The sequence below is a fragment of the Streptomyces sp. NPDC051684 genome, assembly GCF_044453445.1.
Taxonomy (GTDB): Bacteria; Actinomycetota; Actinomycetes; order Streptomycetales; family Streptomycetaceae; genus Streptomyces.
In genome coordinates this window covers 229335-286249 of the sequence record NZ_JBITCS010000007.1, presented here as the reverse complement: position 1 = coordinate 286249, position 56915 = coordinate 229335, and the positions used below count along the sequence as shown (strand labels likewise).

Sequence of the window (56915 nt, the reverse complement as noted above, 5' to 3'; positions counted from 1 at the left end):
CGCTGTCCGGGGCGAAGAGCATCACGAAGACGAGCGTCGCGGCGGCCACCGATGTCGCGTACGGGGTGAGCACGATGACCCGCCACACGACCGAGCCGCGCAACCGATAGTTGAGCATGTGCGCGAGCCAGATCGCCGCGGCCAGCTGCGGCACCGTGGAGATGACCCCGATGGTCAGGGTGTTCTTCAGCGCGTTCCAGAAGAAGTCCGACTGGAACAGGTTCGTGTAGTTCTCCAGACCCGCCCAGGTCTGGCCGTCCAGGTTCGCCAGCTGCACGTCGTGCAGCGAGTACCAGGCGGTGTAGAGCAGCGGCACCAGGGAGAAGGCGCCGAAGATGATGAAGAAGGGGGCGATGAACGCGTACGGGGACGCCTTCATGTCCCAGCGGTACAGCCGGCTGCGCCAGGAGTCGGCGTTCTTCGGCGTACCGCGACCCTGAGCGCCCCGGGCCACGCCCGACTCCTTGGTGGAGTCGGACGCGGCGTCGGCGCTCGACGCGGACTGCGCGAGAGCCTCGTTGGAGCTGGTCACTGGCCGAGCACGTCCTTGACCTCATTGGTGGCCGCGTCCCAGCCCTGCTTGGGCGACTTGCCCTTCTGCTCGACCTGGAGGATGCCGGTGTCCGTGATCGCGGTGTTGATCGGCTGGTCCTTGATGCCGAAGATCTGCACCGGGATGGTCTTCGCCGAGTCGGAGAAGATCTGCGTGAGCGGTGCGTTCGAGAAGTAGGCCGTGGTGTCGGCCTTCGGCTTCAGACCCGCGTACGCCGACGGGGTCGACGGGAAGCTGGCCTGCTTGGCGAAGACCTTCGCCTGCTGCTCGGGGGCGGTCAGCCACTTCGCCAGGGCGATGGCCTCCTTCTGGTGCTTGCTCGCCGTCGGCACGCCGATGAACGAGCCGCCCCAGTTGGCCGCGGTCGGCGCGGCCGCCACGTCCCACTTGCCCTTGCCGGAGTCACCGGACTTCTCCTGGATGTAGCCGATCATCCACGCCGGGCAGGCGACGGTGGCGAAGGTGCCGTTCGCGTAGCCCTGGTCCCACGGCTTGTCGAACTGCTTCAGCTTCGCCGACATGTTGGAGGTCGCCACCTCCATCGCCGCGTCCCAGGAGTCCTTCACACCCTGGGACTTGTCCCAGATGACCTTGCCGCTTTCGTCGTAGTAGCGGTCCTTCGCGCCGCCCAGCGCCGCGTTGTAGACCGATGCGGCGGAGTCCACGAACTTGGTGTCGTCCGGCGCCTTCTTCATGTAGTCCTTGCCGACGTCGACGTACTTTGCCCAGTCGCCCTTCCACATCTCGGCGAGCTTGGTGCGGTCGGTGGGCAGCCCGGCCTTCTTGAAGAGGTCCTTGCGGTAGCAGATCGCCATCGGGCCGACGTCGGTGCCGAGGCCGATCAGCTTGCCGTCCTTGGTGGTGGCCTGCTTGTTCTTCCAGTCCAGCCACTGCGACTTGTCGACCTCCTTGCCGAGGTCGACGAACTTGTTCGCCTGCGTCTGCACGGCCTCGGTGATGTTGCCGATCTCGATGGCCTGGATGTCGTCGGTGCCGGAGCCGGCCTGCAGACGTGTGAGGGTCTTGGGCCAGTAGACGTCGGTCCGGGTGGTGACGTTCTCCTTGATGGTGACGTTCTTGTGCAGCTTCATGTACTCGTCGTAGAGCCCGGCCTGCTTGTAACCGAAGGTGCCGAAGGTGCCGACCGTCAGCGTGGTCGAGCCCTTCTTGTCCCCGGAACCTCCGGCGCCCCCGGAGCCGTCGTCGTCATCGCTCGCACAACCGGCAAGCAGCCCTGTGGCCAGGGCGGCGACGACCGCGAAGGTCATCGCGCGTCGGGACGTACGGGCAGTGCGCATTGCGTCCTCCAAGTGCTCATGTGCTCTTGATGCTGAGACGTGCAGATCCCGGCCTGCTGCCAACTGCTCTACTGGGCCCGTTTGTTCACGTGCGGCTCGGGCGGGGAACGTGCGGCTTCTGTATGCGTCCAGTAGGGTGGGAGCGCTCCCACCCGTGATGAGTTGAAGGGTCGTCGCTCGAACCCGGGGTGTCAAGACACTCGGCGGCGACAAGTTCGTGCGGTTATCGGGCTGTTAGATTCCGCTCAAGATCTGGGGAGGTAGGAGTCATGGTGGCTCACGGCACGCACGGCAGGCGCCCGACCCTCGAGGAGGTCGCGGCCCGAGCGGGCGTCGGCCGGGGGACGGTCTCCCGCGTCATCAACGGATCGCCGCGGGTCAGCGACCAGACGCGGGCGGCGGTGGAGGAGGCGGTGGCCGAGCTCGGCTACGTGCCGAACACGGCGGCGCGCGCCCTCGCGGCCAACCGCTCGGACTCGATAGCCGTGGTGGTCCCGGAGGCCGAGTCCCGGTTCTTCTCCGAGCCGTACTTCTCCGGCATGGTCGGCGGCGTCGGCCTCGCCCTCGCCGAGTCCAACCTCCAGCTCCTGCTCACCTTCGCCCGCGGCGAGCGCGAACAGGACCGGCTCGCCGCCTACCTCGCCGCCCACCGGGTCGACGGCGTCCTGCTGGTCTCGGTGCACTCCGACGACCCGCTCGCGGACCGCCTCATGCAGATGGACATCCCGACCGTGATCAGCGGCCCCCGCTCCGCGGGCGAGCCGCTGCCCTCGGTCGACACCGACAACTACGCGGGTGCCCGCTCCGCCGTCGAGCACCTGGTCTCCCGCGGCCGCCGCTCCGTCGCGATCATCGCGGGCCCGCTCGACGTGTACGGGGCCCAGCGCCGGCTCGTCGGCTACCAGGACGAGCTGGCCGAGGCCGGGCTCTCGTACGACGAGAAGCTGGTGGCCTACGGAGACTTCACGGAGGAGGGCGGCCGGCGCTGCATGGCGGAGCTGCTGGAGCGCAGCCCCGGCCTCGACGCGGTCTTCGCCTGCTCCGACCTGATGGCCTCCGGCGCCCGCCAGGTGCTGCGCGAGGCGGGCCGCCGCATCCCCGACGACGTCTCCCTGGTCGGCTTCGACGACTCGGTGATCGCCCGCCACATGGAGCCGGGCCTCACCAGCGTCCGCCAGCCCACCCTGGACATGGGCCGCGCGATGACCGAGCTGCTGCTCGACGAGATCGCCATGGCCGGGCAGGGGAAGCGCTCGTCCGTCCGCCGCGGCACGCAGCGCCACCTGGTGCTTCCGACGGAGCTCGTGGTCCGCGGCTCGTCGTAGATGCGGACCGGGGGACCGGATCTCCCCGGGAACGCCGAAGGCCCCGGTTCTCTCGAACCGGGGCCTTCGGACCCTTCAGGGTGAGTGACGGGACTTGAACCCGCGGCCACCTGGACCACAACCAGGTGCTCTACCAACTGAGCTACACCCACCATGTCCGGTCGTTTGTCTTTCTTCCGACCGGCCGAGAAAAAGTGTACAGGGTCCGAAGGGGTGCTCGCGCACACCTTTCCCGAGCGGGCCCGGACCCCGTACACAGGGGTTTACAAGTGGTTACTCGGCAGGCAGGACATACTTCGCCGCGATCGACTTCGCGGTGTCCGAGTCGGGCCCGGGCTGCGGGACGAAGACCGCCTCGCGGTAGTAGCGCAGCTCGGCGATGGACTCGCGGATGTCCGCGAGCGCCCGGTGGTTGCCGTTCTTGTCCGGACTGTTGAAGTACGCCCTCGGGTACCAGCGCCTGGCGAGCTCCTTGACCGAGGACACATCGACGATCCGGTAGTGGAGGTAGTCCTCCAGCGTCGGCATGTCACGCAGCAGGAATCCGCGGTCGGTACCGACCGAGTTCCCGCACAGCGGGGCCTTGCCCGCGTCTTTGACGTGCTCACGTACGTACGCCAGGACCTGTTCCTCGGCGTCCGCGAGCGTCGTGCCGCCCGCCAGCTCGTCGAGGAGACCCGAGGCGGTGTGCATATTGCGTACCACCTCAGGCATGGTCTCCAGGGCCTCGTCCGGCGGGCGGATCACGATGTCCACTCCGTCGCCGAGTACGTTCAGCTCCGAGTCGGTGACCAGTGCGGCCACCTCGATGAGCGCGTCGTTCGCCAGCGAGAGTCCGGTCATCTCGCAGTCGATCCACACCATGCGATCGTTCATGCGCCCAACCCTACGGGTCCGGACTTCCCACTGGCAGACGACGGGCGTCGGCTCCTGTGCTCGGTGCTGTGTCGCGGGGGCTACGAGGCCGTGCGTGGGCCCGGCAGTCCCGAGTGGCCCGTCGGCATCGAGGCCGCCGGCGGGCCGAGCGCGTTCGCGGCCGCGGTGCGCCGGGACTGCACGGGGACCGGCGTCCCCTCGCCGCCCGGCACGCCCGTCAGCTCGACCGGCCTGTCCGGCTTCTCGGGCTTCCCCTCGCCCTGCTGCGGCCTGCGAGCCCGGTACGCCGCCCGGTACGCGGCCGGGGACGAGCCCAGCTGGCGGCGGAAGTGCCCGCGCAGCGCGACGGGGGAGCGGAAGCCGCAGCGGCCCGCCACCTCGTCGACCGAGTAGTCGGACGTCTCCAGGAGCCGCTGGGCCTGCAGCACCCGCTGCGTGATCAGCCACTGGAGCGGGGCGGACCCCGTCAGCGACCGGAAGCGGCGGTCGAAGGTGCGGCGGCTCATATAGGCGCGGGCGGCCAGCGTCTCCACGTCGAACTGCTCGTGGAGGTGCTCCAGGGCCCAGGCGACGACCTCGGCCAGCGGGTCCGCGCCGATCTCCTCCGGTAAAGACCGGTCGAGATAGCGCTCCTGGCCGCCGCTGCGGCGCGGCGGGACCACCAGGCGGCGGGCGAGCGCTCCGGCCGCCTCGTTGCCGTGGTCCGTGCGCACGATGTGCAGACAGAGATCTATACCGGCCGCCGTGCCGGCACTCGTCAGTACGTCGCCGTCGTCCACGAAGAGCTCGCGCGGGTCCACATGGACCGACGGGTAGCGCTTGGCGAGCGTCGGGGCGTACATCCAGTGCGTGGTCGCCGGACGGCCGTCCAGCAGGCCCGCCGCGGCGAGCACGAAGGCTCCCGTGCACAGGCCGACGATGCGCGCGCCCTCCTCGTGGGCGCGGCGCAGCGCGTCCAGCGCCTCCTCCGGTGGCGGAGAAGTGATGGACCGCCAGGCGGGCACGACGACCGTGCCCGCTCGCGATATCGCCTCGAGGCCGTGCGGCGCGGTGAGTTCGAGTCCCCCCGTGGTCCTCAGGGGCCCGTCTTCGCCCGAGCACACGAGCAATCGATAGCGCGGAACTCCCGCGTCCTGTCGGTCGATGCCGAACACGGAGAGCGGAATGGAACTCTCGAAGATGGGTCCGCCGCTGAACAGCAGCACCGCGACGATCTCTCGTCGGCGGCGCCCCGACAGCTTGCGAGCCGCCGCCTCCGGCGCGGTGGTGGCGTCGTGGCTCATGCTGCTAAGCCCCCCTCGGTGATCCCGGCTCCCTCAATATTTTGACGGGTCGTTCGCTCCTGCACGTGTCCCCTCGGTGATGCACGAAGTCCCCCGCCGCCTTCAGATCAGACAGTCATGATCGAATCTACTGCGTCCCATGGTGCCGTCGTGACCAGTTAAGAACCTGACAGATTGTCGACAAGGCAACTTGGCGTGAAGCATTCGATCACGAAGCGTCGCACTCAGGGGCGTTGCTGGGAAGTGCGCCTCAACTCCGTGGCCGGTCCCCGTAGGGCGCAAGCGCCTTCCATGGTGGATTCCGCCCTGGTCGCAAGGGGGTTGGAGGAGGCCGGAGGCAAGGGAAGGCCCACTGACCCAAGTTGGCTGAAAATTATCGGAGCGTCGCGTTGAAACCGGTCAGCCAACCGGCGTATCCCACCCGGCGCGACGGCCGCCGTCCCGCGTCCGCGGACCGTTCCGCTCGCGCTCAACACCATGCGCGCCGCATTGTTCACTGTGCAACTGTGCAGCCCCGCGCTCCGACCGTCGAAGGAGCAGTCGGCACGCCGCGGTGATCGCCGCGAGGCCCAGGGCGGCGCCGCCGGCGCCCCCGGCGGACGAGCCGTACCAGACGAGTACGAGCGGCACCAGGACGCAGCTGAAGGCGGCCCAGCGCGCGGGCAGGGCGGTGTCGTGACGGTGTGCGGCGCTGGGTCGCCGGTGGACGGTCGGTCCGGGCACGGAGTGCTCCCTGTGTCTTCGGTACGCGAGTTCAACGCCGCCGACCGGCCCGGGTCACTTCGTCGGGGGACTACAGACGCCCAGTTGAGTGCGCAAACCGCCTGTACGGGGCAGCAACCATTGCCATACGGTCGCCCCTCGTGCATGCTCCCCTGAACGCGGCGGAGCGAGACCATCGACGAAGAAGGCGCAGCTCTGGCGCCCGGAATCAGAGTCTGGGCAGAGGAGGAGTGTCGCCGTACCCTTGGGGGTATGGGGTTGGGAAGATGATTCCCGGACACAGCTCCGCCGATCAGTTGTCGTCCCCTCTTTAGAGGCCCACGAGGTACACGCCGAGACACTCATGGCCGGTCACGAAATCCCTGAACCCGCGGACCGCAAGCGGCAGGTCGCCGAACCCACGGCGACGCCCCGAGCGGCGGAAGAGACACGTCAAGCCTGTGATCCCGCTTTCAAGCACGGTGTCGTCGTCGGTTTCGACGGCTCGACGTCGAGCGAGCGGGCACTCGCGTACGCCATCGGCATGGCCCACCGTTCGGGCTCGGGGCTGATCATCGTCCATGTGGCCAACCGGCTGCCCACCACGGTGTGGGCGGGCTGCGAACCGCCCGTGTTCGTGGACGTGCCGGATCACCGCACGGAAGTCCTGGGGCTCGAACTGGCCTGCGCGGAGTATCTGTCCGAGGTGCCCTGGATCCTCGTCGAGCGCGGTGGCGACATCTGCCACGAGCTGGAGGAGGTCGGGCACGAGTACTCGGCCGACGCCATCGTCGTGGGCTCGACCCACGGGCTCGTCGGGCGGATCTTCGGCTCGGTCGCGGGGCGGCTCGCGCGGCGCGCGCAGCGGCCCGTCATCGTCATCCCGTAAGTTCCCGCGGGGGCCGGGAGTTGAGGTACCGGGCGAAATTGCGCCGTTGGATAAATCTACTCCCGCGTAGAGGTGCTTTGTGCCCTTGTGAAGGGTAAATACGGGTCGCTGGAAGATGCCGGGCGGGCTGATGGCCGGCGGGTGACGGCCGCCGGCCGACGGCCAAGGGCGGGGCAATGGGCGGCCCCGGCCCTCTCGAAAACGGGTCCCGTGCGCATGGTGGCGCGTACGGGACCCGTTTGTGTCGGCTTGGGCTCTGCCTACTCGACCGTGACCGACTTCGCCAGGTTGCGGGGCTTGTCGATGTCGCGGCCGAGGGCCAAGGCCGTGTGGTAGGCGAGGAGTTGGAGCGGGATGCCCATCAGGATCGGGTCCAGCTCGTCCTCGTTCTTCGGGACGACGATCGTGCGGTCGGCCTTCTCCTGCTCCTGGTGGGCGACCGCGAGGATGCGGCCGGCGCGGGCCTTGATCTCCTCCATCGCGGCGCGGTTCTTCTCCAGCAGGTCGTCGTCCGGGACGATCGCCACCGTCGGGAGCGCCGGCTCGATGAGGGCCAGCGGGCCGTGCTTCAGCTCGGACGCCGGGTAGGCCTCGGCGTGGATGTACGAGACCTCCTTGAGCTTCAGGGACGCCTCGCGGGCCACCGGGTAGCCCCGGACGCGGCCGATGAACATCATCGAGCGGGCGTCCGCGTACTCCTCGGCGATCTTCTTGATCTCCGCTTCCTGCTCCAGGATCTCGGTGATCTGGGCCGGGAGCTTGCGCAGGCCCTCGATGATCCGCTTGCCGTCGGCGACCGAGAGGTCGCGGATGCGGCCGAGGTGCAGGGCCAGGAGGGCGAAGGCGACCGTGGTGTTCGTGAAGCACTTGGTCGAGACGACGCAGACCTCCGGGCCCGCGTGGACGTAGACGCCCGCGTCCGACTCCCGGGCGATGGCCGAGCCGACGACGTTCACGACGCCGAAGACGCGGGCGCCCTTGCGCTTCAGCTCCTGGACCGCGGCGAGCACGTCGTACGTCTCGCCCGACTGGGAGACCGCGATGTAGAGGGTGTCGGGGTCCACGACCGCGTTGCGGTAGCGGAACTCGGAGGCCGGCTCGGCGTCCGCGGGGATGCGGGCCAGCTCCTCGATCAGCTGGGCGCCGATCAGGCCCGCGTGGTACGAGGTGCCGCAGCCGAGGATCTTCACGCGGCGCACGGTGCGGGCCTCGCGGGCGTCCAGGTTGAGGCCGCCCAGGTGCACGGTGGAGAACCGGTCGTCGATGCGGCCGCGCAGCACGCGGTCCACGGCGTCGGCCTGCTCGGAGATCTCCTTGTGCATGTACGTGTCGTGGTCGCCCATGTCGAAGGAGGCGGCCTCGAGGTCCACGGTGGTCGGCTCGTTGGCCGTGCGGGTGCCCGCCGTGGTGTACGTACGGAAGTCGTCGGCCTTCAGCGTGGCCATCTCGCCGTCGTCGAGCGTGACGATCTGGCGGGTGTGGGTGATCAGCGCGGCGATGTCCGAGGCGACGAACATCTCCTTGTCGCCGATGCCGAGGACGACCGGCGAACCGTTGCGCGCGACGACGATCCGGTCCGGGAAGTCGGCGTGCACGACCGCGATGCCGTACGTGCCCTCGATCAGGTGCAGCGCCTCGCGGACCTTGTCCTCGAGCTCGGGCAGCTGGGAGCGGGCGATGAGGTGGGTGAGCACCTCGGTGTCGGTCTCCGAGAGGAACTCGACGCCCTCGGCGACCAGCTTGGCGCGCAGGTCGGAGGCGTTGTCGATGATGCCGTTGTGGACGACCGCGACCTTGTCGTCGGCGGACATGTGCGGGTGCGCGTTGTGGTCGGACGGCGCGCCGTGCGTGGCCCAGCGGGTGTGGGCGATGCCCGTGGTGCCCTTGAAGCGGGCCGGGACCTTCGCCTCCAGGTCGCGCACCCGGCCCTTGGCCTTGACCATCTTCAGGCCGGTGGCCTTGGGGCTGGTGATGACGACGCCCGCGGAGTCGTAACCGCGGTACTCCAGGCGCTGCAGCCCTTCGAGAAGGAGCGGCGCGACGTCACGCTTGCCGATGTAACCGACGATTCCGCACATAAGTGTTGAGATTCCCCTCAGCCGTAGACGATGCGGCGCAGCTGGCGGAGGGAGAGCTCCGGCGGCGACACCGCCCGGTAGCGCAGATCCGCCAGGATCCGCTCGAAGATCTCCGCGTTCACCAGGCCCTGACCCTGGAGCTCGCGGTGCCGGCGGCGGACGTAGTCCTCCGTCGACTCGTCGAAGTAGGCGAGCACGTCCTGGACCACCCGCAGCGCTTCGCCCCGGCTCAGGGCGGTGCTGCGCGTCAGGTGGTCGACAAGTTCCTCGTGCACGAGCCGATCCTCGGGGTTCCGGGTCGGTTTCGCAAGAATCCTGCCCGATATCGGGCAGGAGTGTCCCTCGGGTGGGCGTGGGTTGCGGTCGCGGGGCTCTGCCCCGGGCCCCGCGCCTCAATCGCCGGCGGGGCTTGATCGGCTCAAGTGTGTGGTCGCGTTCACCCCGTGTATTCCTGGCGGATAGGTGCCTAGAGCATCTTTCGGGGCATGGACATTCCACGTATGGGCGTACCCGCCGAACTCGCCGACCGGTCGCTTGCCGAGCAGCACGAGTATCTGCGCAGCCGGTTCTCGCGGCGGACCGTGATGCGTTGCGGTGCCGTCACGCTCGGCGCGGTCGCGGGCGGGGTATTCGTGCCGGGTGCCGCGCGGGCCGCGAGCCCCTCGGCCGCTCCGGCGGCCGCCACGGAGGCCGTCGACGGCGCGCTCGTCGCGCCCTTCGGCCGGCACCTCTCGTACGGCGACGACGCGCGCACCGAGATGACCGTGTCCTGGCAGGTGCCGGTCGCGGTGAAGGACCCGTTCATCCGGGTCGGGAGCAGTGCCGGTGAGCTGTCGCGGAAGATCCCCGCCGAGCTGCGGGCCCTCTACACCCCGGCGGGCGTCGGCACCAGCGCCGACCACACCCAGTACTACGTGCACGCGAAGCTGACCCACCTCAAGCCGGGCCGGACGTACTGCTACGGGGTCGGTCACCGGGGCTTCGACCCGGCGTCGCCGAAGTTCGCGGGCACCATCGGCACGTTCACGACCGCGCCCGCCCGTTCGGAGCGCTTCACGTTCACCGCCTTCGGCGACCAGGGCGTCAGCTACCACGCGCTCGCCAACGACTCCCTGATCCTCGCCCAGGGCCCGGCCTTCCATCTGCACGCGGGCGACATCGCGTACGCGGACCCCTCCGGGCAGGGGAAGACCAGCGACACGTTCGACGCGCGCACCTGGGACCAGTTCCTCGCGCAGACCGAGACCGTCGCCAAGTCCGTGCCGTGGATGGTCTCGTACGGCAACCACGACATGGAGGCCTGGTACTCGCCGAACGGGTACGGGAGCCAGGAGGCCCGGTTCGCGCCGCCGACGAACGGGCCCGACCCGAAGAACCTGCCGGGCGCCTACTCCTTCGTGCACGGCAACACGGCGGTGATCTCCCTCGACGCGAACGACGTCTCGTACGAGATCCCGGCGAACCTGGGAGTGAGCGGCGGGACCCAGACCACGTGGTTCGAGCGGCAGTTGAGGAAGTTCCGGGCGCACGGGTCCGGGATCGATTTCGTTGTGGTGTTCTTCCACCACTGCGCCTACTGCACCGCTACCGCGCACGCCTCCGAGGGCGGGGTGCGCAAGGAGTGGGTGCCGCTGTTCGAGAAGTACACGGTCGACCTCGTGATCAACGGGCACAACCACGTCTACGAGCGCACGGACGTGCTGAAGGGCGACAAGGTCACCAAGGAGCTGCCGATCGGTGGCACGGCGTATCCGGAGACGGACGGCGTCGTGTACGTCACCGCCGGGGCGGCGGGCAAGGGGCTGTACGAGTTCCCGGTCGAGGACTCGTACGAGGGGCACGAGAAGGCGGTCGACCCGTTCGCCTCCTACGTGACGCAGGACGGGGGCGGCAAGAAGGCGGTCACCGTGGACTGGTCGCGGGTGCGGTACACCAACTATTCGTTCCTGCGGGTGGATGTGGAGCCGGCGGCGGTGGGCCGTACGGCCAGGTTGACCGTGCGGGGGCTCGCCGAGACGGGGGCGGAGGTGGACCGGTTCGTGGTTGCGCGTCGCGTACAGGCGTAGTGGTTGCGGTCGCGGGGCTCTGCCCCGGGCCCCGCGCCTCAATCGCAGGCGGGGCTTGATTTTGCCCGGCCACCCTTGATTGCGCGGCCGTCGGCGGGGCTTGAAAAACAAGCGGTCACAGGCGTTTCAGGATCGCTGCCTTCGCCACCGTGAACTCTTCCTCCGACAGGACACCGGACCGGTGGAGGTCGCCCAGTTCGCGCAGACGGCGCAGGAGGGCGTCGTGGTCGTCCTCCTGCGGGGCGGCGGGCGGGGACTTCTCCAGGGCCGGGGCCGCGGCGGGCTCACCCGCCGGCCCCGGATGGGGAAGGCGGGCCTGGACCGCCGCCGCCACGAGGGCCATCAGGGGGTCCTTCTTGAAGCCCCACAGTTCGATGGAGTTGGGGTCGTACTTCGGCGGCGCCTTCGTCGGTGACGAGCGGACCGTGAAGCGCAGGCAGCCGTTCTCCAGGCCGAGCGCCGGCTGCCACTCGACCGCCGTGATGTCGGAGAGGTCCAGGACCCGGGTACCGGCCGAGGACTTGGCCTCTTCCGTCTTCCAGTTCCACTCCAGGCGCACCCGCTCCCCGTCGAAGCTCGCCGTGCCGTCCCCGGCGGAGACGGACAGCGGCACGGCGGGGCCCGGCAGGAAGTACGTGGCGCAGGCCGAGGTGGGCACCTCGTCCAGGAGCAGCGCGTTGCGCACCTCGTCCACGAAGTACTCGGCGACGCCGTAGCGGTCCGACTCGACGGTGAGCTGGTACGGGTCCGTGGTGTCGGTCAGCTTGCCGCCGGTCGCCTGGAGCAGGGGGTCGGCGCCGTCGCGCAGCCGCAGGCGCAGGCGGCCCGTCTTCTTGCCCTGCTCGAAGGAAGCCCCCGCGAGCGCCGTCAGCGGCACGGTCAGCTCGCCCAGCGCCTTGCGCAGCGGGCTCACGCCCTTGTCCCGCCCCGGCACGAGCCGCAGCGTGTCCCCGAGATACGTCCACGTGCCGTCGCGCTGGATGATTTCCGCCATGCCGCCATTCTCGTACGGGAAAGGGGCCCGGGAGGACCGTCTCCCGAGCCCCTGGTCCATGAGACCGGCCGAACTTCCCTACGCGATGGGGTTCTCCAGGTCACCCACCAGCTGGAGCGCACCCGAGGGGTCCGCCAGGTCGACCATCTGCTCGTTGTTGCGCAGCTGGAGACGGTTGAGGGCGGAGAGCGAGAACTGCGGGGCGAACATGTCGAACCGCTCGAACTTCTCCGCCAGTTGGGGCATCGCCGCCTGGTAGTCGCGCACGCAGTCCGCGACCGCCGACCAGAACGTCTCCTCGTCCACGACGCCGTCCTCGACGAGGTTCGCCGCGAGGAAGCGGAAGAAGCAGTCGAAGACGTCCGTGAAGATCGACAGGAGCTTCATGTCGTCGGGGACGTCGGCCTTGATGCGCTCCACGGCCGGCGGCAGCACCGCGTCCGTGTCCATCACCGCGATCTCCTCGGCGATGTCCTTGAAGATCGACCGCTTGACGACGCCCTGCTCGTCCAGGACCAGGATGACGTTCTCGCCGTGCGGCATGAACACCAGGTCGTAGGCGTAGAAGCTGTGCAGGAGCGGGGTCAGGTACGACTTGAGGTACGGCTTCAGCCACTCGCGCGGGGTCAGGCCCGAGCGCTCGATCAGGGCGCCCGCGAAGGACCTGCCCTCGCGGTCCACGTGGAGCAGGGAGGCCATCGTCGCCAGCCGCTCGCCCTCGCCGAGCGAGTCCACCGGGGACTCGCGCCACAGCGCCGCCAGCATCTTGCGGTACGGCGAGTAGCGGTCGGTGGCGGCCTCGTACTCCAGGTGCCGGTAGCCGACGGCCGCGCGCTCGCGGATGATCGTCAGGCCGGTGTCCTTGAGGACCTCGTCGTTCTCGATGAGGTTCGCCAGCCAGTCGTTGATCGCCGGCGTCGCCTCCATGTACGCCGCCGAAAGGCCGCGCATGAAGCCCATGTTGATGACCGAGAGGGCCGTCTTCACGTAGTGCTTGGCGGGCGCGCTCTTGTTGAAGAACGTGCGGATCGACTGCTGTGCCAGGTACTCGTCGTCGCCCTCGCCCAGGCACACCAGGTTCTGCTGCGCGACCTCGGCGGCGAAGGTGACGGAGAGCTTGTTCCACCACTGCCACGGGTGGGCGGGGATGAGGAGGTAGTCGGCCGGGTCGAGGCCCTTGTCGCGCAGGACGGTGTCGAAGCGCGCGATCGTCTCGTCGCCCAGCTCGGCGCGGAGGAACGACTCGTACTCCAGGCCCACGCCCGCCGTGAACGCCGCGCGCTCGCGGCTCGCCGCCAGCCAGACCAGCCGGACGGGGCTCGCGGTCTCGGGGGCGTACGAGAGGTACTCGTGGACGCCGAAGCCGAGGCGGCCGTTGTTCGCGACGAAGCAGGGGTGGCCCTCGGTCATGCCCGTCTCGATCGCCTGGAAGTCGCCGGAGGCGGCCAGTTCGGCGGAGGACAGGTACGGCTTCGTCAGTTTGAAGCAGGTGCCGGAGAGCGTGGAGGAGATCTCCTCCAGGTAGACCGGCAGCGTCGAGTCGCTCAGGCCCAGGCTGTCCTTCAGCTCGATGAAGAACTGGAGGGCGTTCAGCGGGAGTTCGGCGCCGTCGCGGTGCCGGGTGATCGAGTCGGCGGAGACCTGCCAGTGGTCCAGGCGCAGCCGTCGCGCCGTGAACTCGTAGCGGGTCAGGCCGTCGTCGCTGAGGACGGAGAACCGGTCGGGGCCCGTGGCGGCCTCGGGTATGAGGAGCCGCTCGTGACTGAACTCGGCCAGGGCCTTGCGGATGAGGAGGCGGTTGGCCTCGGCCCAGCGCTCGGGGGAGAGGTGGGTGGCGGCGTCGGCGATGGTCATGCTGCGGTCGTCCTTCCCGTGGCCGCTTCGAACTGGGCGCGCGTACAGAAGCTCAGCAGCGCCTTTTTCTCGGGCTTGTCGATCTCACGCTCGGGGACGAAGCCGACGGCCTCGTTCAGGGCGTGAACTGCCTTGTTGCCGACGTCGGGTTCGACGACGACGCGGTTCACCGACGGGTCGGTGAAGAGGTGCTCCATCACCGTCGTGATCACGGCGCGGGTGAAGCCGGGGATCCGGACGTCGGAGGGCGCGGTGAGGAAGTGCATGCCGATGTCGCCGGGCTCGGGCTCGTACAGGCCGACCAGCTCGACGTAGCGGGGGTCGTAGCGCTCCATCAGGAACGCCGGCTCGCCGTCGTGCAGGCCGAGGAACGCGTCGTGGTGCTCGTGCGCCGCGATCGACATGTACTCGCGCTCGACGTCCTGGAGCTTGGCGTCCTGCATCAGCCAGAAAGCCGCCTTGGGGTCGGTGACCCAGCGGTGCAGCAGCTCGGCGTCGGAAATGGGGTCTCCCCTGCTCGAACGCAGTTGAGAGCTCGGGGAAGCGTCGACCGGCCGGAGGGTCAGTTTCCCTACGGCGCTTTTCGTGGTGCTCGTGTTGCTCATGCTGCGAACTCCTGGAACGCGATGGTCTTCTCGACGGGGTAGTACTCGGTGCCGAGCAGCTCGCCGATGATGTAACTGTTGCGGTAGGCGCCCATACCCAGGTCCGGGCTGGTGATCGAGTGGGTGTGCACGGACGCGTTCTGCACGAAGATGCCGCGCCCGGTCGTGTCGATCGAGTAGTTGCGGGCGACGTCGTAGCGGCCCCGGCCGTCCCAGCGGATGCGGTCCTTGACCGGCTCCAGGAAGGCGGGCGTCGTGTACTTGTAGCCGGTGGCCAGGATCACGCCCTCGGTCTCCAGCTCGAACTCCTTGTCCTGCTCCTCCTGGTGCAGGCCGAGGGTGTACGTGCCGTTCTCGTGGCTCGCCGTGCGCAGCGCCGAGTTGGTCAGCAGACGCGTCGGCACGGGGCCGTCGAGGCCCTTCTGGTAGAGCAGGTCGAAGATAGCGTCGATCAGCTCACCGTCGATGCCCTTGAACAGGCCCTTCTGCCGCTCCTCCAGGGAGTAGCGGGTCTGCTCCGGCAGCTGGTGGAAGTAGTCGATGTAGTCCGGGGACGTCATCTCCAGCGTCAGCTTGGTGTACTCCAGCGGGAAGAAGCGCGGCGAGCGCGTCACCCAGTTCAGCCGGTAGCCGTGCACGTCGATCTCGCTGAGGAGGTCGTAGTAGATCTCGGCGGCGGACTGCCCGGAGCCGACCAGCGTGATCGACTTCTTCTTCTGGAGCTGCTGCTTGTGCTGCACGTAGCGGGAGTTGTGCACGACCCCGTCGCCGCCGAGCCCCTGGCAGGCCTCGGGGACGTACGGCGGGGTGCCGGTGCCGAGCACGAGGCGGCGGGCCCGGTGGGTCTCGCCCTTGTCCGTGTGCACCAGGTACACCTCGGCCGCCTCGTCGTAGCGCACCTCGGTGACGGTCGTCGAGAAGCGGATGGACGACAGCTTGGCGGCCGCCCACTTGCAGTACGCGTTGTACTCGACGCGCAGCGGATAGAAGTTCTCGCGGATGTAGAACGAGTACAGCCGCCCCGACTCCTTCAGGTAGTTGAGGAAGGAGTACGGCGAGGTGGGGTCGGCGAGCGTCACCAGGTCCGACATGAACGGGGTCTGGAGATGCGCGCCGTCGAGGAACATCCCCGAGTGCCACTCGAAGTCCGGCTTGGACTCGATGAACAGGCCGGACAGCTCGTCGATCGGCTCGGTGAGCGCGGCGAGGCCGAGGTTGAAGGGGCCGAGTCCGATCCCGATGAAGTCGTACACGTTCTTCTTCGTCGTCTCAGGATGCGCGGTCAAGGGTGTCTCCCAGGTACTGCTCGGCGTGGCCGGCGATGAGGTCGAGGACGGCCGAGATGTCGTCGAGGGTCGTCTCGGGGTTGAGCAGGGTGAACTTCAGGTACTGGCGGTCGCCCACCTTGGTGCCCGCGACGACGGCGTCACCGGAGGCGAAGAGGGCTTTGCGGGCGTACAGGTTGGCGCGGTCGATCTCCGAGGGGTCGGTGACGTCCGCCGGGATGTAGCGGTAGACGAGCGTGGACAGGCTCGGCTCCACGACCACGTCGAAGCGCGGGTCGGCGGCGAGCAGCTGCCAGCCCTCGTGCGCCAGGTCGCACACCTCGTCGAAGAGGCCGCCGATGCCCTTGGCGCCCATCACGCGCAGCGTCAGCCACAGCTTGAGCGCGTCGAAGCGGCGCGTGGTCTGCAGGGACTTGTCGACCTGGTTGGGGATCCGCTCGGCGACCGTGCGCCGCGGGTTGAGGTACTCCGCGTGGTACGTGGCGTGCCGCAGGGTGGCGCCGTCGCGGACCAGGATCGCGCTCGAACTCACGGGCTGGAAGAACGACTTGTGGTAGTCGACGGTGACCGAGTCGGCGCGTTCGATGCCGTCGAGCCGGTCGCGGTTCTTGTTCGACACGAGCAGTCCGCAGCCGTACGCGGCGTCGACGTGCATCCATGTGTCGTACTGGGCGCACAGCTCGGCGATCTCGGGGAGCGGGTCGATGGAGCCGAAGTCGGTGGTTCCGGCGGTGGCGACGACGGCCATGGGGACGAGGCCGTTCTCGCGGCAGCGCTCCAGTTCGGCGGCGAGGGCCACGGTCTGCATGCGCTTCTCGCGGTCGACCGGGACGGAGACGACCGCCTCGGGGCCGAGGCCGAGCAGCGTCGCGGACTTCTTGACGCTGAAGTGGCTGACCTCGGAGGCGAAGACGCGCAGTTTGCTCAGGTCGGTGGCCTTGGCCTCCTCGCGGGCGAGCAGCATCGCCTGGAGGTTGGACTGCGAGCCGCCGGAGGTGAACACGCCGTCGGCCGCGGGGCCGAGGCCGATGCGTCCGGTGGTCCAGTCGATGAGCTTGCGCTCGATGAGCGTGCCGCCCGCGGACTGGTCCCAGGTGTCGAGCGAGGAGTTGACCGCGGCGAGGATCGCCTCGCCGAGCACGGCCGGGATGACGACCGGGCAGTTGAGGTGGGCGAGATAGCGGGGGTGGTGGAAGTAGACGGCGTCGCGGAGGTAGACGTCCTCCAGCTCGTCCAGGGCGGCGATGGTGTCCTGGAGCGGCTCGTCCAGGTCGACGGCGTCGACCGTGGGGGCGAGGGCGTCGGGGGTGACGCCGGTGAACGGCCTTGTGGTGGTGGCGAGTTTGGCCGCCACCCGCTCGACTCCCTCGGTCACGGAACTGCGGTACAGCTCCGCGGTGGTGTCATTGAGCAGGTGCGAGCGCATGAACGGTTCCTCCGGGTGGGGTGGGGTGGTTCCCGGGTGGGGCAGGAAAAAGGGCGAGGTCGCGAACCCTTCGATTAGGTTAGCCTAACCTAACTTCGGCTCGCGACCCCGCCCCCTGTTCTGTGGCTGGAATGGCTGGAATGTTCTGTTGTGACGCAAGGCGGGCGTGTTACGCCGCCCGCAGCGCGTCCTCGCTCAGGCCGCGCCGCCAGTACCCGACGAACGTCACCGCCCGCTTGTCGTAACCGCGTTCGCGCACCAGGTGCCGCCGCAGCTCCTTCATGGTTCCGGATTCGCCGGCCAGCCAGGCGTACGGGCTTGTGGCCTCGGGGAGTTGGGACGCGCGCACCGCGTCCACCACGGAGGGCGCGCCCTCGTCGCGGACCAGCCAGGTCACCTGGACGTCCGCGAGCGTGATGATCGGCTGGATGTCCGCGCGGTGCGGGACCTCCAAGTACACGTGCGCCGAGACGTGTTCGGGCAGCCAGGCCAGCACGCCGAGCGCGGCCGGAAGCGCCGTCTCGTCGCCCCACATGAGGATCTGGTCGAAGTCGTCCTGGGGACGGCAGCGCACGGCGGCGTTGTCGGCGATCGCCGGGCCGAGCACGACGGCACGGTCGCCGGGGGCCGCGGCACGCGCCCAGCGGCAGGCCGGCCCCGAGGTCGCCGGGTCGTCGTCGTGCAGCACGAAGTCGATGTCGACTTCCTCCGCGGGGAAGCGGCGCTGGCCGCTCAGCGTGTACGAGCGCATGATCGCGCGCTCGTCGTCCGGGATCGCCCGGTAGGCGGCGTGCCAGCCGCGGCCGTCGTCGCCGGGGGTGGCCGGCGGGAGCACGGGGGCGTCCTGGCCCGGGTGCGGCAGGAAGAGGGAGAGGGACTGGTCCCGGCCGCCGCCGTGGAAGTCGGCGAGTTCGGGACCGGTGAAGGTGACCCTGAGGAGCGACGGACCGAGCCGCCGCGTGCGGACCACTTGCAGATCGAAGAATCGGAAAGGGGCGACAGCGGGGGCTTCGGTCGTCGTCGTCATGGGATCAGGACACCTTCTTCGCCGTCTCGATGGCCTTCGCGAGGTTCTCCAGCATGGGAGCGCACTTGTCGTAGGAGAGGATCGGTTCGGGGGAGCGGGCGATGACCTGGCCGGCCTTGACCGCAGGCAGCTTCTTCCAGGTCGGCTCGTCGATGTCGGCGGGCTGAATCGCCTGGGCGCGGTCGTCCATCATGATGATGTCGGCCTTGTGCTTGTTGACGTTCTCCCAGCTCAGGTTCTCGAACCAGCCGCCGGACGCCTTCTTCGCGGCCTCCGAGGGCTCCACGAAGTTCACGCCGAGCGCCTTGAAGTACTCCAGGTCGATGGAGAGGTCCGTGCCCGAGACGTAGAAGATGTCGGGGCTCGCGCTGCCCGCCATCACCTTGATGTCGGGGTTGGCCTTGGCGGCCTTGCGCAGCCGGGCCGCGGCGTCCTCGAAGCGCTTCTTGGCCTTGACGACCTTGTCGGCCTTCAGGTCGGCGCCGAGCGACTCGGCCAGCTTGTAGACGTGCTCCAGCGGGGTCGTCAGCTGGCGGTCGTAGACGGAGATGCCGACGCTCGGGGCGAGCTTGGCGATCTTCTTGGCGGACTCCTCGGGGACGTACCAGAGGGTGCCCGCGCCGTCGAACATCGTGGTGATCAGCACCTGGGGGGAGAGCCCCGCGTACTTCTCGATGTTGAACTGGCCCCACTCGTTGCCGATGACCGTGACCTTGTCGACGGGCATGTCGCCGGCCTGGACGTCGGGCTTGCCGCCCTTCGTGGTGGTCGGGCCGAAGACGCCCTTGACCTGGATGCCGTAGTCGTAGAGGGCGGCGCCCATACCGGTGAAGGCGACGATGTCCGTCGGGACCTTGTCCAGCTTCACGGTCTTGCCGCGGTCGTCCTTGTACGACCAGGGGCCGGACTTCTTCGCGGCGCCCGCCGAGCTGGAGCCGCCGTCTTTGGAACCGCCGTCGCCGCAGGCGGCGAGTGCCGCGCCGAGGCCGATGGCTCCGGTCGCGGCGAGGATGCCGCGGCGGGTGGGGCGGGACAGTCGGGCGTTGGGCATGACGGACAACCTTTGGACGTGCCGGAGGGGTGACCGGGCGGGGATGGAACTCAGGGTAGGTTAACCTAAGTTCCCGGCATGTCCAGGGGGCGGGGCAATCAAGCCTCTGCGGCGATTGAGCAGCGGGGTCCGGGGCGGAGCCCCGAGTCCTGAGGGCGGCCCCCGTGCTCAAAGAATTGGGGCTCTGCCCCATACCCCGCGCCTCAATCGCCGGCGGGGCTCTATGTGGTCAGGCCCAGCTCCCGCGCGATCAGCATCCGCTGCACCTCGCTCGTGCCCTCGCCGATCTCCAGGATCTTGGAGTCCCGCCACATCCGGGCGACCGGGTACTCGTTCATGAACCCGTACCCACCGTGGATCTGCGTCGCCTCCCGCGCGTTGTCCACAGCGACCGTCGACGAGTACAGCTTCGCGAGCGCCGCCTCCTTCTTGAACGGCTCCCCGGACACGAGTCGCGACGCCGCGTCCCGCCAGGCCAGCCGCGCCGTGTGCGCCTTCATCTCCATGTCCGCGATCTTGAACTGGATCGCCTGGTAGCCGCCGATGGTGCGGCCGAAGGCGCGGCGCTCCTTGGCGTACTTGACCGACTCGTCGACGCAGCCCTGCGCGAGCCCGGTCGCCAGCGCCGAGATCGCGACGCGGCCCTCGTCCAGGATCCGCAGGAACTGCGCGAAGCCCCGGCCCTCCGTGCCGAGCAGGTTCGCGGCCGGCACCCGTACGTTGTCGAAGTGCAGCTCACGGGTGTCCGACGCGTTCCACCCCACCTTCGAGTAGGGCGCGGCGACCGTGAACCCCGGTGTGCCGGACGGGACGATGATCGAGGAGATCGCCGGGGCGCCGTCCGGTGTGCGGTCGGTGACCGCCGTGACCGTCACGAGGCCCGTGATGTCCGTGCCGGAGTTGGTGATGAAGCACTTCGTGCCGTTGATGACCCAGTCGCCGGTCTCCTCGTCCCGTACGGCCGTGGTGCGCGTGCCGCCCGCGTCCGAGCCCGCCTCGGGTTCCGTGAGCCCGAACGCGCCCAGGGTTTCGCCACTGCACAGCTTCGGCAGCCACTCCCGCTTCTGCTCCTCAGTACCGAAGAGGTGGATCGGCATGGCGCCGAGGGAGACCCCTGCCTCGAGCGTGATGGCGACCGAGGAGTCGACGCGCGCCAGCTCCTCCAGGGCGATGCCGAGCGCCAGGTAGTCGCCGCCCATGCCGCCGTACTCCTCGGGGAACGGCAGCCCGAACAGGCCCATGCGGCCCATCTCGCGGACGATCTCGTAGGGGAACTCGTGCCGCTCGTAGAAGTCGCCGATCTTCGGGGCGACGACCTCGTGCGCGAACTCCTCGACGGTGCGCCGGAGTTCCTCGTGCTCGGGGGAGAGGTGGTGATCCATGACTGCCTCACTGCTCCTGGTCAACGTCGGCGTCGGCCTCGGGTGCGAGAGCGCGAACGGTGCGGGACGGGCTCGGTCGGCCCAGGTGTCCGGTCATCCACCTGCTGGTGTCGGTGAGACGGCCGAGGTCGACCCCGGTCTCGATGCCGAGTCCGCGCAGCATCCAGACGAGGTCCTCGGTGGCGAGATTGCCGGTGGCGCTCTTCGCGTACGGGCAGCCGCCGAGGCCGCCTGCGGAGGCGTCCACCGTGCTCACGCCGTGCTGCAGCGCCGCCAGGGTGTTGGCGAGCGCCTGGCCGTACGTGTCGTGGAAGTGCACGCCGATCGCGTCCGTCGGCACGCCCTCCTCGTTCAGCTCCGACAGGAGGGCCTGTACGTGTCCCGGCGTGGCCACGCCGATGGTGTCGCCGAGGCTCAGCTCGTCGCAGCCCATGTCCATCAGGGACTTGGCGACGGAGACGACCTGGTGGACCGGGACCGGGCCCTCCCACGGATCGCCGAAGCACATGGACAGGTAGCCGCGGACGTGCGCCCGCGACTCCTTCGCGCGCGCCACCACCGGCTCGAACACGGCCAGGGACTCCGCCACCGTCCGGTTCAGGTTCGCCTTGGCGAAGGACTCGGTGGCGCTGGCGAACACGGCGACGCGCTGCGCGCCGAGGGCCAGGGCCCGGTCGAGTCCGCGCCCGTTCGGGACGAGGACGGGGAGCCGGACGCCGTCCCCGAGATCCTGGAGCAGCGGGAACAGGTCCTCCGCGTCCGCCAGTTGGGGAACCCACTTGGGGTGCACGAAGCTCGTGGCCTCGATGGTCGTCAGGCCCGCGCCCGCCAGGCGGTGGATGAACTCGGCCTTCACCTCCGTGGGCACGGACCGCTTCTCGTTCTGCAACCCGTCGCGCGCGCCCACCTCGTGGATCCGGACGCGGGCCGGGAGGTCCTGGGTGGGGACGACCATGGGCAGTGGGGGCGTGGCGGTCATCGCGTGGCCTCCCCGCCGTCGGCCGTCTCCTCGGGGGCGACGACCGCCAGCACCTGGTCCATCGCCACCGTCGTCCCGGGCGACACGTCCAGCTCGCTCACCGTGCCCGCGTGCGGGGACGTGATCACGTGTTCCATCTTCATCGCCTCCACCACCAACAGGCTCTGTCCGGCCGTCACTTGATCGCCCACCGCGACCTTCACCACCGTCACCGTGCCGGGCATCGGCGCCGTCAGGGAGCCCGCGCCGCCGGCCCTCGACCCGGTCAGGTTCGCCGCCACCGGGTCGTGGTCCCGCACGTGCCAGGCGTCGCCCTCGCGCGCCAGCCAGTCGCCCGCGGTCGCGGTGAGGCGGGCGGGGGCGGTCGGCACGCCGTCGACCAGGACCTCGGTACCGCGCACCCGGACCTCGACCGGGTCGCGGCCCGCGGCCCTCAACGGGTGCACGGTCCACGCTGGTTCGCCGCCGAGCCGCCAGCCGGTCGGCCGGTCGAACGGGTCCGTCCAGCCCTCGGTCGCGGCCGGGGCGAGGCGCTCCTGGCGCAGCACGCCCGCCGCCGCGTAGACCCCCGCCGGGACCTCCGCGTCGACCAGCTCGTCCGTCGCGCGCTCCACGAGCCCGGTGTCCAACTCGCCCGCCACGACGTCCGGGTGGGCCAGCAGACGCCGCAGGTAACCGGCGTTCGTCGGCACGCCCAGCGTCACCGTGCGCGCGAGCGCGGCCCGCAGCCTGCGCAGCGCCGTGCCCCGGTCGGGGCCGTACGCGATGATCTTCGCGAGCATCGGGTCGTAGAGGCTGGAGACCTCCGTGCCCTCGGTGAGGCCGGAGTCGACCCGGACGCCCTCGCCCTCGGGCTCGCTCAGCGCCAGGACCGTGCCACCGGAGGGGAGGAAGCCACGCGCCGGGTCCTCCGCGCACAGGCGGGCCTCCACCGCGTGCCCGGTGAGCGTGATGCCGTCCTGCGCGAACGGGAGTTGCTCGCCCGCCGCGACCCGCACCTGCCACTCCACCAGGTCGACGCCCGTGACCAGCTCCGTCACCGGATGCTCGACCTGGAGGCGGGTGTTCATCTCCATGAAGCAGTACGCGGCCGGGTCCTCGCCCGGCACGATGAACTCCACTGTGCCCGCGCCCCGGTAGCCGCAGGAGCGCGCCGCCTCGACGGCCGCCGCGCCCATCGCCGCGCGCGTGGCCTCGTCGAGGAGGACGGAGGGTGCCTCTTCGACGATCTTCTGGTGACGGCGCTGGAGGGAGCACTCGCGCTCGCCGAGGTGCACCACGTTCCCGTGGCCGTCCGCCAGGACCTGGATCTCGATGTGCCGGGGGCGGTCGATCCAGCGCTCCACGAGGAGCGTGTCGTCACCGAAGGAGGTCCGCGCCTCTCGCCGGGCGGCCGCGATCTCCTCCTCCAGCGTCGTCAGGTCGCGGACGAGGCGCATGCCCTTGCCGCCGCCGCCCGCGGACGGCTTCAGGAGGACGGGTGCACCCAACGCGCGGGCCGCCTCCGCCAGTTCCGGATCACGGCCGCCCGGCACCACCGGGACCCCGGCCGCGCTCACCGTCTCCTTGGCGCGGATCTTGTCGCCCATCAGAGCGATGGCCTCGGCGGGCGGGCCGATGAAGACCAGTCCGGCCTCCTCGCAGGCACGCGCGAACGCCGCGTTCTCCGCCAGGAATCCGTACCCCGGGTGCACCGCCTGCGCGCCGGTCGCCGCCGCGGCCTCGATCAGCCGCTCCGCCACCAGGTAGGACTCGGTCGCCGCGGGCGGGCCGATCCGCACCGCCTCGTCCGCCTCGCGCACATGCCGCGCGTCCGCGTCGGCGTCGCTGTAGACCGCCACGGAGCGGATGCCGAGCGCCCGCAGCGTACGGATGACGCGCACCGCGATCTCGCCGCGGTTGGCCACAAGTACCGTCTCGAACACGTCTGGTCCGCCCCTCACATCCGGAAGACGCCGAAGCCGGCGGACTTCTCCGGCAGCGGCGCGTTGGCACACGCGGTCAGGGCCAGGCCGAGGACCTGGCGGGTCTCCATCGGGTCGATCACGCCGTCGTCCCACAGGCGGGCCGTCGCGTAGTAGGCATTCCCCTGCGACTCGTACTGGGCGCGGATCGGGGCCTTGAAGGCGTCCTCGTTCTCGGCGGGCCACTCCTCGCCGCGCGCCTCCAACTGGTCGCGCTTGACGGTCGCGAGGACCGAGGCGGCCTGCTCGCCGCCCATCACGGAGATCTTCGCGCCGGGCCACATCCACAGGAAGCGGGGCGAATAAGCCCGGCCGCACATCGAGTAGTTGCCCGCGCCGTAACTGCCGCCGATCACCACGGTCAGCTTCGGCACGCGCGTGCACGCCACCGCCGTGACCATCTTGGCGCCGTGCTTGGCGATGCCGCCCGCCTCGTAGTCCTTGCCGACCATGAAGCCCGAGATGTTCTGGAGGAAGAGCAGCGGGATGCCGCGCTGGTCGCACAGCTCGATGAAGTGGGCGCCCTTCTGGGCGGATTCGGCGAACAGGATCCCGTTGTTCGCGACGATGCCGACCGGGTGGCCGTGGATCCGCGCGAAGCCGGTGATCAGCGTCTGCCCGTACTCGGACTTGAACTCGGCGAACCGCGAGCCGTCCACCACGCGCGCGATGACCTCGCGCACGTCGTACGGGGTCCGGGAGTCGACCGGCACCGCGCCGTAGAGCCCCGCCGGGTCCACCTTCGGCTCGATCGCCGCCTTCACCGCCCAGGGCAGCGGGCCGCGCTCCGGGAGCGTGGAGACGATGGTCCGCACGATCCGCAGCGCGTGCGCGTCGTCCTCCGCCAGATGGTCCGTCACGCCGGAGACCCGCGAGTGGACCTCGCCGCCGCCCAGCTCCTCGGCCGTCACCACCTCGCCCGTGGCCGCCTTCACCAGCGGCGGGCCGCCCAGGAAGATCGTGCCCTGGTTGCGGACGATCACGGCCTCGTCGCTCATCGCCGGGACGTACGCGCCGCCCGCCGTGCACGAGCCGAGGACCGCCGCGATCTGCGGGATGCCCGCGCCGGACATCCGCGCCTGGTTGTAGAAGATCCGCCCGAAGTGCTCGCGGTCCGGGAACACGTCGTCCTGCATCGGCAGGAACGCGCCGCCGGAGTCCACCAGGTAGACGCACGGCAGCCGGTTCTCCAGGGCCACCTCTTGCGCGCGCAGGTGCTTCTTCACCGTCATCGGGTAGTACGTGCCGCCCTTGACCGTCGCGTCATTGGCGACGATCACGCACTCCCGGCCGCTCACCCGGCCGATCCCGGCGATCACACCCGCGGCAGGGGCCTGCCCCTCGTACATCCCGTCCGCGGCCAGCGGCGCCAGCTCCAGGAACGGGGAGCCGGGGTCGAGCAGTGCGTCCACCCGGTCCCGCGGCAGCAGCTTGCCGCGCGCCGTGTGCCGCGCCCGCGCCTTCTCGCCGCCGCCGAGCCGGGCCGCCGCGAGCTTGCCGCGCAGCTCCTCGCCGAGCGCCCGGTGCGCCGCCTCATTGGCGTGCCAGGCCTCCGACGCGGGCTCCGCCGCGCTCGTCAGCTCCGGTGCCTCCTGCATGGCTTCGAGCCCCCTTGCCCGTACCCAGAAAGTTAATGAGCGTTAACCCGTTTCCGTCAGGTTAACGCTCGCTAACGTCCCTGTCTAGAATTGCCTCATGGCCACGAGAACCGACGCCCCCACCCGCCGCGAGCAGATCCTCAGGGAGGCCGCGCGGCTCTTCGCCGAACGCGGGTTCCACGGCGTGGGTGTGGACGAGATAGGGGCGGCGGTCGGCATCAGCGGCCCCGGCCTGTACCGGCACTTCGCCGGCAAGGACGCGATGCTCGCCGAGCTGCTCGTCGGCATCAGCGGGCAGCTGCTGACCGGCGGCAAGCGGCGGGTCGCCGAGGCGGAGCAGGGGCCCGAGGTGCTGCTCGACTCGCTCATCGAGGGGCACATCGACTTCGCGCTCGACGACCGCGACCTGATCACGCTGCACGACCGCGAGCTCGACCGGTTGCGCGACAGCGACCGCAAGCTGGTTCGGCAGTTGCAGCGCCAGTACGTGGAGTTGTGGGTGGAGGCGGCGCGGAAGGTCTACCCCGAGCTGGTGGAGGCGCACGCGCGCGTAGCCGTGCACGCGGTCTTCGGGCTGCTGAACTCGACGCCGCACCTGAGCCGTCCGGGCTCGCTGCCCGGCCGTACGGCCACCGCGCGGATGCTGCACAAGCTGGCGCGTGGCGCGTTCGCGGCGGCTGCCGCAGAGTGAGGCCGGTGGCTGCCGCGGAGTGACCTGTATCTCTGGACGCTCCTTGCGACTCGCGGGTAACCTGCCCCTGAGCAAGCGCTTAGTCGCTTGCTTGCCGTCCGCACACTCGTCGTAGAGGGAGAGTTCTCCGTGCGCCGTACCGTTTTTGATGAGGACCACGAGGCGTTCCGGGAGACCCTGCGCGCCTTCATCGAGGCCGAGGTCGTCCCCCACTACGACGAGTGGTTCCAGCAGGGCATCGTGCCGCGCGAGCTCTACACCAAGCTGGCCGACCTGGGCCTCTTCGGCATCAACGTGCCCGAGGAGTTCGGCGGCGCGGGCCTGGACACCCACAAGTTCGAGGCCATCCAGAACGAGGAGTGCGCCCGCGCGGGCGTCTCGTTCGGCGGCTCCGGCGTGCACGTGCTCCTCGCGCTCCCCTACATCAAGATGCTCGCCACCGACGAGCAGAAGAAGCGCTACCTGGAGAAGTTCGTCACCGCCGAGGAGATGTGGGCCCTCGCGATGACCGAGCCGGGCACCGGCTCCGACCTGGCCGGCATGAAGACCACGGCCAAGCTCTCCGACGACGGCACGCACTACGTGCTCAACGGCTCCAAGACGTTCATCACCGGCGGTGTGCACGCCGACCGCGTCATCGTCTGCGCCCGGACCGCCGCGCCGACCGCCGAGGACCGCCGCCACGGCATCTCCCTGTTCGCCGTCGACACCAAGCTCGAGGGCTACTCGATCGGCCGCAAGCTCGACAAGCTCGGCCTGCGCACGTCCGACACCGCCGAGCTGGCGTTCGTCGACGTGAAGGTCCCCGTCGAGGACCTCCTCGGCGAGGAGAACAAGGGCTTCTACTACCTCGGCAAGAACCTCCCCTCCGAGCGCTGGGGCATCGCCTACGGCGCGTACGCGCAGGCCAAGGCCGCCGTCCGGTTCGCCAAGGAGTACGTCCAGGACCGCACGGTCTTCGGCAAGACCGTCGCCTCGTTCCAGAACACCAAGTTCGAGCTGGCCGCCTGCCAGGCCGAGGTGGACGCCGCCGAGGCAGTCGCCGACCGCGCCCTTGAGGCCCTCGACGCCGGTGAGCTGAGCGCCGCCGAGGCCGCTTCGGCGAAGCTGTTCTGCACCGAGGTCGCGCACCGCGTCATCGACCGCTGCCTCCAGCTGCACGGCGGCTACGGGTTCATGAACGAGTACCCGATCGCCCGCCTGTACGCGGACAACCGCGTGAACCGCATCTACGGCGGCACCAGCGAGATCATGAAGTCGATCATCGCGAAGAACATGGGCCTGTAACCAGCAGAGAATCTTTGCTCGGTACAACTGATCCCATGCATCAGGCACTCGAATCCCTCCTCGATCTGCTCGACCTCGAGCAGATCGAGGAGGACATCTTCCGCGGCCAGTCCCGGTCCTCCGTCGTCCCGCGCGTCTTCGGCGGGCAGGTGGCGGCCCAGGCGCTGGTCGCGGCCGGGCGCACCGTCCCGGCCGACCGGCACGCCCACTCCCTGCACGCGTACTTCCTGGTCGCGGGGGACCCGGGCGCGCCCATCGTCTACACCGTCGACCGGATCCGCGACGGCCGCTCCTTCACGACGCGGCGCGTCGTCGCCGTCCAGCACGGGCAGCCGATCTTCCACCTCTCCGCGTCCTTCCAGACGTACGAGGAGGGGCTCGACCACCAGGCGGACATGCCGCCCGCGCCCGACCCGGAGTCGCTGCCGACCGCGGAGGAGATGCTGCCGCGGTACGCCGGTGACGTACTGAAGCCCGAGGTCGTCCAGCGGCTGCTCGAAGCCCGCGAGGCCGTCGACCTGCGGTACGTGGACGCGCCGCCGTTCGCCTTCGTCGGCGACCCGCAGCCGCCGCGCTCCCAGGTCTGGTTCCGCGGGCGGGGCAAGCTCGCGGACGATCCGCTGCTGCACGTCTGCCTCGCCACGTACGTCTCCGACATGACGCTCCTCGATTCCGTACTGCTCGCCCACGGGCGCGGCGGCTGGGCCGTCGGCGACGTCGTGGGCGCGTCCCTGGACCACGCGATGTGGTTCCACCGGCCGTTCCGGGCCGACGAATGGCTGCTGTACGACCAGGAGTCGCCGTCCACGTCCGGCGGGCGCGGGCTCGGGCAGGCCCGGATCTACACGCAGGACGGGCGGCTCGCGATCACCGTCATCCAGGAGGGCGTCGTTCGCGTTCCGCACTGATCGGACATAACGTCCCGTACATGGATGTACGGGCGGACGATGGTGTGAGCGGAACGGAAGAAGCGGGCGGGGAGAGCGTCTTCACGGTGCTCGTCGCCGCGGCGGCCAATCTGGGCATCGCCCTCGCGAAGGCCGTAGCCGGCGTCATCAGCGGCTCCAGCGCGATGCTCTCCGAGGCCGCGCACTCCTTCGCCGACACCGTCACCGAACTGCTGCTGCTCGCCTCCCTGAAGCGCAGCGACAAACCCGCCGACGAGGAGCATCCGCTCGGCTACGGGGGCGAGCGGTACGTGTGGGCGCTGCTCGCGGCCGTCGCCACGTTCGTGGGCGGCGCGGTCTTCTCCCTGTACGACGGGATCCACACGCTCGTCGCGGGCGAGGAGCTGGGCAACCCCGTCGTCTCGTACGTGGTGCTGGGCGTCGCCTTCGTGCTGGAGGGGTTCTCGCTGCGGACCGCCGTGAAGCAGGCGCGGGGCGAGGCGTCCCGGGTGCGGGTGCCCTTCGGTACGTATCTGCGGCACACGCCCGACACGGCGGTGAAGGCCGTCGTGCTGGAGGACAGTGCGGCGCTCGCCGGTCTGCTGCTCGCGGGTGGCGGGCTGCTCGGCTCGCAGCTCACCGGGTCGGGGGCGTGGGACGGGGCGGCGTCCCTGTGCATCGGGTTGCTGCTGTTGTGGGTGGCGTGGGTGCTCGGGCGGTCCAACGCGGAGTTGTTGGTGGGGCGGCCGTTGCCGAAGCGGTTCCGCGAGGAGATCCGGGAGATCGTGCTCGGGGTCGCGCATGTCGAGGCCGTGCTGGAGCTGACCACGCTGGTGCAGGGGCCGCGGGAGGCGCTCGTCGCGGCGAAGGTCGATTTTCGGGATGCGTCCACTGCTGCGCAGATCGAGTGGGCGTGCGAGGACGCCTCGCGGCGGATTCGGGAGCGGTTTCCCGCGGTCCGCCGAGTCTTCCTCGACCCGACCCCGGGGTTCGCGGCACGCCGCACGGAGGGGCTCAATCCGTGGTGATTGACCCCCTGCGGGGGTCGAGCAAATTAAGCCCCTCCGGCGATTGAGGAGCGGGGTATGGGGCAGAGCCCCAATCTTTTGAGCCCCTGCGGCGATTAAGCAGGCGGTGCCGTGGTTGACGACTCGGGGCTCTGCCCCGGACCCCGCTGCTCAATCGCCGCAGGGGCTTGATTTGCTCAACCGGCGTCGCGGCTAAAGGAGGCCCGCCGCGTCCAAGAGGTAGGCCGTCATCGGGTCGTAGTGGCGGGGGCTCGTCACGTGGTCGTCCAAGGGGACCGTCACCTGCATCGTGCCCTCGGACTCGCCCACGAACAGGGCCGGGTCGTTGCAGTCCGCGTAGCCGATGGAGTCCAGGCCCCGCTGGGCCGCGCAGCCCGCCCAGCCGTGGTCCGCGACGACCAGGTCGGGCAGCGCGCGGCCGTCGCGGGCGAGGCCGTCGAGGATCGCCGCCATGGGGTCGGGGGAGTGGGTGTGCCACAGCGTCGCGCCGCGCTCCAGCATCGCCACGTCCGCGAACTGGAAGACCATGCCCTCGTCCGTGGCCAGGCCCTCGGGGATCGTCATGATCTCGCAGCCCGCCGCGCGCAGAGCGGTCGCCGTCGCGCGGTGGACGTCCAGGAGGCCGCCCGGGTGGCCCGTGGCGAACAGGACGCGCTGGTTGTCCTCCGCCGCCTTGCGCAGGCGCGCCGACGTGCGGTCCAGGGCGTCGACCGTCAGCTCCGGGTCGATGGTGTCCTGGCCGGAGCGGTGGTCGGGGTCGGGCACGACGCCGCAGCGTTCGGCCATGACCGCGAGGACATCGCGCTCGTCCGTCCAGCGGTTGCCGAGTTCCAGGCCCAGCCAGTAGTGGCGGTCGCCGTTCGCGAGCCTTCGGTAGTGCGAAAGGTTGTTCTCGCGGGGCGTCGCCACGTCGCCCGCGATGCGCGTGCGGACGAGGTGCTTGATCAGGGCGGCACGGGTCGGGACGTCGCTGGGCAATCCGGGTATCGGCATGCGCCCATTGTGCCGGGGCTCGCGCCGGACTGTTGATCGGTTCCGGGGAGTGGAACGGCGGTCACACCGTCAACGCGCCCGGCGCAGCGCGAACCACAGCTCCATGCGGGTGTCCGGGTCGTCGAGGTCCGTGCCCAGGAGTGTCGCGCAGCGGGCGATGCGCTGGCGGACGGTGTTGCGGTGGATCGACAGGGCCAGGGCCGTGCTCTCCCAACTGCCGTGCAGGGAGAGCCAGGTGCGCAGGGTCTCCAGGAGCGCCGGCTTGTCGGACAGCGCGGCCAGGGTCGGCGCCGGGGTGTCGTCCGGGCGGTGGTGGGTCAGCGGGCTGCGGGCCGCCCGCGCGCGGGTGAGCGCGTGGGCCGCCTGCGCGTCCGCGAGCGGCAGGTCCCGCGGGAGCGCCGGGGCGCTGACACCGAGCACATGGCCCGCGTGCGGCGTGACGTCCTGGTCGGACGGGACCAGGGCACGGGTGAGCGGGGCTTCGGGGGACGGGGACGTAGCGGTCAGGGGCGTCGCCAGGTCAGGCGCAGGGCGCGGCGACAGCGGGCGGGCGTGGATCACGCGCCACGTGGTGCCCGCGCCGAGCAGCTCCGTCGCGGCCTCCGCGCGGTCCGCTCCGAGGAGGAGGTCCACCAGCGTCGCCGCACGCCGCGTGTCACCCGTCGAGCGGTGCTCGCCGGTGAGAAGGGAGAGCAGCACCACCGCCGCCCCCGCGATCGTGTGGTCGCCCGGCGCGCGGGCCTGCGTCGCGAGGCCGAGCGCGCCGCCCGTGCTCAGCGCGTACGCCGACAGATGCGTGCCGGCCACCGTGTCCGCCGCCGACGACGGCGTGGGGAAGAGGTGCGTGGCGTGCGGGCGGACCACTGCCGTCAGCTCGGCCAGCGCCTCGCTCACGGCGCGCGGCGGGCGCGTCCCCGCGTGGTGCGGCTCGTCGCCCTCCGGGGTGACCGCCACCGCGAACCCCCCGGTGCGCTGGGCGAGTTGGCGAAGGACGGAGGGGAGCGGGTCCGGTCGCGCGGCCGCCGATGCCAGCGCCTGCTGAGCCTCCGTCACCCGGCGCAGCTCCGCGTTCCTGGCCTGCGCCATCAGCTCCCACACGGCCCGCGCGATCCCGCTGAAGGTGGTCCGCGGCGGGACCTCGACGAGCGGGATCCCGCGCCGCTCGCAGGCCGCGACCAGCTCCGGCGGCACCGTGTCGAAGACCGGCGTCACACCGAAGCCGAGCGCCACGGCGCCGCCCCGCGCGACCCGCTCCGCGTACTCCTCGAAGTAGCCGGCGACGGGCGCGGCGGGCGCGTGCACGCCCGCCGTCAGGAGCAGCTCGCCGCCCAGCAGGTACGGCTCCGGGTCCGTCAGCTCCGACGTGTGCGCCCCGTGCACGAGGACGTCCGCGGCCGCGGGCCCCGCGATCTGGCGAAGGCCCAGGTCGGCGCGGGCGAGCACCGCGGCGAGCGGAACGCCCTGCGTGGGCGGTGCGGTCACGGTCACCTGTGGACGATTCCTCTGCTCTGATTGCGATCAATGGATGGAACGTACACTTCAGTGCCGCTTTTCGGCCACCTAGATTTCTTCCGACCGGTGGGTGCGGGTACGGGCGGATGTCCCCGACACCCCCAAGGGCTCGGCCGAGAGCCCCGCAGCCGGACACTCCCCCGCACGACACGCCACCGAGGTGGACCAAAGGAGGACGCCCCATGGCCGTCGACTACGTAGTGATCGTCGTCTACCTGGCCGGAATGCTGGCAATGGGCTGGTGGGGCATGCGCCGCGCCAAGTCCAAGAGCGACTTCCTGGTCGCCGGCCGGCGCCTCGGTCCCGCCATGTACTCCGGGACCATGGCCGCTGTCGTGCTCGGCGGCGCCTCCACCATCGGCGGCGTCGGCCTGGGCTACCAGTACGGTCTGTCGGGCGCCTGGATGGTGTTCACCATCGGCCTCGGCATCCTCGCCCTGTCGCTCTTCTTCTCGGCGCGCATCGCCCGCCTGAAGGTCTACACCGTCTCCGAGATGCTCGACCTCCGGTACGGCGGCGGCCGCGCCGGGATGATCTCCGGCATCGTGATGTGGGCCTACACGCTGATGCTGGTCGTCACGTCCACCATCGCGTACGCGACGATCTTCGACGTCCTCTTCGACGTGCCGCGCACGCTCGCGATCGTCGTCGGCGGCACCATCGTCGTCGCCTACTCGACGCTCGGCGGCATGTGGTCGATCACCATCACCGACATGGTGCAGTTCGTCGTGAAGACCATCGGCGTGCTGATCATCCTGCTGCCCGTCGCGGTCATCAAGGCCGGTGGCTTCAGCGAGATGAAGGCCCAGCTGCCCACCTCGTACTTCGACCCGCTGGGCATCGGCGGCGAGACGATCTTCACGTACGTGCTGATCTACACGTTCGGCATGCTCATCGGCCAGGACATCTGGCAGCGCGTCTTCACCGCCCGTAACGACAAGGTGGCCCGCTGGGGCGGCACCGTCTCCGGCGTCTACTGCCTGCTCTACGCGATCGGCGGCGCGGTCATCGGCACCGCCGCCAAGGTCCTCTACCCGAAGGGCCTCGGCCAGGCCGACGAGGCGTTCGCGCAGATCGTCAAGGACGAGCTGCCCGTCGGCGTCCGCGGGCTCGTGCTCGCCGCCGCTCTCGCGGCCGTCATGTCGACGTCCTCCGGAGCGCTCATCGCCTGCGCCACCGTCGCCAACAACGACATCTGGAAGCGGCTGCGCGGCGTGCAGGCCGAGGTGGCCGTGGAGGACGAGCACGACGAGGTGAAGGGCAACCGGATGTTCATCCTGGGCCTCGGCATCGTCGCCATTGTCATCTCGATCCTCCTCAACAACGTCGTCGAGGCGCTGACCGTCGCCTACAACCTGCTCGTCGGCGGGCTGCTCGTGCCCATCCTCGGCGGACTGCTGTGGAAGCGCGGCAACGTCAACGGCGCCCTCGCCGCCGTCACCGTCGGCGGCCTCACCGTCATCGGCGCGATGTGGCGCTACGGCATCCTCGCCAACGAGCCCGTGTACTACGGCCTCGTCGCGTCACTCGTCGTCTACGTGGCCGTGTCCCTGGCCACCCGGCCCACCGACGCCGCCGTCCTCGCCAACTGGCGCGAGCGGCTCGCCGGACACGGCGCCGAGGAGTCCGAGCCGGCCTCCGTCGCCGCAACGCAGTAACCCCCGTACGGCACCCGATCCGTACGCACTCGCAGGAAAGAAGGCATGCGCGCAATGAACAGCAACGAGACGCCCCGCGTACCCAACGGCCCCACGGGCGCCGTCGGACCGGTCGACTCCTCCCGGATCCCGCGCTACGCGGGCCCCGCGACGTTCGCCCGCCTGCCCCGGCTCGACGAGGTGGACGGCGGCGCCGACGTGGCGGTCGTCGGCGTCCCCTTCGACACCGGCGTCTCCTACCGTCCGGGCGCCCGCTTCGGCGGCAACGCGATCCGCGAGGCCTCCCGCCTCCTGCGCCCGTACAACCCGGCGCAGGACGCCTCCCCGTTCGCCCTCGCCCAGGTCGCGGACGCCGGTGACATCGCCGCCAACCCGTTCAACATCAACGAGGCCGTCGACACCATCGAGGCCGCCGCCGACGACCTGCTCGGCTCCGGCGCCCGCATGATGACGCTCGGCGGCGACCACACCATCGCGCTGCCGCTGCTCCGCTCGGTCGCCAAGAAGCACGGCCCGGTCGCCCTGCTGCACTTCGACGCGCACCTCGACACCTGGGACACGTACTTCGGCGCCGAGTACACGCACGGCACCCCGTTCCGCCGCGCCGTCGAGGAGGGCATCCTCGACACCTCCGCCCTCTCCCACGTCGGCACCCGCGGCCCGCTGTACGGCCGCTCCGACCTCACGGAGGACGAGAAGCTCGGCTTCGGCATCGTCACCTCCGCCGACGTCTACCGGCGCGGCGCCGACGAGGTCGCCGACCAGCTCCGCCAGCGCATCGGCGACCGCCCGCTGTACATCTCCATCGACATCGACTGCCTCGACCCGGCCCACGCGCCCGGCACCGGCACCCCGGAGGCGGGCGGCATGACCTCCCGCGAGCTCCTGGAGATCCTCCGCGGCCTGTCGTCGTGCAACCTGGTGTCAGCGGACGTCGTCGAGGTGGCGCCCGCGTACGACCACGCGGAGATCACGTCCGTCGCCGCCTCGCACACCGCGTACGAGCTGACGACGATCATGTCCCGCCAGATCGCCGACGCGCGCGCCTGACAGCGCCGAAGGAGACGGACCACCAGTGACGCACGACCACGACCTTGAGCTGACGCCCACCCCGGAGCAGACCGCGGCGGCGCTCAACCCGCCCGCCGGCCGCAACGGCGGTGACCTCGTCGTCGAGACCCTGCACGGGCTCGGCGCCTCCACCGTCTTCGGCCTTCCGGGGCAGCACGCGCTCGGCATGTTCGACGCTCTGCGCCGGTCGTCGCTCAGGTACGTGGGGCTGCGCGTCGAGAACAACGCCGGATTCGCGGCGGACGCCTACGGCCGGGTCACCGGAGAGGTGGCCCCGCTGCTCCTGTCCACCGGGCCCGGCTCGCTGATGTCGCTCGCCGCGCTCCAGGAGGCGGCCGCCGCCTCGGCCCCCGTGCTCGCGATCGGCAGCCAGATCCCGGTCGCCGGACTCGGCGGTGGCCGCCACGGCTACCTGCACGAACTCCGTGACCAGCAGGCCTCGTTCCGGGACGTGGTCAAGTCCGTCCACACCGTGCGTACGCAGTCCCAGATCCCGTCGGCGATCGCCGCCGCCTGGGAGTCCGCGCTGAGCGCACCGCACGGCCCCGTGTGGGTGGAGATCCCGCAGGACGTGCTGCTCGCCGGGACGACGCTGCCGGTCGTCACCGCCGTGGACGCGACCCCGCACGATCTCGTCCCGCGGCCCGAACTCACCGCCGTGGCCGCCGACCTGCTCGCCAAGGCCGAGCGTCCCGCGATCATCGCGGGCGGCGGCGTCGTCCGCGCGGACGCGACGGGCAAGCTGCGCGCGCTCGCCGAGCGGATCAACGCCCCCGTCGTCTCCACCTTCGGCGGCAAGGGTGCCTTCCCCTGGGAGCACCCGCTCTCGCTCCAGTCCTGGATGGAGGACCAGCACACGACGGACTTCCTGGAGGACGCCGACGTCCTGCTGGTCGTCGGCTCGGGGCTCGGTGAACTCTCCTCGAACTACCACACGTTCACGCCGCGCGGCCGCGTGATCCAGATCGAGGCCGACGCCGGCAAGCTGGAGTCCAACCACCCGGCACTCGGCATCCACGCGGACGCCCGGCTCGCCCTCCAGGCCCTGGTCGAGACGGTCGCCGAACGCCCCGACGACGAGGTCCCGGCGCGCGTCGCCGCGGTTCTGAAGGCCGTACGGGAACGTATCGACGCGCAGGAACTCACCCTGGAACAGCAGGTGTTGGCGTCCGTGCGCGAGGCGCTTCCCGCCGCGTCCCCGTCCTTCTGGGACATGACGATCCTCGCCTACTGGGCCTGGTCCGCGTGGCCCGGCGCCATGCACTCGGCGCAGGGCGCGGGCGGCCTCGGCTACGGGTTCCCGGCGGCGCTGGGCGCGGCGGCGGCCGACCCGATGACCCCCGTCCTCGCGGTCTCCGGCGACGGCGGCGCGATGTACTCCATCGCCGAACTGGCCACGGCGAAGCAGTACGACCTCAACGTCACCTGGCTGATCGTCGACGACGGCGGCTACGGCATCCTGCGCGAGTACATGACCGACGCCTTCGGCGAGGCCACCGCGACGGAGCTGGCCCGCCCCGACTTCGTGGCGCTCGCCGAGTCGTTCGGCGTCCCCGGGGTGCGCACCACCCCGGAGACGCTCCGCGACGACCTGGCCGAGGCGTTCGCGGCGCCGGGTCCGCGCGTGGTCGTACTCCCGGCACTGCTCAGGATGTTCGCGCCGACCCACCTGGGCTGACGCGGAGCACCGCGCCTACCAGATCGAGCCGACCCACTCCGGGTGGTCGATGAACGGGTTCCGGTTGTGCTGGTACGTGTCGAAGATGACGTCGTTGCGGTTCTGCTCGAAGGCGTCCGGCGGGTCCTCGTCGCTCCACTTCTTCAGGACCGACAGCTTGCCGATGTTCGGCGCGCTGCCGTTGTCCACGGAGTCGTTGGGTTCGAGGTCGGCGAAGGAGTCGCCGCCCTCGTAGCGGACCGCCATGTAGAGGATCATCCGCGCGACGTCGCCCTTGACGGCGTCGCGCGGCTCGAACGAGTCGGAGTCGGTGAGGCTGCCGCCGCCGTTCGCGACCGCGCTGCCACCGTTGTCGAAGTCCTTGTTGCCGCGGATCGAGTTGACCGTGACGTCCTCGGGGCGCAGATGGTGCAGGTCGGTGCCGGGGCCCGTCGCGGTGCCGAAGTCGCCGTGCGACTTGGCCCAGACGTGCTCCCGGTTCCAGTCCCCGCTGTCGCCGCCGTTGGCGGACTTCGCGCGTGAGGTGCCGCTGTAGAGCAGAATCACGTTGGAGCTGTTGGCCGGGTCCTGGTCGGTGGTCTTCAGGGCGTCCCAGACCGCGTCGTAGGAGAGCTTCGTCTGGTCGCTGATGATCGTGTGCAGCGCGCTCTTGAGCTCGGCGCCGGTCTTTCCCTCGGCGTCCTTGTAGTACGTGTCGTCGTACGTGGCGGTCGGGTTCGCCGAGGCCGTTGCCGTCGCTGTCGCCCCGGGGAGGACGAGGGCGGCCAGGACGGCCGCGGTGCCGAGGGCGAAGGTGCGTATGTGGATTCCGGGCATGTGGGGTGTCCGTCCGTTCTACGCGGGTTGATTGATGGAACGGAGCGTGACATGAACACGTATGGATTGGGTGAATGCCGGGCGTCGATCCTGTGACGACAAAGGCCCCTGACTGGTTGTCAGGGGCCTTTGCGGTGCGGGGAGTTACGGGGTCAGTTCACGTCGGACGGGTCCAGTCGGTACAGCGACTGGGAGTCCGTCGAGTCGCTGGACTTCTTGCTGTACTCGCTCGACTTCACCGCCGTGCCGTGCTTCTTCACCCACGCGGTGACCGCTGAGCCGACGTCGTTGCCGCCGCCCATGGGACCGCCCATGCCACCCTCGCCGACCTGGATGTAGTGCAACTGGCCGCTCTTGACCAGCTCCTTGAGCTTGGCGACGGTCATGCCCTTGTCCGAGCCCGTGAAGCCGTACATGGAGATGACGGGCTTCTTGGTCTTGAGGATGAGCTGCGCGGCGGACTGCGAATTGGACACCGCGAGCAGCCACTTGGCGCCGTCCTGGTGCTTCTCCAGGTACGAGATCAGGTCGCTGTCGACGGTGCCGCCCATGCCGCCGGGGCCGCCGCGCATGGCGTTGCCGCGTTGGCCGGATTCCTGCTTGCCGGAACCGGAGCCCTGGCCGCCGCCCGGCATGCCGCCACCCGGCATCTCGCCGCCGCCCGGCATGCCGCCGCCCTGCTGGGAGCCGCCTTCCTGGGAGCCGCCACCGGGGAAGCCGCCCTCGGGTGCTTCGCCGCCGCCAGGCATCTCGCCGCCGCCTTGCTGGGAGCCGCCCCCTTGCTGGGAGCCGCCGCCCTGCCGCGAACCGCCGCCCGGCATCTCGCCGCCGCCGGGGAAGCCGCCGCGGCCGCCGCCGCCGCGGCCGCCGCCGCCGCGGCCGCCGCCGCCGCGGCCGCCGCCGCCGCGGCCACCGCCGCCGGGGCCGCCCATGCCGCCGCCCGTCGTCGGCCCGGCCGTCGGGTTCGTGCCGCCCATGCCGCCGCCCGCGCCGGACGAGAACGGCTCCGCGAAGGAGTAGGCCGCCGGACCCGCCACCGACGCGACGACCGCGGCGGCCACCGCCACCGCGAGCAGCCGCAGCCGCCTGCCCGTCGACGTACGGAGGACGAGCAGGCCCGCGATCGCGAGCGCCATGACGACGGCGATCGCCGGCCACAGCCAGCTGTTCCAGCCGGACGCGCGGCGCAGCAGCACCGCCGACCAGATCCCGGTCACGGCCAGCGCGACCGGCAGCACCCACGCCCACCGCTTGTCGTCGCGGAAGGCGCGCAGCAGCATCACGCCGCCACCGCCGCACAGCGCCGCGATGCCGGGCGCGACGGCGGTCGTGTAGTACGGGTGCATGGTGCCCTCGGCCGTCGCGAACGTGACGTAGTGCAGCACCAGCCAGCCGCCCCACAGCACCAGCGCCGCGCGCGTGAGGTCGGTGCGCGGGGCGCGCCCGCGCAGCACCAGGCCGCCGACGAGCGCGATGGCCGCGAACGGGATCAGCCAGGAGATCTGGCCGCCGAGCGTGTCGTTGAAGAGCCGGCCGAGGCCCGCCGTGCCGGAGAAGCCGCCGCCTCCGCCGCCACCGCCCCCGCCGTTGCCCTCGCCGCCGAGGATCCGGCCGAAGCCGTTGTAGCCCATGATCAGGTCCCAGGCGGTGCCGTCCGTCGAGCCGCCGATGTACGGGCGCTCGTCCGCCGGGATCAGGGAGACGGCCGTGGCCCACCAGAAGCTGGAGACCGCGAGGACGACCGCCGCGAGGACCAGGTTGCGGACCTTCCTCGCCCAGCCCAGGTCGGAGGCGTACACGTACACGGCGAAGACGACGGGCAGCGCGATGCAGCCCTGGAGCATCTTGGTGTTGAAGGCGAGGCCGAACAGGGTCGCCGAGGCGAGCAGCGGGAGCAGCCTGCCGTTGCGTGTGGCGCGCAGCGCGAGGGCCGCGCCGCCCACCATCAGCAGCACCAGGAGTGTGTCCGGGTTGTTGTCCCGGTTGATCGCGACGGTGATCGGTGCGAGGGCCAGGACCAGGGCGGCGACCGCCGCGGCGGCGTGGCCCCACACCCGCTTCACGGACGAGTGCAGGATCCAGATCGAGCCGAGCCCGGCCGCGACCTGCGGCAGCATCATCTGCCAGGTGCCGAAGCCGAAGACCCGGCAGGACAGGCTCATCACCATGAGCGAGAGGGGCGGCTTGTCCACGGTCAGGAAGTTGCCCGCGTCGATCGAGCCGAAGAACCAGGCCTTCCAGCTCTGGGTGCCGCTGTAGACGGCGGCGCTGTAGAAGCTGTTGAGGCCGTTCGACGAGAGGTTCCAGGAGTACAGCACCCCGGCGAGCACGAGGACCGCGAGCAGCGCCGGAAGCGACCAGCGCGGCGTGCGGCGCCCGGTCGGGGGCTCCGCCGGTGGGGGAGGTGCGGGTGCGTCGGAATGCGTTTCGGTCATGGAGGTCACCAGTGCACCGTGCACGGCGCCCGTGGGGGCGGGCTGTGGTGAAGCTGGGCGTCACCTGTGGATGCGGCCGGGGCCGGGACGCGGATGCCGCCGGGGGCCGGTCCGGATCGTTCACGGGAAGTCCGCCCCTGCGTCGTCGGCCGCGCCCTACCGTGACCCCATGTCGCGCAGACCAGCACGTTCCGTACTCGCCGCCGTCGCCCTCACCGCCGCCTGCCTGACGGTCTCGGCACCGGCGCACGCCGCCCAGGGCCCGGACGGGAACTGCTCCCCCTCGGTGTCGGTCACCGGCTACTCCGACGCCCTCGACAAGACGACGTACGACGGCACCTTCGTCGGCAACATCTCCGCGCTCGCCACCGACCGGGGCGGGCGCCTGGCCGCGCTCTCCGACCGCTCGTCCCTGTTCACGCTCGACGGGAAGACCCTCGCGCCCCGCTCCGTGGCGCCGCTCGCCGACGAGAGGGGGGCCGCGCTCGACTCCGAGGGACTGGTCGTCGACCGCGACGGCACCTACCTCGTCACCTCCGAGACCGAGCCCTCGATCCGCCGCTACGACCGCTCGGGCGCCCGGATCCTCGCCCGCCTCCTGGTCCCCGACCGGCTCACCGCCAGGGCCCGCGCCAACGCCTCCTTCGAGGGCCTGACCCTGCTGCGCGGCGGCCGCACCCTCCTCGCCTCCATGGAGTCCCCGCTCACCGGCGACGAGGCCAACCGGCTCCAGACCTGGCGGCGCACGCCCACGGGCGCCTTCGAGCCCGCCGCCCAGTACGGCTACCGCACCGACGCGAACCTCGGCATCTCCGAGGTCACCGCAGCTCCCGACGGCCGCCTCCTCGTCCTGGAACGAGGCTTCACCAGCGGCGTCGGCAACACGATCCGGCTCTACGCCGCCGAGCTGCGCGGCGCGACGGACACCTCCGGCATCGACGAACTCACGGGGCACAAGAGCGTCCGCCTCGCCCACAAGACGCTCCTCGCCGACCTGGCGCACTGCCCGTCGCTCGGCGCCCCCGCCCACCAGCCGCAGCCCAACCCGCTGCTCGACAACATCGAGGCGATGACGGTCACGGGCCGCGGCCCGCACGGCGCGCTGCGGCTGCTCCTGGCCAGCGATGACAACCAGAGCGCGAACCAGATCACCCGGTTCTACTCGCTGACCGTGTCCGCGCGCCGACCCGGGCAGATTGTTACAGCGGGATGAAATCCGCTCTCGGTCGCGTTGGCCCTTCGGCAGCTCAGGGCGAGAGGTCAAGCGAGCGGGAGGCGGCACGGAGTGGCGGAACAACGGGGCTGGGCGAAACGTCTGGGCGGGTACGCATGGCGTCATCCCAAGGACGTCGTCCTCGCGCTCGGGGCCTCGCTCGGCGGCATGGGCGTCATGGCGCTCGTCCCGCTGATCACGAAGGTGATCATCGACGACGTGATCGGGAACCACTCCCGGTCCATGGCCGTGTGGGCGGGCGCGCTCATAGGCGCGGCCGTCATCGTCTACGTCCTCGCGTTCGTCCGCCGCTACTACGGCGGCCGGCTCGCCCTCGACGTCCAGCACGACCTGCGCACCGAGATGTACGGCTCGATCACCCGGCTCGACGGCCGGCGCCAGGACGAGCTGTCGACCGGCCAGGTCGTCGGCCGCGCCACCAGCGACCTCCAGCTGATCCAGGGCCTGCTCTTCATGCTCCCGATGACCATCGGGAACATCCTGCTCTTCGTCATATCCCTGGTGATCATGGCGTGGCTGTCACCGCCGCTGACCCTGGTCGCGCTCGCCGTCGCCCCCGCCATCTGGTTCATCGCCAAGCGCAGCCGCTCCCGGCTGCACCCCGCCACCTGGTACGCGCAGGCGCAGGCCGCCGCCGTGGCCGGGGTCGTCGACGGGTCCGTCAGCGGCGTCCGCGTCGTCAAGGGGTTCGGGCAGGAGGAGCAGGAGACCGGGAAGCTCAAGACGGTCGGCCGCAGGCTCTTCGCGGGCCGCCTGCGCACCGTCCGGCTGAACTCGAAGTTCACCCCCGCCCTCCAGGCCGTGCCCGCCCTCGGGCAGGTCGCCATGCTGGCCCTCGGAGGCTGGCTCGCGGTGCACGGGCAGGTCACGCTCGGCACGTTCGTCGCGTTCTCCTCGTACCTCGCCCAGCTCGTCGGCCCGGTGCGGATGCTCGCCGTCGTGCTCACCGTCGGGCAGCAGGCGCGGGCGGGCGTCGAGCGCGTCCTGGAGCTCATCGACACCGAGCCCTCGCTGACCGACGGCACCAAGGAACTCCCCGCGGACGCGGCTGCGACCGTCGAGTTCGACGACGTGTCCTTCACCTACGCGGACGCCGAACGCCCCGTCCTCGACGGCCTCTCCTTGGAGATCCGGGCCGGTGAGACCCTCGCGGTCGTCGGCTCCTCCGGCTCCGGCAAGTCCACCGTCTCGCTGCTGCTGCCGCGCTTCTACGACGTCACGCACGGCGCCGTCCTCGTCGGCGGCCACGACGTGCGCGAGCTGACGACGGCGTCCCTGCGCTCCGCGATCGGGCTCGTCCCCGAGGACTCCTTCCTGTTCTCCGACTCCGTGGGCGCCAACATCGCGTACGGCGTCCCGGGCGCGACGCAGGAGGAGATCGAGACGGCCGCGCGCGCCGCGCAGGCCCACGGCTTCATCTCGGCCCTGCCCGAGGGCTACGACACCAAGGTCGGCGAGCACGGCCTCACCCTCTCCGGCGGCCAGCGCCAGCGCGTCGCGCTCGCCCGCGCCATCCTCACCGACCCCCGCCTCCTCGTCCTCGACGACGCGACGTCCGCCGTGGACGCCCGCGTCGAGCACGAGATCCACGAGGCGCTCGGCCACGTGATGGCGGGCCGCACCACGCTGCTCATCGCGCACCGCCGCTCCACCCTCGGCCTCGCCGACCGGATCGCCGTGCTCGACGGCGGACGGCTCGCCGCGATCGGCACGCACGAGGAACTGGAGGCCTCCTCGCCGCTCTACCGCCGCCTGCTCACCGACCCCGACGAACTGGGCGGGGTCTCGCCCGGTCACACAGCGCCCGCCGCCGGGGAACCGGTGGAGGACACCTCCGTACGCGAGGAGCTCGACGCCGAGTTCGACGCCGAGCGGGGCGTCACCCCCAGGCTGTGGACGGGCGACCGCGAGCCGCGGGACGCCGCGCTCGCCGGGACCCCCGCGACACCGGAACTGCTCGCGCAGGTCGACGCGCTGCCGCCGGCCACCGACACCCCCGACATCGACGAGACGCGGGCCGTCACGCCGGAGGACTCGTACGGGCTGCGTCGGCTGCTGCGCGGATTCGGGGCGCCGCTCCTCGTCAGCCTCGCGCTCGTCGCCGTCGACGCGGGCATGGGCCTGCTGCTGCCGATCCTGATCCGGCACGGCATCGACGAGGGCGTCTCGCAGCTCGCGATCGGCGCGGTGTGGGCGGCGTCCGCGCTCGCGCTGCTCGCCGTGCTCGCCCAGTGGGGCGCGCAGTTCGGCGAGACCCGGATGACGGGACGCACCGGCGAGCGGGTCCTGTACTCGCTCCGCCTGAAGATCTTCAGCCAGCTCCAGCGGCTCGGGCTCGACTTCTACGAGCGGGAGCTGACGGGCCGCATCATGACCCGGATGACGACCGACGTCGACGCGCTCTCGACGTTCCTCCAGACGGGACTCGTCACCGCGTTCGTCTCATTCGTCACGTTCTTCGGCATCATGGCCGCGCTCCTTGTGATCGACGTACAGCTCGCGCTCGTCGTGTTCGCGACGCTGCCGCCGCTGATCATCGGGACGTTCTTCTTCCGGCGTTCCAGCGTCAAGGCGTACGAGCTGGCCCGCGAGCGGATCTCCGTCGTCAACGCCGACCTCCAGGAGACCGTGGCGGGGCTGCGGATCGTGCAGGCATTCCGGCGCGAGCGGGACGGCGGCGAGAAGTTCGCGGCGGGCAGCGCCAGTTACCGCAAGGCGCGCATCCGCGGCCAGTGGCTGATCTCCGTGTACTTCCCGTTCGTGCAGCTCCTGTCGGCGGTGGCCACGGCGTCCGTCCTCGCGGTCGGCGCGCACCGGGTCGACGCGGGCACCCTGACGACGGGCGCGCTGGTCGCGTACCTCCTCTACATCGACCTGTTCTTCGCGCCCGTGCAGCAGTTGTCCCAGGTCTTCGACGGCTACCAGCAGGCCACCGTCTCGCTCGGCCGCATCCAGGAACTGCTGCGCGAGCCGACGTCGACGAAGAACGCGGAGCGGCCCCGCGAGGTGCCGTCGCTGCGCGGCGAGATCGCCTTCGAGGGCGTCGACTTCGCGTACGGCTCCGCCGACAAGCCGGAGGTGGCCCTCAGCGATGTGGATCTGCGCATCCCCGCGGGCCAGACCGTCGCGTTCGTCGGCGAGACCGGCGCGGGCAAGTCGACGCTCGTCAAGCTCGTCGCCCGGTTCTACGACCCTTCCCCAAGCTCTTCGACAAGCTCCGAGCAGGGGAGACCCCATCGCGGCAGAATCACGGTCGACGGCATCGATCTCCGGGAGCTCGACCTGACCGCCTACCGGCACCGGCTCGGCGTCGTCCCGCAGGAGGCCTACCTCTTCCCCGGCACGGTCCGCGACGCCATCGCCTACGGCCGCCCCGACGCGAACGACGCCGAGGTCGAGGGGGCGGCGCGGGCCGTCGGCGCGCACGAGATGATCGCGACGCTCGACGGCGGCTACCTTCACGAGGTCGCCGAGCGCGGCCGCAACCTGTCCGCCGGACAGCGCCAGTTGATCGCCCTGGCCCGCGCCGAACTCGTCGACCCCGACATCCTCCTGCTCGACGAGGCGACCGCCGCCCTCGACCTCGCCACCGAGGCCCAGGTCAACCAGGCCACGGACCGCATCTCCGGCAAACGCACGACCCTGGTCGTCGCCCACCGCCTGACAACGGCGGCCCGCGCGGACCGCGTGATCGTGATGGACCACGGCCGCGTCGCCGAGGACGGCACGCACGACGAGCTGCTGGCGCTGGACGGGAAGTACGCGGCGCTGTGGCGGACGTTCCTGGGGGAGGCCGTGGAGGCCGGCTCTTCGGCGTGAGGGTGGGGGCGCAACCGTCCGGCCGGTCTGGTGCGTCAGGTTCAGCAGTACGCTGGTGCCGATGTGACAGGAGGGGCTGCGGTGCGTGGACAGGGGGCTGGACAGGACGGCATACGCAGGCCGCGCCGGGGGCTCGCGCCTGTCTTGTCGGTCCTGGTCGCGGCGGCCGTTCTGGTTCTCGGCGGGCCCGCCGTCGGCAGCGCCCGGGCCGCCTCGCTGTGCGGCGGCCACCACGCCCGCACCCTGCGCTTCGAGACCGGCCGCACGGTCCTCTACAAGAACAACGGCTACGTCTGCGCCGTCACCTACGCCAAGCACTCGGGCGCCCGCCGCACCATGTCCGTGAGCGTCCAGGCCCGCGGCAACCGGGCCGTCGTCGACAAGGGCCGCTACACCCGGCACGCGGGCCCCGTCACCGTGCACGCGGGACACCGCTGCGTCCGGGTGAAGGGCTCCGTGGGCACGAAGTCGGTGCGCACCGGCTGGATCCTGTGCTGACCGCTGACCCGCGCGGCCCTCACACCGTGACCGCGCACCCCACCGGCCTGCTGCCGCCGAGCGTCACGTAGAGCGAGGTCGACGGCGGGCACGCCGCACGCGACAGCACCGCCGTGACCACCCGGTAGCGCGGGGCGCTCCCGCCCGTCGCGGCGCAGGCCGTCTCCCGCACCTGGCCCTTGCCGGCCTCCGCGAGGCAGTCGCCGACGATCGTGCGCGGTCCGCCACCGCCGCCCGGGTCGCCGGGGTGCGGGGGCTCCAGATTGCGCATGCAGGCGTAGCCGCGGTCCACGGACCCGTCGCCGTTCTCGTCGGCCGCGGGCCGGTTCTCGCTGATGTGCAGCACGAAGTCACTGCGGCCCGGGCAGGCGGGCCCGTCCGACGTCTCCCCGTCGTGCCGGGCGAGGACCCGCGCCACCGCCCGCTCGCTGCGGCACGGCACCTCGTTGAACGACGTACGCCCGCGCGAACTGCACTCGCCCGCCGCGAGGAACACCGCCCCGTACCCGGAGGGCGCGCGCGAGGACGGCCGGTCGCCGGACGAGCCCGGCGAGCCCTGGCAGCCGCCGAGCGCGAGCACGAGTGCCAGCACCGGCACCGCGCACACCCCACCGACCGACCGCCCAAGCATGGCAAAACCCCCCGATATCCCGACCAGCGTGGCCCGTGGCGACGGGCGCACGCCAGGTGTGCGGGGGGCTTTGCGTCAGTTGGGGGTGGCGCGCGCCGACCATGGCGTACGCCCCCTACGGACGGGTCAGTACGACAGCCCGTAGCCGATCGGGTAGAGGACCTGCGCGGGGTCGTCGGCCTTCTGCACGGGCACCGGCAGCTTCCCGCGCGGCTCCGCCTTCCCGGCCAACACCCGGACGGCCGCCCGCAGTTCGACGTCGATCCACGAGTACGCCGCCAGGTGCGCGTCGGCGGCGGACAGCTGGGCGACGTCGTACGGATTGCGCATCGACAGCGTGACGACCGGCACCCCGGTCGCGGCCACCGCGTTCACCAGGGACTGCTGCGCGCTGCCCGCGGCGACGTTGTACGTCCCGATGACCACGGCGTCCTTGCCCTTCGCCGCCGCCACGGCCTGCGCGATCACCGCCTGGGACGGCGCCGTGCCGGTCGCGAGGACCGTGGCGCTGAAGCCGAGTTCGGTGAGCGCCGCGCCGATCACGGTGGTCGGCGGGCCGTCGCTGAGCGAGGGGGAGGCCGGGTTGGCGCCGAGCACGAGCACGTGCTTGTGCGTGCGACGGGACAGCGGCAGCAGCCCCTTCTTGTTGACGAGCAGCGTCGTCGTGCGCTCGGCGATCTTGTCGGCCGTGGCGAGGTGTGCGCGCGTGCCGACGGTCCGGTCGACCCCGGCATGGGTGACGTACGGCTCCTTGAGCAGCCCCAGCTTCGACTTCAGTCGCAAAATGCGCAGGATCGACTCGTCGAGCCTGGCCTCGGTGAGTTCGCCCCCGCGCACGGCCGCGAGCACCGCATTCCACGACACCGACAGGTCCGGCGGGTTGAGCAGCTGGTCGACGCCCGCCTTCAGCGCGAGCACCGGGACCCGCTCGTCGCCGTACTTGATCCGTACGCCCTCCATGCCGAGCGAGTCGGTCACCACGACGCCGTCGTAGCCGAGCTGCTCGCGCAGGATGCCGGTGAGGATGGGGCGGGAAAGCGTCGCCGGGTCCTCGGACGGGTCCAGGGCGGGCACCACGATGTGGGCCGTCATGATCGAGTCGATGCCGGCCGCGATGGCCGCCTTGAACGGCGGCGAGTCCAACTGCTCCCACTGCTCGCGGGTGTGGGAGATGTACGGAATCCCGGTGTGGCTGTCCGTGGCCGTGTCGCCGTGGCCGGGGAAATGCTTGGCGGTCGAGGCGATGTGCGAGGACTGGTAGCCCTTGACCTCCGCCGCCACGAGCCCGGCGACGGCCTTCGGGTCCGCACCGAAGGAGCGCACGCCGATCACGGGGTTGGCCGGGTTGACGTTGACGTCGGCGTCGGGCGCGTAGTCCTGCCGGATGCCGATGGCGCGCAGCTCGGCCCCGGCGATCTGACCGGCCCTGCGCGCGTCCTCCCGGGAGCCGCTCGCGCCGAACGCCATCGCGCCGGGGAAGAGGGTGGCGGGTTTGCCGACCCGGGCGACGATGCCGTGCTCCTGGTCGGTGGATATCAACAGCGGTATCCGGGACGGCTGTTGGAGACCCGCCTTCTGTATTCCATTGCTCAGATCGGCGATCTGGTGCGGATCGCGCACGTTGTGCGCCCACGCGAAGTAGATGATGCCGCCGAGCTTGTACTTCTCGATGAGCTCGGCGGCGGTGCGCACGCCGATCTCCTCGAGGTTGGCGTCGATGTCGGCCTGGTCGGGGTCGGTGGCCGAGTGGCCGTACACCCGCATGACGAAGAGCTGGCCGACCTTCTCCTCCAGGGACATCCCGGAGATGATCTTCTTGAGGGCCTTGTCGGACGCGGGGGCGCCCGCGGCCCGTGCGACGGGGGCGGTGAGGCCGACCGCCGCGGCGCCGACGGTGGCGGCGGCGAGCACGGTACGTCTGGACAGTGGCACGATCGCTCCTTCCGGAGGAGGCGCGGACCCTGAAAATAACTTCCGCGCGCAACGAGTATCCGGAAAATTTCTGCCAGTCAAGACTCCGCGCAGGTAAGGGAGTTGGCGGACGGCTGTCCTCTGGAAGGGGCCGCCACCGGCACTTTGGAGGGGGCGCACCGGTGACGGCGACGCTGCCGGCCGCAGGCGGCGGAGAGGGTTTGTCAGCGTTCGCAGCCAGCAGCGATGCCGACACCGCACTGCGGTGACTCTCCGGCAGCGTGTCCTTCTGACGGAAGCATGCTGGTAGGGGTTCCCGGAATTCGCGGATTTCGTGAAATCGGTGCGGAGGAGGTGAATGGGGTGGCCGTGGCCGGGGTCACCGTGCGCCCCCTGGTCCCCCGCACGGGGCGGAGCCCCGTGGCGTAGGCAACGGTGACCGCAACAGGATCCCGGCCTACGCCGACTCGTTCAGCAGACGCGCGACGTGATCCCGCCCCCCGCCAAGAACCCCCGGCAGGGGATCCGCCGACGGATACCACCGCGCCTCGTACTCCCAGCACAACCACCCGTCCCACCCCTCCCGACTCAGCACCTCCACGCACTCGGCCAACGGCAGCACCCCGTCCCCGAGCGGCAGCGGCGTCGTGTCGTCGGGGCCCGCGATGTCCTTGACCTGTACGTACCCCAGGTAGGGGGAGAGCGCCGCGTACGAGGCCACGGGCTGCTCGCCACCGAGCCACGTGTGCATCACGTCCCACAACGCCCCCACGTTGCGGTGGCCGACGAGGCCGAGAACGCGGCAAGCGGCCGCCCCGGTCCGATGCGAGTCGTGCGTCTCGAGGAGCACCCGTACGCCGCGGTCGGCCGCGTACTCGGCGGCGACGCCCAGCCGCCGCGCGGCGGTGGCGTCGGCCTCCTCCGGGCCCTGCTCGTCGCCTCCGCCGGGGAACACCCGTACGTAGGGAGCGCCGAGGTCCCGGGCGAGGTCCACCAGGGCCCGCACCTCGTCGAGCACCGGCCCGTCCTCGCCGGGCGCCGCCACGCGCGCGTACCCGGCGACACCCAGGACCTCCACCCCGGCCTTCTTGAACCGGGCGGCGACGTCCGCCCGTTGCTCCCGGTCGATGCCCGGATGCACCGGCTCCTCGGGGTGGGCGCGCAGTTCGACACCGTGATAACCGTGCGCGGTGGCGAGCGCGAGGACGTCGTCGAGAGGGAGACCGGGGACACCGAGGGTGGAGAACGCCAGCTTCATGCGCCGGACCCTACCCGTCAGTCCGCCGTCCTATGGAGGGCAAGTTTCCAGTCCTGGCCGATCAGGTCCGCGCCGAAGGAGCGGTGCGGTTTCTCGCCGACGAGGACGAAGCCGTGCCGCTGGTAGATCGAGCGGGCCGACTTCAGGACGTCGTTGGTCCACAGGACCATCTCCCGGTACCCGACGCCCCGCGCGAAGTCGATGCACGCGCGCACCAGCCGGTCGCCGATGCCGAGTCCCCGCGCCTCCGGCTCCACCAGCAGCAACCGCAGCCGAGCCGTGCCGGGGGCCTCGTCGCGTACGCACATCACGCAGCCCACGGGACGGCCGTCCAGTTCGGCGATCCAGACCCGTTCCAGGTGCGGGTCGTGGTCCTGTGCGAAGTCGGCGACGATGCGTGCGACCAGGCCCTCGTAGTCCGTGTTCCAGCCGAACTCGGCGCCGTACAGCGCCGCGTTGCGCGCCACGATCCAGCCCAGGTCCCCGGGCCCGGGATCGCGCAGCAGGACGTTCTCCGGGTGCATGGCCGCGCGGCCGTCGCCGAGCACCTCGCGCACCGTGCGCAGGGCCTCGGAGAGGCGCTCGCGGTCGGTGGCCGGGACCGTGCCGAGCAGGGCGCCGACGGTTTCCCGTGAGCGCTCCTCCAGCAGTTCGGAGGTGCCGCGGCCGCGCGCGGTGAGGGTGATGCGGCGGCGCCGCGAGTCCCGCTCGGAGGAGCCGCGCTCGACGAGTCCGTCCCGTTCGAACTTGTTGAGGATGCGGCTCAAGTACCCGGCGTCCAGGCTGAGTCGGACGCGCAGGTCGGCCGCGTCGACCTTCTCCGTGTGCGCCAGTTCGTACAGCACGCGGGACTCGGTGAGGGTGTACGGGGCGTACAGGTGGCGGCTGTAGTCGAGCGCGCCGATGACGTTCGTGTAGAAGCGGTTGAAGGACCGGATGTCGTGCACGGTCATGGGGCACCTCGCTGCTCGGACAGTTGACTCAGTCAGAGGTTCGGGGAGCTGCCCACAGTACGCCGGGGGTGCGGGCGCGTCCACGCGTTCCGCCCGCGTCCCGGTGTCAGTTCCGGTCTCCGGGCCAGGCCGCCAGGGCGAACTCGGCCACCTGCGCCAGTTCCCGCGCGTCGGCGCCGTCCCGCGCGCGCTGCGACAGGCCCTGCACCACGGCGGCGAAGTACGAGGCGAGCGCGGCCGTGTCCGTGTCCTTGGGCAGTTCGCCGGCCGCCCGTCCCTGGCGCAGCCGCTCCTCGAAGGAGGCGACCCCGGCGTTGCGGACGTCGCGCAGGAACACGGCGACCTCGGCGTCCTGCTCCGTCACGTTGGTGGCGGCGCTGTTGGCCAGGCAGCCCGCGGGGTGCGAGGGGTCCGCGTAGAGCTGGGCCGCCTCGCGCAGGATGCGGGCGAACGCCGCGTACGCCGTCGCCTCCTCGGCGAGCGCCGCGCCGACGAAGGCGCCGACGGGGGACCGTCCGTAGACCTCGACGGCCTCCCTGAACAGCGACTTCTTGTCCCCGAACGCGGCGTACAGGCTGGCCGGGCGGATGCCCATGGCCGTCGTCAGTTCGCCGACGGAGGTCGCCTCGTAGCCCCGCTCCCAGAACAGCCGGACGGCCACGGCCAGCGCCGCGTCGCGGTCGAACGTGCGCGGCCGTCCGCGCGGCCGGGTCTTTCCCTCAGTCGTCCCGCCAGTCATGCCGCCACTGTATCGACTCTTCTTGAGCGAGCGCTCAAGAAGAGTGCTACGGTCCTCTCGGATTGTTCTTGAGTCATCGCTCAATAAATGTGGGCGATCGCATTATGGAACTGGGGGCGTGGCGCATGGTGGCGACGGACGAAGGGCACACCCTCGCGGGCTGGGCCGGCTGCGCGCTCGCCGCGGCCGGGACCGCGGTCGCGGGTCTGGGAATCATCGGCTGGCGCCCGGGTCTCTGGCTCGGCTCCGCGGTGCTCGCGGCAGCCGCGCTGCTCGCCTGGGCCCTGCATCTCGCGGGCTGGGGCAAGCCGCCGGGCCCGCGTCCGGCGGCCCAACACCCCGTCGGCGTACGGGACATGACCGCCCGTGACGGTCACGCGAACTGTGTCGGGTGTCGGTTGGCGGGGCGCCGACCCCGCGCCGCCGTCGTCCCCCGTTAGCGGTGGCTACGCGCGCGGCTTCCCCGTCGACCCGCGCACCACGAGTTCGCCGCGCACCTCCACGATCCGCCCCTTGGGCGCCGCCTCCCGGCCCATCGCGATCCGGCCCGCCCGAGCCGCCGCCTCGGCCAGCGGGAGGTGGAACGTCGTCAGCGGCGGGGCCGCGTCGATGCTGAAGGGGAGGTCGTCGAAGCCGACCACCGAGACGTCCTCGGGGATGCGCAGGCCCGCCTCGCGCAGGGCCGCGCACGCGCCGAGCGCCACGCTGTCGTTCGCCGCGACGACGGCCGTCAAGTCCGGTTCCCTGCGCAGCAGTTCGGCCGTCGCCCCGTAGCCCGACGTGCGGTCGTACGAGCCGTGCGCCACGAGCCCGTCCGACTCGCCCACCCCGGCCGCGGCCAGTGCCTCGCGGTGGCCCTCCAGGCGGTGGCGGGTCGTGGTGCGCTCCTCGGGGCCCGCGACGTAGCCGATCCGACGGTGCCCGAGTGACAGCAGATGCTCCGTCAACTCCCGTGCGCCGCCCCGGTTGTCGAAGGTCAGCGCGACCGCGTCGGTGTCCGGCACCGGCGGCCGCCCGCACAGCACCACTCGGGTCCCGGCCTCCGCGAGCCGTCGCAACTTGCTTGCCACGGCGGCTACATGGGCCTCGTCCTCGATCGCCCCGCCGGTGAGCACGACGGCCGCCGCGCGCTGGCGCTGGAGCAGGGTGAGGTAGGTCAGTTCACGTTCGGGCTCCCCGCCCGTGTTGCAGACCACCGCGAGCCGCTCGCCGCCCGCCCGGCCGCCGGGCCCGACGATCTCCGACTGCACCGCCGAGGCCATGATCCCGAAGAACGGGTCGGCGATGTCGTTCACCAGGACACCGACCAGGTCGGACGTGGCGGCGGCGAGGGCGCTGGCCGGACCGTTGAGCACGTAGTCCAGGTCGTCCACGGCCTTGAGCACCCGTTCGCGCGTGCTCGCGGCGACGGGGTAGTTCCCGTTCAGCACGCGCGAGACGGTGGCGGGGGACACCTGCGCGCGGGCGGCCACGTCCGCCAGGGTCACGGTCATCGAGTCAGCCTCCGGGAGGGGTCCCGGGTCCGCGGCAAGGCCTCCGTGGACCCCGGTCTCGTATCCGCTCTTGTCCGAGCGGCAGTCCAGAGGCTAGCTTCTTCTCATGTAGAAAGCGCTTGCTACGAAAGATTCGGCGGGCGCCGACCCGCGTATGCGGCCATACGTGGGGCACGAGTGGCCGGTCGGCCGGAGGAAGGGACTCACGTGACACGCAAGACGGTGCGCATCGCCATGAATGGTGTGACGGGGCGCATGGGCTACCGCCAGCACCTCGTCCGCTCCATCCTCGCGCTGCGCGAGCAGGGCGGACTCGACCTCGGCGACGGCACGGTGCTGTGGCCCGAACCGGTCCTCGTCGGGCGCCGTGAGCACGCCCTGAAGGAGATCGCCGAGCAGCACGGCCTCGACCCGGCCAACATCTCCACCGACGTCGACGCCGTGCTCGCGGACGACAGCATCGACATCTTCTTCGACGCCGCGATGACCCATACCCGCGAGGACTTCCTCAAGAAGGCCATCGCCGCGGGCAAGCACATCTACACCGAGAAGCCGACCGCCACGGGCTTGGAGGGCGCCGTCGAGCTGGCCCGCCTGGCGCGCGAGGCGGGCGTGAAGTCGGGTGTGGTGCAGGACAAGCTGTTCCTGCCGGGGCTGCTGAAGCTGAAGCGGCTCATCGACGGCGGCTTCTTCGGGCGGATCCTGTCCGTGCGCGGCGAGTTCGGCTACTGGGTCTTCGAGGGCGACTGGCAGGAGGCGCAGCGGCCGTCCTGGAACTACCGGACCGAGGACGGCGGCGGCATCGTCGTCGACATGTTCCCGCACTGGGAGTACGTCCTTCACGAGCTGTTCGGCCGCGTGACCTCCGTCAACGCCCTTGCCTCGACGCACATCCCGACCCGCTGGGACGAGAACGGCAAGCCCTACGAGGCCACCGCCGACGACTCCGCGTACGGCATCTTCCAGATCGAGGGCGGCATCGTCGCGCAGATCAACTCCTCGTGGGACGTGCGCGTCAACCGTGACGAGCTGGTCGAGTTCCAGGTCGACGGCACGGAGGGCTCCGCCGTCGCGGGGCTGCGCAACTGCCGTGTCCAGCACCGCAGTTCCACGCCCAAGCCGGTCTGGAACCCGGACCTCCCGGCGACGTACTCCTTCCGCGACCAGTGGCAGGAGGTGCCGGACAACACCGAGTTCGACAACGGCTTCAAGATCCAGTGGGAGCTGTTCCTCAAGCACGTCTACGCGGGCGCCGACTACCACTGGGACCTGCTGGCCGGCGCGCGTGGCGTGCAGATGGCGGAGCTGGGCCTCAAGTCGTCCGCCGAGGGCCGCCGCCTCGACGTTCCGGAGATCTCGCTGTGACCATCCATCTCCCCAACTCTGCAGGCGAGTTGACGGCCTACGAGCCGCGCGCCGAGCCCCTGACCTTCGACACCGGGGCTCCGCTCGCCTCCCGCGTCGTGTTCTCCGCCGCGCACGTCGTCGCCGACCCGCTCGCCGACACCACCCCGGACTCCCCGGCCGCCGTCGACTGGGACGCCACCCTCGCCTTCCGGCGCCACCTGTGGTCGCACGGCCTCGGGGTCGCGGAGGCCATGGACACCGCCCAGCGCGGCATGGGTCTGGACTGGGCGGGCGCCGCCGAGCTGATCCGCCGTTCCGCCGCCGAGGCCAAGTCGGTCGGCGGGCGGATCGCGGTCGGCGTCGGCACCGACCAGCTCGCGCCCGGCGCATCGCTCGCCGAGGTACGGGCCGCGTACGAGGAGCAGCTCGCGGTCGCCGAGGAGGCCGGCGCCCAGGTCATCCTGATGGCCTCGCGGGCCCTCGCCGCCGCGGCCTCCGGACCCGAGGAGTACGCAGAGGTCTACGGCCACCTGCTGCGGCAGGCCGCCGAGCCCGTCGTCCTGCACTGGCTCGGCCCGATGTTCGACCCGGCCCTGGAGGGCTACTGGGGCTCGTCCGACCTGGACGCCGCCACCGACACCTTCGTCGAGATCATCAAGGCGCACTCCGACAAGGTCGACGGCATCAAGGTCTCACTCCTGGAGGCCCAGCGCGAGATCGACATCCGCCGCCGCCTCCCGAACGGCGTGCGCTGCTACACCGGCGACGACTTCAACTACCCGGAGCTGATCGCGGGCGACGACCGCGGTTTCTCGCACGCGCTGCTCGGCATCTTCGACCCGCTGGGCCCGCTCGCCGCGAAGGCGGTGCGCACCCTCGACACGGGAGACGTGGACGGATTCCGTCAACTCCTCGACCCGACCGTCGAGTTGTCGCGCCACCTGTTCCAGGCGCCGACCCGCTTCTACAAGACCGGCGTCGTGTTCCTCGCCTGGCTCTCGGGCCACCAGGACCACTTCGCGATGGTCGGCGGACAGCAGTCCTCGCGCTCGCTGCCGCACTTCGCGCGCGCCTACGAACTCGCCGACCAGCTGGGCCTGTTCCCGAAGCCGGAGCTCGCCGAGGCCCGCATGAAGAACCTGCTAGCCCTGTACGGAGTGACCTCGTGAGCTTCACCGCGGACCCCCGCTTCTCGATCAACCAGATGACCGTGAAGCAGCTCGGGCTTCCGGAACTCGTCGGCGCCTGCCGCGAGTTGGGCGTCCAGCACCTCGGTACCTGGCGCGCGCCCGTCCAGGAGTACGGCGTCGAGGCCGCGGCGAAGCTGCTGCGCGACGCCGGAGTGAACGTCACCACGCACTGCCGCGGCGGCTTCCTCACCGCGATCGACGCGGCCGAGCGCAAGGCGGCGATCGAGGACAACCAGCGGGCCGTCGACGAGTGCGTGACCCTCGGCACGGACGTCCTGGTGCTCGTCTCGGGCGGCCTCCCGGCCGGCTCGTACGACCTGGGCGCCGCCCGCCAGCGGATCGGTGACGCGCTCGTCGAACTCGCCCCGTACGCCGCCGAGCGCGGCGTGCGGCTCGCGATCGAGCCGCTGCACCCGATGTACGCGTCCGACCGCTGCGTCGTCTCGACGCTCGCGCAGGCCCTGGACATCGCCGAGAACTTCCCGGCGGAGCAGGTCGGCGTCTGCGTGGACACGTACCACGTCTGGTGGGACGACCAGGCGCCCGCACAGATCGAGCGGGCCGGGGCGCAGGGGCGCATCGCGACGTTCCAACTCGCGGACTGGACCACGCCGTTGCCCGAGGGTGTCCTCAACGGGCGCGGCCAGATCGGCGACGGCGCGATCGACATGCGGCACTGGCGCGGTCTCGTCGAGGCGCAGGGGTACGCGGGGCCCATCGAGGTCGAGCTGTTCAACGACGGCCTGTGGGCCCGCGACGGGCGCGAGGTGCTGGCGGAGACGGCGCGGCGGTTCACGGCTCACGCCGCGTAGAAGTTTTCTCCGCAACCACGTACAACCCTTCGCGCAAGCCGCGTGTCGTACTGGGTGTCGGAACACCTGGGGGGGCGATCTGGGGGGATCGAGATTCCGACGCAGGAGGGGGACAGCCCGAGGGGCCCGGTCCGCGGACCGGGCCCCTCGCAGCGCGTCATCCCCGCGCGGTCGAGCGCGTCACACCCGCGCGGTCAGAAGAAGACCCCGCAGCGCAGCAGCACATTCGCGTACGGGCGCGCCTCTCCCGTGCGTACGACGAGGCGGGCCTGCCCCGACAACGCCTTCAACTCCTCGTGCGTGACGAAGCCGAGGGGGCGCAGGCGGTCCTGGAGGAGTTCCGCGGTGTCCGGGTTCGCGTCCCGCACCTCGCGGGCCGCCGTCGCCGCCTCCACCACCAGCTCGTCGAGCAGGCCGTCGAGGACCTCGGCGAAGGACGGCACGCCGGCCCGGAAGGCGAGGTCGACGACGCGGGGGCCCGCCGGGATCGGCATGCCCGCGTCGCAGATCAGCACGCCGTCGCCGTGCCCCAACTCGGCCAGCGCACCTGCCAGATGACGGTTGAGTATTCCGGCCTTCTTCACAGTGCGGCGACCTCCTCGGCGGTCGGGTACGAGGCCTGCGCGCCCTCCTTGGTGACCGCCGCGGCGCCCACCTTCGCGGCGTAGGCGGCGGCGTCGGCGAGCGACTCGCCGGTGCCGAGCCGCCACGCGAGCGCCGCCGTGAACGCGTCACCGGCGCCGGTCGTGTCGACGGCCTTCACCTTCACCGCGGGCACCCGCTCCGAGCCCTGCGCGTCCGCGACGAGCGCGCCCTCGGAGCCGAGGGTGACGACGACCGAGCGCGGGCCCAGCGTGAGCAGCTGCCGCGCCCAGTCCTCGGGGCCGCCCCCGAGGTCGGTGCCGGCGATGACCTTCGCCTCGTGCTCGTTGACGATCAGCGGGTCGCAGGCGGAGAGGACCTCGTCGGGGAGTGGGGCGGGCGGCGAGGGGTTGAGGACGAGCCGGGCGCCCTCCGACAGATTGCGCGCGACCTCGGCGACCGTCTCCAGCGGGATCTCCAGCATCATCGAGACGACCCGCGCGTTCGCGAACAGCTCGCCCGTCGCCCGGACGTCCTCGGGCGTCAGCCGCCCGTTCGCGCCCGGCGAGACCACGATCGAGTTGTCGCCCGAGGGGTCCACGGTGATCAGTGCGACCCCGGTGGGCGCCCCGCCGACCAGCACGCCGGACGTGTCCACGCCCGCCGACTCCATCGACTCGCGCAGCAGCCTGCCGTGCCCGTCGTCGCCGACCCGCGCGAGCAGCGCCGTGCGCGCCCCCAACTTGGCGGCGGCGACCGCCTGGTTGGCGCCCTTGCCGCCGGGGTGGGTCGTCAGGTCGGAGCCGAGAACGGTCTCGCCGGCGCCGGGCCGCCGGTCGACGCCCACCACCAGGTCGGCGTTGGCCGACCCGACGACGAGGAGGTCGTACGTGTTCATTCTGTGCCTTTCTTCGTACGTCACGCCAAAGGGTACGAGGCGCCCCTCAGGGCCGCGTCACTTGAAGTCGGCGACGTTCTTCGCCGTGACGACCTTCACCGGCACCTTCACGGCCGAGGAGATCTTCTTGTCCTTCGCCGCGGAGATCGCGTTCTGCACGGCCATCTTCCCGAGCTCGCGCGGCTGCTGGGCCACGGAGGCGTACAGCGTGCCCGCCTTGACGGCCTTGAAGCCGTCGGGCGTGCCGTCGAAGCCGAT

Annotated in this window: 47 protein-coding genes and 1 tRNA gene (2 of these 48 cut by a window edge); 17 read left to right on the top strand and 31 right to left on the bottom strand. The window is 71.0% G+C overall.

Annotated features, from left to right (window positions below):
• Together ACIA8D_RS11745 and ACIA8D_RS11740 are read right to left on the bottom strand one after the other, a co-directional pair.
• Positions 1–532 carry the 5' portion of a carbohydrate ABC transporter permease gene (locus ACIA8D_RS11745; protein WP_399231043.1) on the bottom strand. 500 nt of this gene lie to the left of the window's left edge, so the window shows 532 of its 1032 coding nt (coding positions 1–532); its start codon is at positions 530–532; the stop codon falls past the left edge of the window.
• Complete coding sequence (locus ACIA8D_RS11740; RefSeq protein ID WP_399231042.1) at positions 529–1851, bottom strand: ABC transporter substrate-binding protein; 1323 nt, start codon at positions 1849–1851, stop codon at positions 529–531. Before ACIA8D_RS11740 ends, ACIA8D_RS11745 begins: the two co-directional genes overlap by 4 nt.
• 269 nt (positions 1852–2120) lie before the next feature.
• Here ACIA8D_RS11740 and ACIA8D_RS11735 point away from each other — a divergent pair, with 269 nt between their 5' ends.
• Positions 2121–3176, top strand: coding sequence for a LacI family DNA-binding transcriptional regulator (locus tag ACIA8D_RS11735; RefSeq protein ID WP_399231040.1), 1056 nt, complete (start codon positions 2121–2123; stop codon positions 3174–3176).
• 79 nt (positions 3177–3255) lie between these two features.
• On the opposite strand, the gene ACIA8D_RS11730 is transcribed toward ACIA8D_RS11735, so the two are convergent.
• The 3 genes from ACIA8D_RS11730 to ACIA8D_RS11720 all read right to left on the bottom strand — a co-directional run bounded on the left by ACIA8D_RS11730 (position 3256) and on the right by ACIA8D_RS11720 (position 5335).
• Positions 3256–3328, bottom strand: a tRNA-His gene (locus ACIA8D_RS11730).
• 121 nt (positions 3329–3449) lie between these two features.
• Entirely contained in the window at positions 3450–4052 is a 603-nt protein-coding gene (orn, locus tag ACIA8D_RS11725; protein ID WP_266719301.1) for an oligoribonuclease, read from the bottom strand.
• A gap of 80 nt (positions 4053–4132) precedes the next feature.
• The gene (locus ACIA8D_RS11720; RefSeq protein WP_399231038.1) at positions 4133–5335 is read right to left on the bottom strand and encodes a GlxA family transcriptional regulator; all 1203 of its coding nucleotides are present in this window, start codon (positions 5333–5335) and stop codon (positions 4133–4135) included.
• A 1066-nt stretch (positions 5336–6401) separates the two neighbouring features.
• On the opposite strand from ACIA8D_RS11720, the gene ACIA8D_RS11715 reads away from it, so the two are divergent.
• Complete coding sequence (locus ACIA8D_RS11715; protein ID WP_399231035.1) at positions 6402–6926, top strand: universal stress protein; 525 nt, start codon at positions 6402–6404, stop codon at positions 6924–6926.
• A 260-nt stretch (positions 6927–7186) separates the two neighbouring features.
• Here ACIA8D_RS11715 and glmS read toward each other — a convergent pair whose 3' ends face one another.
• Together glmS and ACIA8D_RS11705 are read right to left on the bottom strand one after the other, a co-directional pair.
• Positions 7187–9004: a glutamine--fructose-6-phosphate transaminase (isomerizing) gene (gene glmS / locus ACIA8D_RS11710; protein ID WP_399231034.1), complete on the bottom strand. Its 1818-nt coding sequence runs from the start codon at positions 9002–9004 to the stop codon at positions 7187–7189.
• Positions 9005–9021: 17 nt separating this feature from the next.
• Complete coding sequence (locus tag ACIA8D_RS11705) at positions 9022–9279, bottom strand: hypothetical protein (RefSeq protein ID WP_399231032.1); 258 nt, start codon at positions 9277–9279, stop codon at positions 9022–9024.
• Positions 9280–9489: 210 nt separating this feature from the next.
• On the opposite strand from ACIA8D_RS11705, the gene ACIA8D_RS11700 reads away from it, so the two are divergent.
• Positions 9490–11070, top strand: a complete 1581-nt coding sequence (locus ACIA8D_RS11700) for a purple acid phosphatase family protein (protein WP_399231031.1) — start codon at positions 9490–9492, stop codon at positions 11068–11070.
• A gap of 115 nt (positions 11071–11185) precedes the next feature.
• Here the strand turns inward: ACIA8D_RS11700 and ACIA8D_RS11695 are convergent, their stop codons facing one another.
• The 11 genes from ACIA8D_RS11695 to ACIA8D_RS11645 form a co-directional block, all read right to left on the bottom strand.
• A complete protein-coding gene (locus tag ACIA8D_RS11695) occupies positions 11186–12064 on the bottom strand; it encodes a DUF4429 domain-containing protein (RefSeq protein ID WP_399231029.1) in 879 nt (292 codons plus the stop codon).
• A 78-nt stretch (positions 12065–12142) separates the two neighbouring features.
• Positions 12143–13918: an IucA/IucC family protein gene (locus tag ACIA8D_RS11690; protein ID WP_399231027.1), complete on the bottom strand. Its 1776-nt coding sequence runs from the start codon at positions 13916–13918 to the stop codon at positions 12143–12145.
• The gene (locus ACIA8D_RS11685) at positions 13915–14523 is read right to left on the bottom strand and encodes a GNAT family N-acetyltransferase (RefSeq protein ID WP_399231025.1); all 609 of its coding nucleotides are present in this window, start codon (positions 14521–14523) and stop codon (positions 13915–13917) included. The genes ACIA8D_RS11690 and ACIA8D_RS11685 overlap by 4 nt, the downstream gene beginning before the upstream one ends.
• A complete protein-coding gene (locus tag ACIA8D_RS11680) occupies positions 14520–15809 on the bottom strand; it encodes a lysine N(6)-hydroxylase/L-ornithine N(5)-oxygenase family protein (protein ID WP_399231023.1) in 1290 nt (429 codons plus the stop codon). The genes ACIA8D_RS11685 and ACIA8D_RS11680 overlap by 4 nt, the downstream gene beginning before the upstream one ends.
• Entirely contained in the window at positions 15793–17235 is a 1443-nt protein-coding gene (gene desA / locus ACIA8D_RS11675; protein ID WP_399231021.1) for a lysine decarboxylase DesA, read from the bottom strand. Before desA ends, ACIA8D_RS11680 begins: the two co-directional genes overlap by 17 nt.
• 169 nt (positions 17236–17404) lie before the next feature.
• Positions 17405–18262: a siderophore-interacting protein gene (locus ACIA8D_RS11670; protein ID WP_399231019.1), complete on the bottom strand. Its 858-nt coding sequence runs from the start codon at positions 18260–18262 to the stop codon at positions 17405–17407.
• A gap of 4 nt (positions 18263–18266) precedes the next feature.
• On the bottom strand, positions 18267–19313 hold the full coding sequence (locus ACIA8D_RS11665) for an ABC transporter substrate-binding protein (RefSeq protein ID WP_399231018.1): 1047 nt from the start codon (positions 19311–19313) through the stop codon (positions 18267–18269).
• Between the two features lie 221 nt (positions 19314–19534).
• On the bottom strand, positions 19535–20695 hold the full coding sequence (locus ACIA8D_RS11660) for an acyl-CoA dehydrogenase family protein (RefSeq protein ID WP_399231017.1): 1161 nt from the start codon (positions 20693–20695) through the stop codon (positions 19535–19537).
• A 7-nt stretch (positions 20696–20702) separates the two neighbouring features.
• Positions 20703–21674, bottom strand: coding sequence for a hydroxymethylglutaryl-CoA lyase (locus ACIA8D_RS11655; RefSeq protein ID WP_399231015.1), 972 nt, complete (start codon positions 21672–21674; stop codon positions 20703–20705).
• A complete protein-coding gene (locus ACIA8D_RS11650) occupies positions 21671–23599 on the bottom strand; it encodes a biotin carboxylase N-terminal domain-containing protein (protein ID WP_399231013.1) in 1929 nt (642 codons plus the stop codon). The genes ACIA8D_RS11655 and ACIA8D_RS11650 overlap by 4 nt, the downstream gene beginning before the upstream one ends.
• A 14-nt stretch (positions 23600–23613) precedes the next feature.
• Positions 23614–25236, bottom strand: coding sequence for a carboxyl transferase domain-containing protein (locus tag ACIA8D_RS11645; protein WP_399231011.1), 1623 nt, complete (start codon positions 25234–25236; stop codon positions 23614–23616).
• Positions 25237–25333: 97 nt separating this feature from the next.
• Between ACIA8D_RS11645 and ACIA8D_RS11640 the strand changes: the two genes are divergently transcribed.
• The 4 genes from ACIA8D_RS11640 (at position 25334) to ACIA8D_RS11625 (ending at position 29129) form a co-directional block, all read left to right on the top strand.
• The gene (locus tag ACIA8D_RS11640; protein WP_399231009.1) at positions 25334–25927 is read left to right on the top strand and encodes a TetR/AcrR family transcriptional regulator; all 594 of its coding nucleotides are present in this window, start codon (positions 25334–25336) and stop codon (positions 25925–25927) included.
• A 129-nt stretch (positions 25928–26056) separates the two neighbouring features.
• Entirely contained in the window at positions 26057–27214 is a 1158-nt protein-coding gene (locus tag ACIA8D_RS11635; RefSeq protein WP_399231007.1) for an acyl-CoA dehydrogenase family protein, read from the top strand.
• A 35-nt stretch (positions 27215–27249) separates the two neighbouring features.
• On the top strand, positions 27250–28122 hold the full coding sequence (locus tag ACIA8D_RS11630) for an acyl-CoA thioesterase (RefSeq protein WP_399231005.1): 873 nt from the start codon (positions 27250–27252) through the stop codon (positions 28120–28122).
• Between the two features lie 20 nt (positions 28123–28142).
• Entirely contained in the window at positions 28143–29129 is a 987-nt protein-coding gene (locus ACIA8D_RS11625; RefSeq protein WP_399231003.1) for a cation diffusion facilitator family transporter, read from the top strand.
• 192 nt (positions 29130–29321) lie between these two features.
• Here the strand turns inward: ACIA8D_RS11625 and ACIA8D_RS11620 are convergent, their stop codons facing one another.
• Together ACIA8D_RS11620 and ACIA8D_RS11615 are read right to left on the bottom strand one after the other, a co-directional pair.
• Positions 29322–30122, bottom strand: coding sequence for a phosphatase (locus ACIA8D_RS11620; protein WP_399231002.1), 801 nt, complete (start codon positions 30120–30122; stop codon positions 29322–29324).
• Between the two features lie 69 nt (positions 30123–30191).
• Complete coding sequence (locus ACIA8D_RS11615) at positions 30192–31610, bottom strand: PucR family transcriptional regulator (RefSeq protein WP_399231000.1); 1419 nt, start codon at positions 31608–31610, stop codon at positions 30192–30194.
• Between the two features lie 206 nt (positions 31611–31816).
• On the opposite strand from ACIA8D_RS11615, the gene ACIA8D_RS11610 reads away from it, so the two are divergent.
• Genes ACIA8D_RS11610 through ACIA8D_RS11600 form a run of 3 tightly spaced genes read left to right on the top strand, consistent with a single transcriptional unit; the run spans position 31817 to position 36041 of the window.
• Positions 31817–33292, top strand: a complete 1476-nt coding sequence (locus ACIA8D_RS11610; protein ID WP_399230998.1) for a sodium:solute symporter — start codon at positions 31817–31819, stop codon at positions 33290–33292.
• Between the two features lie 54 nt (positions 33293–33346).
• Positions 33347–34342, top strand: coding sequence for an agmatinase (gene speB, locus ACIA8D_RS11605; protein WP_399231075.1), 996 nt, complete (start codon positions 33347–33349; stop codon positions 34340–34342).
• Positions 34343–34367: 25 nt separating this feature from the next.
• A complete protein-coding gene (locus ACIA8D_RS11600; RefSeq protein WP_399230996.1) occupies positions 34368–36041 on the top strand; it encodes a thiamine pyrophosphate-binding protein in 1674 nt (557 codons plus the stop codon).
• Between the two features lie 15 nt (positions 36042–36056).
• Here ACIA8D_RS11600 and ACIA8D_RS11595 read toward each other — a convergent pair whose 3' ends face one another.
• Both ACIA8D_RS11595 and ACIA8D_RS11590 read right to left on the bottom strand, forming a co-directional pair.
• A complete protein-coding gene (locus ACIA8D_RS11595; protein WP_399230994.1) occupies positions 36057–36857 on the bottom strand; it encodes an endonuclease I family protein in 801 nt (266 codons plus the stop codon).
• Between the two features lie 152 nt (positions 36858–37009).
• Entirely contained in the window at positions 37010–39292 is a 2283-nt protein-coding gene (locus tag ACIA8D_RS11590) for a glycosyltransferase family 39 protein (RefSeq protein ID WP_399230993.1), read from the bottom strand.
• A 169-nt stretch (positions 39293–39461) separates the two neighbouring features.
• On the opposite strand from ACIA8D_RS11590, the gene ACIA8D_RS11585 reads away from it, so the two are divergent.
• The 3 genes from ACIA8D_RS11585 to ACIA8D_RS11575 all read left to right on the top strand — a co-directional run bounded on the left by ACIA8D_RS11585 (position 39462) and on the right by ACIA8D_RS11575 (position 44843).
• Positions 39462–40505: an esterase-like activity of phytase family protein gene (locus ACIA8D_RS11585; protein WP_399230991.1), complete on the top strand. Its 1044-nt coding sequence runs from the start codon at positions 39462–39464 to the stop codon at positions 40503–40505.
• Positions 40506–40577: 72 nt separating this feature from the next.
• Positions 40578–44345, top strand: coding sequence for an ABC transporter ATP-binding protein (locus ACIA8D_RS11580; RefSeq protein ID WP_399230989.1), 3768 nt, complete (start codon positions 40578–40580; stop codon positions 44343–44345).
• Between the two features lie 81 nt (positions 44346–44426).
• The gene (locus tag ACIA8D_RS11575; protein ID WP_399230987.1) at positions 44427–44843 is read left to right on the top strand and encodes a hypothetical protein; all 417 of its coding nucleotides are present in this window, start codon (positions 44427–44429) and stop codon (positions 44841–44843) included.
• A gap of 19 nt (positions 44844–44862) precedes the next feature.
• On the opposite strand, the gene ACIA8D_RS11570 is transcribed toward ACIA8D_RS11575, so the two are convergent.
• From ACIA8D_RS11570 to ACIA8D_RS11550, 5 genes are all read right to left on the bottom strand, one after another.
• Positions 44863–45474 (bottom strand): hypothetical protein, encoded by a 612-nt coding sequence (locus ACIA8D_RS11570; protein ID WP_399230985.1) that lies wholly within the window; start codon positions 45472–45474, stop codon positions 44863–44865.
• Between the two features lie 126 nt (positions 45475–45600).
• Positions 45601–47409, bottom strand: coding sequence for a glycoside hydrolase family 3 protein (locus ACIA8D_RS11565; RefSeq protein WP_399231074.1), 1809 nt, complete (start codon positions 47407–47409; stop codon positions 45601–45603).
• Positions 47410–47842: 433 nt separating this feature from the next.
• Complete coding sequence (locus tag ACIA8D_RS11560) at positions 47843–48643, bottom strand: sugar phosphate isomerase/epimerase family protein (RefSeq protein ID WP_399230983.1); 801 nt, start codon at positions 48641–48643, stop codon at positions 47843–47845.
• Between the two features lie 17 nt (positions 48644–48660).
• Positions 48661–49596 (bottom strand): GNAT family N-acetyltransferase, encoded by a 936-nt coding sequence (locus ACIA8D_RS11555; RefSeq protein ID WP_399230982.1) that lies wholly within the window; start codon positions 49594–49596, stop codon positions 48661–48663.
• A gap of 106 nt (positions 49597–49702) precedes the next feature.
• Entirely contained in the window at positions 49703–50335 is a 633-nt protein-coding gene (locus tag ACIA8D_RS11550; RefSeq protein WP_399230981.1) for a TetR/AcrR family transcriptional regulator, read from the bottom strand.
• Positions 50336–50439: 104 nt separating this feature from the next.
• Between ACIA8D_RS11550 and ACIA8D_RS11545 the strand changes: the two genes are divergently transcribed.
• On the top strand, positions 50440–50775 hold the full coding sequence (locus ACIA8D_RS11545; RefSeq protein ID WP_399230979.1) for a hypothetical protein: 336 nt from the start codon (positions 50440–50442) through the stop codon (positions 50773–50775).
• Between the two features lie 6 nt (positions 50776–50781).
• Here ACIA8D_RS11545 and ACIA8D_RS11540 read toward each other — a convergent pair whose 3' ends face one another.
• Positions 50782–51828, bottom strand: a complete 1047-nt coding sequence (locus ACIA8D_RS11540; protein WP_399230977.1) for a LacI family DNA-binding transcriptional regulator — start codon at positions 51826–51828, stop codon at positions 50782–50784.
• Between the two features lie 207 nt (positions 51829–52035).
• Here ACIA8D_RS11540 and ACIA8D_RS11535 point away from each other — a divergent pair, with 207 nt between their 5' ends.
• The 3 genes from ACIA8D_RS11535 to ACIA8D_RS11525 are packed head-to-tail and all read left to right on the top strand — an operon-like array spanning position 52036 to position 55177.
• Positions 52036–53193: a Gfo/Idh/MocA family protein gene (locus ACIA8D_RS11535; protein ID WP_399230976.1), complete on the top strand. Its 1158-nt coding sequence runs from the start codon at positions 52036–52038 to the stop codon at positions 53191–53193.
• Positions 53190–54344: a dihydrodipicolinate synthase family protein gene (locus ACIA8D_RS11530; protein WP_399230974.1), complete on the top strand. Its 1155-nt coding sequence runs from the start codon at positions 53190–53192 to the stop codon at positions 54342–54344. Before ACIA8D_RS11535 ends, ACIA8D_RS11530 begins: the two co-directional genes overlap by 4 nt.
• Positions 54345–54379: 35 nt before the next feature.
• The gene (locus ACIA8D_RS11525; RefSeq protein WP_399231072.1) at positions 54380–55177 is read left to right on the top strand and encodes a sugar phosphate isomerase/epimerase family protein; all 798 of its coding nucleotides are present in this window, start codon (positions 54380–54382) and stop codon (positions 55175–55177) included.
• Between the two features lie 194 nt (positions 55178–55371).
• Here the strand turns inward: ACIA8D_RS11525 and rbsD are convergent, their stop codons facing one another.
• The 3 genes in view from rbsD to ACIA8D_RS11510 are tightly spaced (at most 57 nt apart) and all read right to left on the bottom strand, a layout consistent with a single transcriptional unit that may run on beyond the window.
• On the bottom strand, positions 55372–55761 hold the full coding sequence (rbsD, locus tag ACIA8D_RS11520) for a D-ribose pyranase (protein ID WP_399230972.1): 390 nt from the start codon (positions 55759–55761) through the stop codon (positions 55372–55374).
• Entirely contained in the window at positions 55758–56657 is a 900-nt protein-coding gene (gene rbsK, locus ACIA8D_RS11515) for a ribokinase (RefSeq protein WP_399230970.1), read from the bottom strand. The genes rbsD and rbsK overlap by 4 nt, the downstream gene beginning before the upstream one ends.
• A 57-nt stretch (positions 56658–56714) precedes the next feature.
• A protein-coding gene (locus ACIA8D_RS11510; RefSeq protein ID WP_399230968.1) for a substrate-binding domain-containing protein crosses the window boundary here: on the bottom strand, positions 56715–56915 show its 3' end. 1746 nt of this gene lie beyond the right edge of the window; only the last 201 of its 1947 coding nucleotides appear in the window; its start codon lies off the right edge, out of view — the gene reads right to left on this strand; its stop codon occupies positions 56715–56717.

Excerpts from the sequence above, each read along its gene's own strand:
- ACIA8D_RS11740 (WP_399231042.1), bottom strand. The coding sequence starts at position 1,851 with ATGCGCACTGCCCGTACGTCCCGACGCGCGATGACCTTCGCGGTCGTC.
- ACIA8D_RS11735 (WP_399231040.1), top strand. The coding sequence starts at position 2,121 with ATGGTGGCTCACGGCACGCACGGCAGGCGCCCGACCCTCGAGGAGGTC.
- orn (WP_266719301.1), bottom strand. The coding sequence starts at position 4,052 with ATGAACGATCGCATGGTGTGGATCGACTGCGAGATGACCGGACTCTCG.
- ACIA8D_RS11720 (WP_399231038.1), bottom strand. The coding sequence starts at position 5,335 with ATGAGCCACGACGCCACCACCGCGCCGGAGGCGGCGGCTCGCAAGCTG.
- ACIA8D_RS11715 (WP_399231035.1), top strand. The coding sequence starts at position 6,402 with ATGGCCGGTCACGAAATCCCTGAACCCGCGGACCGCAAGCGGCAGGTC.
- glmS (WP_399231034.1), bottom strand. The coding sequence starts at position 9,004 with ATGTGCGGAATCGTCGGTTACATCGGCAAGCGTGACGTCGCGCCGCTC.
- ACIA8D_RS11700 (WP_399231031.1), top strand. The coding sequence starts at position 9,490 with ATGGACATTCCACGTATGGGCGTACCCGCCGAACTCGCCGACCGGTCG.
- ACIA8D_RS11695 (WP_399231029.1), bottom strand. The coding sequence starts at position 12,064 with ATGGCGGAAATCATCCAGCGCGACGGCACGTGGACGTATCTCGGGGAC.
- ACIA8D_RS11690 (WP_399231027.1), bottom strand. The coding sequence starts at position 13,918 with ATGACCATCGCCGACGCCGCCACCCACCTCTCCCCCGAGCGCTGGGCC.
- ACIA8D_RS11685 (WP_399231025.1), bottom strand. The coding sequence starts at position 14,523 with ATGAGCAACACGAGCACCACGAAAAGCGCCGTAGGGAAACTGACCCTC.
- desA (WP_399231021.1), bottom strand. The coding sequence starts at position 17,235 with ATGCGCTCGCACCTGCTCAATGACACCACCGCGGAGCTGTACCGCAGT.
- ACIA8D_RS11670 (WP_399231019.1), bottom strand. The coding sequence starts at position 18,262 with ATGACGACGACGACCGAAGCCCCCGCTGTCGCCCCTTTCCGATTCTTC.
- ACIA8D_RS11665 (WP_399231018.1), bottom strand. The coding sequence starts at position 19,313 with ATGCCCAACGCCCGACTGTCCCGCCCCACCCGCCGCGGCATCCTCGCC.
- ACIA8D_RS11660 (WP_399231017.1), bottom strand. The coding sequence starts at position 20,695 with ATGGATCACCACCTCTCCCCCGAGCACGAGGAACTCCGGCGCACCGTC.
- ACIA8D_RS11655 (WP_399231015.1), bottom strand. The coding sequence starts at position 21,674 with ATGACCGCCACGCCCCCACTGCCCATGGTCGTCCCCACCCAGGACCTC.
- ACIA8D_RS11645 (WP_399231011.1), bottom strand. The coding sequence starts at position 25,236 with ATGCAGGAGGCACCGGAGCTGACGAGCGCGGCGGAGCCCGCGTCGGAG.
- ACIA8D_RS11640 (WP_399231009.1), top strand. The coding sequence starts at position 25,334 with ATGGCCACGAGAACCGACGCCCCCACCCGCCGCGAGCAGATCCTCAGG.
- ACIA8D_RS11630 (WP_399231005.1), top strand. The coding sequence starts at position 27,250 with ATGCATCAGGCACTCGAATCCCTCCTCGATCTGCTCGACCTCGAGCAG.
- ACIA8D_RS11625 (WP_399231003.1), top strand. The coding sequence starts at position 28,143 with ATGGATGTACGGGCGGACGATGGTGTGAGCGGAACGGAAGAAGCGGGC.
- ACIA8D_RS11620 (WP_399231002.1), bottom strand. The coding sequence starts at position 30,122 with ATGCCGATACCCGGATTGCCCAGCGACGTCCCGACCCGTGCCGCCCTG.
- ACIA8D_RS11610 (WP_399230998.1), top strand. The coding sequence starts at position 31,817 with ATGGCCGTCGACTACGTAGTGATCGTCGTCTACCTGGCCGGAATGCTG.
- speB (WP_399231075.1), top strand. The coding sequence starts at position 33,347 with ATGAACAGCAACGAGACGCCCCGCGTACCCAACGGCCCCACGGGCGCC.
- ACIA8D_RS11595 (WP_399230994.1), bottom strand. The coding sequence starts at position 36,857 with ATGCCCGGAATCCACATACGCACCTTCGCCCTCGGCACCGCGGCCGTC.
- ACIA8D_RS11590 (WP_399230993.1), bottom strand. The coding sequence starts at position 39,292 with ATGACCGAAACGCATTCCGACGCACCCGCACCTCCCCCACCGGCGGAG.
- ACIA8D_RS11585 (WP_399230991.1), top strand. The coding sequence starts at position 39,462 with ATGTCGCGCAGACCAGCACGTTCCGTACTCGCCGCCGTCGCCCTCACC.
- ACIA8D_RS11570 (WP_399230985.1), bottom strand. The coding sequence starts at position 45,474 with ATGCTTGGGCGGTCGGTCGGTGGGGTGTGCGCGGTGCCGGTGCTGGCA.
- ACIA8D_RS11560 (WP_399230983.1), bottom strand. The coding sequence starts at position 48,643 with ATGAAGCTGGCGTTCTCCACCCTCGGTGTCCCCGGTCTCCCTCTCGAC.
- ACIA8D_RS11555 (WP_399230982.1), bottom strand. The coding sequence starts at position 49,596 with ATGACCGTGCACGACATCCGGTCCTTCAACCGCTTCTACACGAACGTC.
- ACIA8D_RS11550 (WP_399230981.1), bottom strand. The coding sequence starts at position 50,335 with ATGACTGGCGGGACGACTGAGGGAAAGACCCGGCCGCGCGGACGGCCG.
- ACIA8D_RS11545 (WP_399230979.1), top strand. The coding sequence starts at position 50,440 with ATGGAACTGGGGGCGTGGCGCATGGTGGCGACGGACGAAGGGCACACC.
- ACIA8D_RS11540 (WP_399230977.1), bottom strand. The coding sequence starts at position 51,828 with ATGACCGTGACCCTGGCGGACGTGGCCGCCCGCGCGCAGGTGTCCCCC.
- ACIA8D_RS11525 (WP_399231072.1), top strand. The coding sequence starts at position 54,380 with ATGACCGTGAAGCAGCTCGGGCTTCCGGAACTCGTCGGCGCCTGCCGC.
- rbsK (WP_399230970.1), bottom strand. The coding sequence starts at position 56,657 with ATGAACACGTACGACCTCCTCGTCGTCGGGTCGGCCAACGCCGACCTG.